We start from the raw sequence: 57671 nt of genomic DNA, 5'->3' as shown, positions 1-57671 counted from the left end.
AGAAAATCTCCACTCCCAGCAGCCCACCCTCTGCCCATCTGAAATGAAGATGATAAGCAATAACAGCAAGCACGGAGATGGCCCTTAGCCCATCCAGACCGGTCATATAACGTTTTATGGGTTGATTCAGGTGCAGATTCCGGTTTCCATTCACTATGGTCCATTCCTTGTCCTTATAGGCTAATAGTCTTGCTTCATTTACTTACTATAGAAAAAAGATGTCGCTAAAGTTTGATCAACATGTAAACAAATTGTCACAACGGTTGCAAAAAGAAAAACCTTATTCCGGCTGAACAACCGAAATAAGGTTTTTGACATATACAAATATGGCGATCCTAATCACTATTTCAATTCAATGATCAATGACTCCTTGCTAGGAGAATCCGTTGGCGCAGTCTGCGAGGAATCCAATTGCTTTTGTCCTTGAAGCAGTACACTTTTATTGTTCGGATTCCAGTACATATGCGTCGGCAAAATTCCGCGATACACCGGTTCGTTGTACAGTATATTTCTTCCTTGTACCTTGCCTACGTAAGTGACATTTTGATCATACACGGTGTATGCGATATTTTTCCTGTCAGGCGAGAATTCAAAATCAAGCACTTTTTCCAGAATGACGGAGAGCTCGCCGTTTCGCTGATCATATTCGTACAATGAACTATCCGTTCCGAGAAACACAAACTGGTCGTTATTCATCCAGGCTACTGAATCTCCACCAAACTGACGCTCGTATTGAAACTCAATATTCTTCCCGGAAACCTTCCCCATGGTTAGCACCTTTTTCTGACCTTGTTTTGCACGAAATAACTGCAGCAGTACGCTGCGACCATCATTTGCAATGTTAACACTCAAAAGCGTGTCTCCCTTTAGGATACCTTTTAACTGATATTTGCTGGAAGTTTGAGCCCCCATATCGTAGATGTACAGGCTATCAGCTCCATTATCAACCGGGTTTTCTACCAGGTAGCCGATATACGAACTGTTGGCAGACCAGGAAACATATTGTACATAAGAATCGTTTCTGGTACTGATCCTGTCTATTTCCTTTTCTTTGCCATCCTGCAAGGAAATAAGCTTTAAGGTTGTCTCCGAGGAAGATCGAGAGAATTCACAAATATATTTACCATCGGGAGAAAGTATAGTATTGGAAGTTACATTGCCGATTCCGGGTATGGCCTTGCTCTGCTCATACGGATAAGTTAAACGTTCCAGCGTGCCTCGCTTCAGTATGGTCATGGCTCCGAACGAAGCGATGACAGCATCTGCAGACGACCAGCCCAGCAGCTGACCCGTATTCACAAAACGATCCGGAAGCCGATATATTCTTTGGACCTGAAACGGCCGAGAGCTTTGATCGGCACTGGAAACTTCATTGCTGTCGGTGATGACGACGGTCTCTGTTTTTGGTTCTGAACCGCATCCTGACAGCAGTAATACCACAAGAGATACGACCAGCAGCATTACAAAATATTTATATTTATTGCCCATTATTTATTCTCCGTTCCCCGCGGTTTCCAGAGCTTTAAATTCCACCGTTACGATTGTTTCATTATGCTCGTTTGTAATCATGATGGAACCTGCAAATTCTTCAACGATGGATTTCACAATACTGAGCCCCAAGCCTACACTGCCTTCTTCCGCGCTGTCGGAATAAGCCGGGTAAAATGGTTGTAACAAGCGTGACAGATGTTCTGCCTCAATCGGATCGCTTGGATTGCTGAAGATCAAGCGGATCTTTTCTTCTGACCGCACCGCTTTTACCGATACTGCCGAAAACGGCAAACTGTATTTTATCGCATTATCTATCAAATTGATGAACAGCTGTCTAATTCTGTCCCCATCGGCCAACATGATCAATTCCTCACTAATCTCATATTCAATGGTCTTTTTATAGCGCTGTGCCCGGATCACCATCGATTCACACACATCCCGTAGGATCAGCCCGATATCCACCCGATCAAGCTCATTGATCATGATATTTTTGCGTGAAACTTCCAGCAGTTTTAGCACCATCGCATGTAGGCGCCTGCTCTCCTCGATAATATGATTCATTCCTTTATCAAAAAAAACACGATCTTTCTCACCGTTCAGCCTGATCAGCTCTGCATATCCTAAAATGGAGGTTAATGGCGTTTTCAGTTCGTGAGTAATATTGTCAAAAAAGCGCTTTTCCTGCTGGTGAAGTTGCTTCAAATGGTCCCGGTCCTTCTCAATAATATGAATCTGTCTACTAATTTGATCAATCATATCATTAAAATTTTCGGCCAATCGGCCAATTTCATCCCTGCGTTTAAAATGAAGGCGGATATCCAGATTCCCGTTTTTCACCTCGGTGGATGCTTGCGTCAGTCTGGTCAGCGGGATGGTAATATGCCTGGAAAGAATATAGGAAAACAGAAAGGCTGCCGCAAAAATCGCCAAGGCAATATAGAGAGTAATCTGCCGAATCTGTCCGGTTTGTTCGTAGAGTGAGCTGAAATCTTTGTAAAAACGCAGTATGCCCACCTTTGAACCGTCTATAACAACCGGATAGGAGAAAAGGACAGTCGTCTTATTACGATTATAAGTAATGCTGTACGCTGTATTGCCATCAATCGCCTGCTGTAGATCGCTTTGCATTTGCTGCTGAAATAAGGAGCTGTCCGGGGCATAAAGCAATTTGCCTTTCACCGTATATACGCCAACACTGCTGTCCGTGGTATGGTTCAGATCAGTTGCTATCTCCCTGGCAATCTCTCCAAAATACAGCTCATTGCTGCTGAAATGGTTAATCAGGAAAGCCTGGCGCACATACACATTGCTATTGTTTTTCAGTCCGACCAATTCGGAGGTAACCAAATTCTGATTGCTTGTCCGGATAAATTCCTTGACTGTCTGATTAAGCACGACAAAAGAAAACGAAAAAATCAGAAAAAAACCGATCAGAAATTTGATGCTGATTTTACGTATCATGCTTATCCACCCATTTTTTTAAATTTGTACCCGATTCCGAAGACGGTAGTAATGTATCCAGTGGCATCCAGCTTTTTGCGGAGTCTTTGGATATGCGTATCAACCGTACGGGTATCTCCGGCAAAATGATAACCCCATACCAGATCAAGCAGTTCGGAACGTGTAAAGTTTCTGCCCGGATGTTTAACCAGCATCATAAGCAGGTCAAATTCCTTGGGGGTCAATTCAACGGGACGGCCCTCTTTTTGGACAAGCCGTTCTTCTTCGATCACTTCAATATTTTCAAACCTAATGACGGCTTTCGCGGCTTCTTCCCTGTCCGGGCTGCTCGCCTGCTCCACTCTGCGCAAAATGGTTCGAATGCGTGCAACAACTTCGCGCAGATCAAAAGGCTTGGTAATATAATCATCGGCACCGAATTCAAGGCCGAGAATCTTATCGGTAATATCCGATTTGGCCGTAATCATGCAAATCGGTATGTTATAGTCCATAGTCACCTTTTTGCAAATATCTAGACCGCTCTGGTCAGGCAGCATCCAATCCAGCAGCAGCAAATCGGGCTGAAACGACTGCAACTCATGCATTCCCGCTGCTCCGCTGGCCGCTGTGCGTGTCTGGAACCCCTCCATAGAAAGCCCGTACGAAAGCAAGTCGGCAATCGGGGCATCATCTTCAATAATAAGAATCTTTGCTTTATTCATAGCAATCCTCATCTCTATTTTTAATACGGCAGGTTTATGACATTGTCCATTATATTAATCATTCAGGGGAAAACAATCAAATGTATATTGTAAATGTTTTTACGTAAAAAACCACGCGCAAATGACTGCGCATGGTTTTGATTACAGCATAGAGAGCTATGAAATATTCGGAAACAAAAGGAGGCTGCTTTAGCGATCCAATAAATTCAAGGAAAATACCATCACATGTTTCCAGCAAGTATGACATCTTACAAACTAGTAATTATTAAACAAACTATTTCTCCCGTTTAGACTCGGTGCATACTACAATTAATCTTAATTATAATTGCAGATAATTTTTATTCAGTAATTCCTCTTCTAATAGTTACTCACATGTGTGGTGTCATAATTAATGATAAAACAACAGCAGAATACATGCATTATTTGAGGATCATTTTCATAATTAATGAGAACTCATTGACTCGAAGTTATTAGATCTGCCCTAATTTTCATATTTCATGAGAATATCCACAACTCTAAAAATGAGTATTTATACAATCAATAATTTGTATAACTTCTTCTTTGTCAATTATGATGATTTTTCTCGTTTAATCTGAAAATTTTTTCATTAAATATGACACCTCTCTTCGGACGATAAAGTTGTGTACTAGCGAGTCAACTAAAATTTGTGCGATAAACAATAAAATTGAGTACCAAAATCCAATATCTTTGATAAGGAATTCTCCATCTTTTTTATATATTTTTATTAATTGGTTCAGAACAAAGGACCTTTGGACCATATTTTCACAAAAAAAACCAAGCTGACGATTATAAGATGGACTTTTTCTTGTATAAAAAAAGAGTCTGCCCTTGGGCAGACCCGATACAAATGAACAGTCTCGTGCAAGTTGTGCTCAGATAGATTGAACCTGCTGGATGGAGGCTGTTTCAATTCGGATTAATGAAAGCGCATGCTCTACCGATGCCGCTGCTTCTTTGGGGGTACTCCCCCCTCCCAAAAAATATCCTATATAGTTTTTGTTGCTAGTCGCCGGGACGAGCTCCGAGTGTTCTCCTACATCTAAACTGATTCGATGGATTCCATCCATATGCTCCGCCTCGTTTACTCCATTGACGCTCATAATGACGACCTTTCCTTCCACTTGTGGCAGCAACAATTTTATGCAGCAGAACGGATATTTCACCTTCTCTTTCACATAAGGAATGTCGAGCAAATGACACACGGTAGCACGCTGCATGTTGACGCCTGTGGTTAGCCGAACCATATCCCAAATTTGATTGCCACCGTATCGTGTGTGAGACTCGATAATGTACGGTATGCCTCGCCGTAGCTTGATTTCTGTATGTGAGGGGCCTTCAAGATGTCCAATGGAAGTGAGTAAACTGCATACCGTTTCTTGAATAGCCTCTCGATCTTCCATTTTCAAAGGTGCGGGTAACAGGTGACCAGCCTCTATGAAATAAGGCATTACCACCTCTTTGGTTGTGATTGCAAGCACTTCGTGCCTTCCATTAGTCGTCAGCACCTCAACGCTGTATTCTTCCCCGTCGTCTATATACTCCTCAATCACCAGCGTACCATCCAATATATATTCATCCTGCTGTGTGCTATGACGCAACGCGTCTTCAATCTGTTCGAAAGAGCGGATAATTGAAATCCCCCCCCTACCTTACTGGGCTATTCAAAAATATCTCTTGATAATCGTATAAGATGGACTTCTTTGTTTTCTTGTTTTCGGCCGATTATTTCGTGATAAAGTCAAAATGATCAGCGTTAAAGTTCAATTCCCTCACCAGCTTCAAGAACTACCCCTACCCCGGTCGGCAGTAACGAAACAAAGAAATGGGGGTCTTGCTTAATGAACGGAAACGTGTCGAAATGGATCGGTACAACCTGTTTGGCCTGAAGCCATTCTGTAGCCACTGCGGCGTCTTCTGGACCCATAGTGTGATTGTCCCCGATGGGTAGAAAAGCCAGGTCAATTGCATTGCGTTCTCCAATCACCTTCATATCGTAAAACAGGCCTGTGTCCCCGGCATGAAACAGCGTTTTGCCTTCGGCGGAAAACAGTATTCCCGTGGGCATCCCCGTATAGATAATTGTTTTTGTTTCTTTGTATACATGACTTGAACTATGAAAAGCTTGTGTCAATTTTACTTTCCCAAAGTCAAATGTATACGCTCCGCCGATGCTCATTGCATGTGTACGTACGCCTTCCCATCCGAGCAGGTCCGCCAGTTCTGCCGAAGCAATAACCAGCGCGTTGTTACGTTTGGCAATCTCTACGGTATCTCCCACATGATCGCCGTGCCCATGGGTTAACAGAATCACATCCGTCTTTACCGTGGATGCATCCAGGTCCGTATTGGCGTTCCCTGTAATAAACGGATCGATCAGAATGATTTTCCCGAGGGTCTCAATTTTTACAACAGAATGTCCATGATAGGTCACCTTCATTATGCTTCCTCCTTGAATTCATTGATTGTTGCCGGGTTTTCTGCGGGTGAAGATCATATAACACGCAACTGCAAACATGTTAGATAACACAATAATTAGGCCCATGGGTATGGCCGATTTACCCCCACCGAGGCCGGTCAAAGGTGCCGCTTGTACATAGTTTTGCATCGCAAGGGAGGAACCGGTTGTGGTTACGATACCGACGCTGGAAACGGTGAAAAATAGAGGTATGCAAACGGCATACAATCCCCCACCACTGATCAGCACAATGAATAAGATTAAACCGCTCACAGCTGCCAGCGTAATTCCGCTTATAAACAGAGTTTGCCCGCTAATGCTCACTGACAGTCGCCCTGTAATCTGACCTGGAATGATTAGTCCCAGTCCGTTCAGGGCAAACAGTATGCTGAATAGCTGCGGAGACGTACCGAACAGATTTTGAATGACAAACGTGAGCCGGAGATGTATGCAAACATGTTTTACGATACATGCTTCATCATTGCTTAGAAGTTTTGCGCTGCTGTACGTGCTTGTCCAATGGCTTCGGCTTTGATCTGAGGCGCACGCTCTCCTGCTGAAGATATACCCTCGATGTATAGATGATCCACGTCAGTAATTCCCACAAAATTCAGTACGGTTTTCAGGTGACGGCTGCCGTTCTCCCGATCAGCGACAGGACCTGCGGAGTACACGCCGCCACTAGCTTGGATGTGGAACGCTTTTTTGTTTTTGAGCAGGCCGACCGGGCCGTTTTCGGTGTATTTGAATGTTTTAGCTCTGACACAGAAGGAATCAATGTATGCTTTCATCACCGGAGGATATGAGAAATTCCACATCGGTGTCACGAACACATATTTGTCTGCGGTCACGAACTCCTCCAGAAGTTCATTTAACTGAGTTACTTTTTGCTGCTGTTCCACTGTCAGTTGATTGAACGTACCGCCCGTTTGCAGCTTGCCCCACGCTTCCAATACGTCAGCATCAATGTACGGAATGTTGCGTCGATACAGATCCACATGAATAACCTCATCCTGTGGGTGGCTTTCGCGATAAGCTTGTACAAATTGTTCGCCGGCAGCAAGGCTGTAGGATGCTTCCGGGTTACCAGGGTGAGCAGTAATATATAATAATGTTGACATGGTTATGACTTCCTTTCTTATATAAACGAAATTTATAATGGGTAATGAGTTAGGCGAGGAATGGACCAAGACCATTGCCATACGACCAGTTTTCTTTCGTAACCTCAATAAGATTGATGAATACATCCTCTTTACGAATACCAATCTTCTGATGCAACTGCTCGGCAAGTGCCGCGTAAAAATCTTTTTTCACTTCATCAGAACGACCGATGTTCAAAGTGATTTGAATGATAAGAAATCCATCACTTCTTTCAATGTCGAGACACGTTGGATCAAAACTCAAATTTTCGCGATCCAGTTCTTCAATAATCAAAAACCGATCGTTTGCAGGTACATGCAGTTTATCCACGACAGTTTGCAAGACAACTTCCCCGATCTGCGTTTTCTCTTTACTCGGACGACCCTTCAGTGTAACAATGCGAGTTAAAGGCATCAGTGTTACCTCCTTGTTTTGTTTATGTTGATATGGATTATTTTATCTGCTACAATCCAGAGCACGAATGTACATAAGTTCGTGTTTGTTCGTGTGTTCAAGTTGCTCAAACTATGAAATTCAGGTGATTGAATGGATGACAGTAAATACGCAAAAGATTGGCCCCATGAATGGATCAAAAAAATTCGTACGAGACCTTCCAGACGAGAGACGTCAAAAAAGATGCGGCAAGTGGATCTGGCGAAGCGGGTTGGTGTTGATCCAAGGACGGTACAGCAATGGGAAAGTGGAGATCGTCTACCCAGCATCGGAAACCTCAAGCAGATTATTCAGGTTTTTTGGGAAGAAGGGTTGTTTCTGAAGGGAGATCCTCGCCAGGAAGCTGAACAGCTTTGGATGGCTGTAAAGCGTTTATCGGAAGCGCGTTCAGCCACGAGACGCGAGTTTGAGGATTTTGATAAGGCCTGGTTTGATACGCTGATGACAACCAAAGCTATACAGCCGGAGACAGGCAAAGAAAAGCGAGGTACCGCGGTCACGGCACCAGCCCGATTACGGAAGATGCCATCCACCTTTGTTGGACGACATCAATCCAGAGATGCCTTGGCGGAGCAGTTAACTCACCACGCGCTAGTTTCCATCATTGGATCTGGTGGAATCGGCAAAACGTCCCTTGCTGTCGAACTGGCTTCGACGCTTACGGAACGTTTTCCGCAAGGCATCTGGATGTTTGAATTTGGTGCAATCAGTGAAGCGCATGACGTGGGTCCGTTTCTTTTATCCACGCTGGGGCTGTCAAACCAAGGGAGCCAGCCCGATGTACAAGTTGTACTGGAAACGGCAATCAACCGTAATATGCTATTTATTTTCGATAATTGTGAGCATCTCATTGATGTCATCGCCACGGTGGCCGAGTCTCTTCTGGCAGAGGCACCAGAGTTATCCATTTTGGCGACCAGTCGAGAGCCACTTAACATTGCAGAAGAGTATGTTTACCGAATCCCTCCGCTTTCTTTTCCCGTGGATGAAGTCACACTGGATGAACTTTCCGAAACGGAATTGATAAACTATGAATCCGTACAACTGTTCCTGGAACGAGCCAGCATTCAGGCTCCCCATTTTGCGGTCTCCCTTCCCCATCTGAAACGGATTGCTTCGATATGCAAGAAAATTGGGGGCATCCCGTTAGCGATTGAGCTTGCTGTGGCACGAATGAATATGCTGACCCTGGAACAGATTGAAGAACGTCTGACGAATCAGCTGACCCTGCTGACCGTAGGCAAACGAACAGCCACGCCCCGGCACCAAACGTTACGTTCAACAATTGACTGGAGCTATAATCTACTTACGGGCAGGGAACGTCTTTTATTAAGACGGCTTAGTGTATTCGAAGGAGGTTTCACACTGGAGGCGGTGGAAGGAATCTGCATCTGTGAACCAGACATACCCGATCGGGAAGACCGCATAACTGTGGTAGACGTGGTTGATCTCTTGTCGAGCCTAGTTAACAAGTCTCTAGTCTCCACACAAATCAGCTCGCACTATGGCTCCATTCGCTATTTTCTGCTGGAGGCCATCAAGGAATATGCGAGTGACAAGTTCCGTGAAGAATCCGATGATCGCAAGCGAGATGCTCTCTATGAGCGTCATGTGAGGTATTACATGAAGTACCTTCTACAGGCTGAATCCCAATTTCGGAGCATTGAACGTGAGTCCTGCATCGAGGCGGTAAGACGGGAATATGCCAATCTGCGTTCTGCACTTCAATGGTCTTATTCAAGTGTTCAGGTCCGTCCTAGTGGTCTTCATATGGCGGCGCATCTGTATTGGTTCTGGCTTCACGAAGGCAGGTTGAAAGATGGGTTGTTTTGGTTGGAGAGATTTCTGTACACGGAAGAAGAAAGCCATGCCTTTCGTACGGATTCAGCCAAAGCGTGGCATGGATTGAGTATTATTCAATTTATACAGGGCCATACAAAAACAGCTATGGAAGCAGCGACACGAAGTGTGGAAATTGCCCGTGAACAACAAGAGATTTCCCTGTTAGCCTCATCCCTGCGTTTGCTCGCTTTTCTCCACATTAAGCAGAATTGTATCGAGGAAGCGGAAACGGTTGTACAGCAGAGTGCAGACTTGGCGAGAAGCGCTCATGACTCATGGAATCTTGCCTCTTCTCTGCATGCATACGGCAAAATACAGCTGGAACAGCACCGATACAATGATGCTTCCGTATTGCTGAGAGAAAGTGTACATCTCTTTGAAACGGTACAGGATCAGTGGGAAGTGTCCGGTCCCTATGAATGTCTTGGGTATACCGCTTTGAAACTCGGGAAGCTGGATCAATCAATCGAATATTTCAAGAAATGCATTGCCGCAAGCCAAATATATCGAGGGTCCTGGGTTCTCTCCCGAGGAATTGAGGGGTTAGGGATTACCTTATGCGCTCAGGGAGCGCTGACCGATGCAGCGATCCTTCTTGGAGCAGCCGAGAAAGGTCGTCAAGCCTATGATGAGGGTAGCATACCCAATTTTCCTGACGAACATCGTAAGAGTGTAAGCGCCATTCAGCAGGGTTTGCAGGAACAGGAATGGTATAGATGGTGGAACAAAGGGAAAGAGATGACCCAAGCTCAAGCGCTTGCCTACGCTTTGGAGATATAGAGGGTTGCCAATCGAATGAATAGATAAACTAGACGAACCATACGCTGTCCCCCTTGAACTACAAAGTGATGAAATTCATTTGCTTGTGGCCAAAGGGATTTTTTGATAACAACAAAAGTCGCCATAACACAACATTAAGCAAAACGAGCATACCTATGTTGTGTTGAAAAAGATTCTGTTTCCGCAAGTCAGGTAACCAGAACTGATCCAGGTCGGAATCACTGAAGGTGCACCCTCGCTAACAGTTTTTTCAGAAGTACAGACGGGTCATTACCTCGCACTAAAATTGTTAATAATCCTGATTCACTGGAAAATAAAGCATTAAAGATATAAACTTCGAATAATCTTTTTTCTTGAGCCCTCTCATATGATGAAAGTAATTCAATTTGCGCCTTGGAAACCACGTTGAACCAGAATAACGAGTGCACAGCAGAACTATGGTTACGATACCAACAAAAACCGGACTTTTCACTGGTTTACTTTACGGGCTGTGACAGCTTCGCTGGTACTACCCCGACCTACAATATACGCCTCCTCAGCCAGAGAGCAAGAAGCAGCTTGTCGCCAAGCTGGAGGAAGCAAGGCGCCACATGCATGAGATTGGGGCGTCGCTGCAGAACATAGACCCAGGGCGGCTGGACGCTCTCTTACAAACTGCAGTGTTATTTGGCTAACGGGACACGATGTTGAATGTTGACCACAACAGCGGCCAGTCTAGGATTTTATTTTCGCTTCCTTATCTGCCGCTGTTGCATTTGTCGGATCAGTCGAAAAACATATTTCTCAAAAGCTGACGACCTTTGAAATGGACAATCGCGTAAAATCAGCAACTCCAGTCTACAACTTTATTTTCTTCGAACATCAATTATGATAATTTTCTCGTTTAATCTAAAAATTTTCTTATTTAATATGACACCACTTTCTTCGAACAATAAAGTTGTGTACTAGCGAGTCAACTACAATTATTTCCCCCTGTGCGGATACAATAAAGTTGTGTGCCCGTCTTTACCTTTTCTAATATTTCTTTACGGGGTAACGTCAGGAAAATGCGGAATTACAACGTTCAGGAAATCCTCATATTAAAAGCCTGATTTTTCAATAAATGCTGGGAAATAAGACTTTTTTCGTTACTCCATTACAGCGCCCGTTTCAAGAAAAACCGTTTATGGTTTAGCTATAGGTATTAAGATTTCAAAATGAGGGTCGCTTGAGTCTGAATCATTTGCCTATTTTTCATGCTTTAAGCTGCTATTATGGAGGAGAAAATGTAACTAAGGCCTCCGGTTGCCTTAACAAATAATTTCCTCTCATGACCAGTCTCTTGTGTGTTTCAATGTAATATCGATAAACTTTGATAGAGCGGGGGAAATCCACTTGTTTTTATGATAAACAACTTGGGCTGAGATCTGTTTAAGATCACCTTTGCAAGGAATAACCTTTAACCTTCCATCCTTGATTTCATTATTTACAGTTATTAATGGTAAACAAGCAATACCCAGCCCACTCATTACGCAACGTTTTATCGCCTCAATACTCCAAAGTTCCATCGTGTTGGAAAGTAAGATTCCTCTTTCTCGAAGATATTCTTCAAACATGGTTCGATAACTGCATTCTTTCTCATTCGTGATCAAACACTCGTTTAACTTTTGGTTTTCATAGCTTTGATCTAAAACATTCAGCGGGTTGTCATGACTTCCAACAAGGACAATAGGCTCGTCCAATAAAGAATGTACGATTAAATCTGAATCCTGAAACGTTGGCATCATAAGAAATGCAATATCTGCACTACCATTAAGTATTGCTCTCTTGTTATCTCCGCAAGTAGCGTTACTTAGAATGATGCTTACATGGGGAAACTTATTTCTATATTCTCTTAATATAGGTTCAAGTCGATAAACCGTTAAAGATTCAGGAGCAGCAATCCTTAACTCGCCTCTTATTTCATCACCATCATTTACAATGCTTTCGATTTTCCCGTAAGTATCCAAAATTTCTTGAGTATAGTGCAATAATTTCTTGCCTATATCAGTCAATCTTACCTTTCGACCCATCCGATCAAATAGAGGTGCACCCAAATGTTCTTCAAGTGCTTGAATATGAGAAGTGACCGTGGATTGAGTGTAACCTAAATGTTCTGCTGCTTGTGTAAAGCTACCAAATTGAATAACTTTTTTAAATGTAATAAAATGACGTATTTCCATCAGTTCACCAACTTTCAATTTAATCTCAATTCTATAGTATCAAAAAAATCAATGGATAACTTCTCGAATTTCAATTTTACTAACAATTAGTTCCGGGTTAATCTTAAGGAAATTTGAAAACAGAAGGATATTATGTGAAAACCATTCTGGACGTACCTTTTAATTAAGGTATTTACAACGCTAAATAGTCAGGGAGGAGAAATGACATTACGAAAGTTAAAATCAAAAAAAATCCCCTAAACTGGGATGTGTTAGTGTCAAAGCGTCAAGGTCTCAGTAGAGATTTACCAGAAGGACAAGATTTGCTGAAGTGGGTGGCAAATACGGTCACGCTTATCTATGGTGAACAAGACGCAGTCCTCATTGATACATTTCTTACTATTAAAGAAAATCAAGCATTGGTAGATTGGGTTGTCAAAAGTGGTAAAAACTTAACCACAATCTATATCACTCATGGTCATGGTGATCATTTCTTTGGTATAAAGATGCTTTTAGATCGTTTCCCTGATGCAAGAGCGATAGCAACTCCAGGTGCTGTCAAAGCCATGCAAGAACAAATATCTCCTGAATCTTTCTGGCATAAACTCTTTCCTGGTGAGATACCTGAGGATCTAGTCGTCGCTCAGGAACTTGAAGGAAGTGAGTTCGAGCTAGAAGGACAAAAACTTATCGTGGTGAATACTGGGTTTACTGATACTGGAGATACAACGTCTCTACACGTCCCATCAATTGATTTAATCGTTTCAGGGGATGCAACTTATAACGACATTCATCTTTACTTGGCTGAAACCACTAACGAAACTCGAATTGAGTGGATAGCTGTGCTCGACAAACTTGAGGTACTAAAACCACGTGCAGTGGTTGCTGGACATAAGAAACCCGAAAATGAAGATAATCCCAAAATTATCGCCGAGACACAAAATTACATCCGAGATTTTAACCGATTGAATGAAATAACGGAAACAGCACAGGAGCTCTACCATAAGATGTTAGAACTCTATCCAAATAGAGCTAATCCAGGTGCACTTTGGGGAGCAGCAAAAGCAGCGAAATCTTAATAAAAGGTATATATAATAGCATTCTTTTAATAAACACGGTTGGAGGAGTTAATAAATGATTACGGTTTACGATGATAGTTATAAAGAAGAAGTCATTAAATTAATATTGCATGTACAGAATGTCGAATATGAAGTGGGTATTAGTCTTAAAGAACAACCGGACATTCTGGACATTCATTCAAATTATATAAATGATGGCGGTAATTTTTGGATAGCGTTAAATGATATCGGAGAGGTCGTAGGTTCAATTGGTTTGCAAAAGAAAAATAAGGAGGTTGCTGTATTAAAGAAATTTTTTGTTTATAAAGACTACCGTGGTAAAGAATTTGGGACAGGAAAAAAGCTTTATGAAGCACTGCTTGATTTTGCTAAGAAACAAGGTTTTTCTAAGATAATTTTAGATACCCCATCTAAAGCCACTAGGTCACACGGTTTCTATAAAAAGGCTGGATTTAAAGAGATTGATAAAGAAGATTTGCCAATTAAATATGATTATCCTGACCGCAATTCAATTATATTTCTATTAGAACTATAACAAAAGGAAAGAAGGTCTTATTTTTATGGAATAGTTAAACGGAGGGTTTGTCTTTGAAGAATAAGATTATATTGTTTTGTTTACTAAGTACTGTATTACTCGGAGTAATGAATAGTTTCTTTTTTAATTTAGCTCTCGTACCAATTGCTAAAGACTTAAATATTTCTATATCTTTTAGCAGTTGGTTTATCTTAGGGTATTCAATTATGGTTACAGTAGGTTCAATAATATACAGTAAGCTTGCTGAAAGCATTCAATTAAAAAAACTATATCTATTTGCTTTAGTTATCTTTGTTCTTTTCTCTATCTTGGGCTTTTTTATGGATCATTTTTATTTACTTGTATTATCTAGAATGGCACAAGGAGTCGGAGGGGCAGCCTTTATTTCACTGACAATGGTTGCAATTATAGATGTACTTGATCGAGCATTATTACCGATAGGTCTTGCTTTTATAAGCTTTGCTATGGCTTTAGGATCAGGTTTAGGACCTTTACTGAGTGGTATTATTCTATCCATAACGGATTGGCACATGTTATTTTTATTTATGAGTTGTGCAATAATTTTTATACCAATTTTATATTTTACTTTTCCAGAAAATAAGGTAGAAAATAAGACTCCATTTGATTGGTTAGGGACGTTTTATTTATTATTATGTATTCTCTTTTTATTATGTGCCTTGAACATTAATTTTCTTTTTATTGTTTTTTGTAGTTTATTTTCCCTAGTATTCATTCGCCATATCAATACCGTTTCTTACCCAATTATTGATAAAAAAATATTTAATAATATAATTTTTGTTAGAATAACTAGTCTTAGTTTTTTGTTATTTTTTTTGCTAGGAGCAAATGTTTTTCTTCTCTCTTATATTTTTTCTTATACTTTTAATCCCATACAGTCTGGAATCCTATTTTTTATAAGTGCTTTAATAGGAGGGTTTGCAAGTATAGGGATTGGGAAGAATATGACTAATAAAAATGTGAAAAAATTCTATAGAATAGGATTATATATTTTTTTCATAGGTTATTTAATTAGTATTTTTAACTCAAAAATAGGCATAGTATACATTTTAACAAGTGTTTGTTGCTTCATTGCCTTTTCTGTTGTACAAGTTGCTTTAAATAATTTATTAGATTTGGAACTGAAAGAATCCAAGAAAATAAGTATTGGTGTTTATAATTTATGCAATTTTATCGGTATGAGTATTGGTGTAGCATTATTTAGTAAATTAGTTATTATATTTAATATAAATATTTGTTTTATTTTTTTATTAGCGACTGTGATTACAAAAGGATTCATGTCAAACAATATTAATACAGCAAAAGGAAACTAGTACTGAGTGAAACTGAAGGGATTTTTCATACAGATCGGTCATTGGCTGGTTAGTTAATCAGCTTTCCAACATACCCATTTATATTATTCCTTTGGATAGTAAAATAATATTTAACAATGGTAAGGAGATAACTGGATATGAAATATATTCGTTCAATACCTGTAGTTAGTTCCTAAGAGGGGTACGGAAACGATTCGGGGATTGAGAGGCCACATATAAAATAATCCCCAGTTATTATACCCCTTTTTCCTCTATTTCCTTTAAAACGCTGCCTGACTAACCCCTGTAATAGTACAAATTTCCTTTACAGTTTTTTCTGTTGTTTTTCGTAATTCAATTGCATGGTTCATTCCTGGGTGTTTATCTGTATTTTTTTTTACCCTTCCTCGATATTTTCCCTTTTGCTTAGCCAATTTTATCCCCGAACGTTGCTTTTCTTTAATCATTTCTCGATCTAGCTCACTGAATACTGCCATAACAGTTAAAAAGAATTTACCAGTAGGTGTTCTTGTATCAATTCCTAAGTTTAAGATAATAAAATGTATGTTTCTTTCACGAAGTTGTTCAACCAGCTGCAACAACTGTCAGTATTTCGATCAAGACCTTCCATTCTAGTCACAACTAAGGTATCATCGGCAGCTATCTTGGAAAGAAGTTCACCCAATTGATGCTTCTGTTTAGAAACACCACTAATTTTCTCCTTTTACAATTTCGTTCACTCCAAATTATTAATCATCACCATTTAAAGTAGAAATGCCTTGATCCATCGGTACTTCTGATGAGTCAAGGCCCCCACTCTGTCCAAAACATATATTAAATAAAATTTCATTTATTAATTACATTTCTCAGCTATAATGGTTACTCACAAAACCACTCTAAGAAGCTAAAAACTAGTCCAATCACTGTTTACTGATGCATAAATATTCATTTCTCACTAATTATGAAAAAAATTCTCATTAATTCTGAAAACATTCTCATTAATTATGACACCACACATCACACATCGACAACAGCTTCTTAAATCTTGTAAGCCTTCATAGCTTTTCTTAACTCTTTGAATGAAGGACGTTTGCCATACATTAAGACGCCCGTACGGTAGATCTTGGCGGCCAGCCAACCAAACAACAAAATGGAGGCGACCAGAATACCAAGGGACAGCCAGATTTCCAGCAGGCTCGCCCGCTCCAGACCAATCCGCAGCAGCATGACGGTTGGCGAGAAAAATGGGATGTACCCGGCCACTTTTACGAAAATCGTATCAGGTGCGGCGATATTGAAGATACCGATATAAAAGGCTGCCAGTGACAGCACGGTAATCGGCATGATCGCCTGTCCCAACTCCTCGGTACGGCTAACGATGGAGCCCACCGCAGCGAACAATACTGCGTACAGAAAGTAGCCGAGGATGTAGAATACCAGACCATAACCCAACACCGCGATATTCAGTTGCGACAGATCCAGCCCGGCTGAGCTAAGAATGACATTATTATGCGGCAGCATAAGGTTGGCACATACAACGGCTGCAAAAACAGCAATTTGCAGCAGGCCGACCAGGAAGATGCCGATAATTTTTCCGAACATCTGGGTCAGCGGTGAAACGCTTGTGATAAGAATCTCCATGATACGTGAGCTTTTTTCCGATGTCACCTCTGCAGCAATCATATTTCCCGTCATCATGGAGGAGGTGAAGAATAAAATCATCAGTACATAGACCAAACCATAGTTAATCATAGAGGTTTCTTTTTCCTCTGTCCCCACAGCTCCTCCTGCCTCAGATGGACTGTCTACTTCCCTGCTATCCACCATTACAGGTGTGCTAATTTCACGAATTTGATCGCTGGTCAATGCATTGCCGCCCATAATGGCTTTGACCTTAGCTTCCTGAAGTCCCGTCTGCAACAAAGTAATTACAGCAGGAGATGGCTCTTTTTCTACAGAGACGTACTCCACTTTAGGAAACGTGTCTCCCTTGGCGTCAGGCTCCGTGAACTGCACGTAACCTTGCAGCTCCCCGTTTTTCAAGGCTTGCTGCATGGCCGGCGTTTGTACGTTGTCATAACGCACCCAGATGGCTGCCGGGTTGGATTGCTTCTTTGTAAATTGCTCCAGCTGATTCGCCACTTCTATCCGGCTCCCAGCAATCAGTCCCAAGCGATGATGCTCGGCTGCCGTTGTGCCCGAACCTCCTGCCCCATCTCCTTTAAACAAAGAAATCATATACGGCAGATTCATACCAATTGTAATGAGCAAGGCCAGTACCAGCGTTGTAATGATAAAAGATTTGGTTCTCGCCTTCTGACGAAACGTAAAGCCGATCACCGTACCCAGTCTATTCATGGGAATCACCCACCTCTCTTATGAAAATCTCGTTCAGCGTAGGTTCCTTGATCTCAAAATGCTCCACATCCGTTTGCTCCAACGCCGTTTGTAAAATCAACTTCGCCGCATCCGGCTGCTCAATATGCAGCATCCAGCCGCGATCCATAGGCTCTGCACGGCGCACGCCGGGCAGCTGCTCCAGTCCGTTCACTTCACCTGTAGTAATGAGACGAACCTTTTCACGTGGGTAACGGCCCTTAATCTCCTGCACACTTCCCTGCACAACTGTATTTGAGCGATGCAAAATCGTAATATGGCGGCATAGTTCCTCCACATGCTCCATGCGGTGGGTCGAGAATAAAATCGCAGCCCCATCATCCCGCAGCTCTTTCACCGTATCCTTAAGCAATTCAACGTTCACCGGATCAAGCCCACTGAAGGCCTCATCCAAAATAAGCAGCGTCGGGCGATGCACTACAGCAGCAATAAAACCCATTTTCTGCTGATTCCCCTTGGATAGCTCCTCAATCCGCTTGTCGTAATATTCCGGCACCCCAAAGCGCTCCAGCCAGTAGCGTAGACTTTTGTCCGCCTCCTTGGCCGACATGCCGCGCAGCCTGCCCAAATAGTTAATTTGCTCGCTCACCTTCACCTTGGGGTACAACCCTCGCTCCTCAGGCAAATAACCCATCGTCCGTTGGAGCTCCTTGCTGTAGGGCTTGCCCTCATATTGAATGTTTCCTCCATCAGGGTAAATCAGGCCGAGCACCATGCGCATCGTTGTCGTTTTGCCTGCTCCATTGCCTCCCAGTAGTCCGTAAATCTCCCCGCCGTTCACATTCAGCGAAATTCCGTTCACCGCCGTGTGGTTCCCATATTGCTTCACGACCTCTTTCAATTGCAGCATGCTCATGATTACTCCGCTCCTTTTTTCTGCGTATATATCTCCACATCTTCTGATAGTTGTCCCGCAGACCAATGTACTAAAATATCATCCAGTTCCAAACGCCGCACACGGATGGGGCGAATGCCCGCTTGTTCCAATATGGCGCTGGTCTCTCCGGCTGCCAACGTTACAATTCGTTGCAATCCGCCTTCGCTCTCCGTCTCTACCACTCCCGGAAGCTCCGATGCCTCCTCTGGCGTGCCTTCAAACCACATTTCCTTGCTATTTTCGAGCAAATGGTCTTTTTCCAGCTTGCCGAGCAGCCTGCCATCATGCATCAGAACAATATAATCCGCCAAACGCTTAATCTCGTCTATAATATGAGTAGCAATAATGACCGTCGTTTTGCCGTTCTCCATACAATCCCGCAGTTCTTCCAGCATGATTTTCCAGGCAAAAGGGTCTAAACCCGACGAAGGCTCATCCAGCAGCAACAAACGGGGGTGAGGCGCCAAGGCTGCAGCCAGCTCAAACTTACGGCGCTCTCCCTTGGACATACGCGATAATTTCGTATGCTGAGGAACCTGAAATCGTTCCATCAGACGCTGAAAACGTGTTTCATCCCAGCCGGGATACCACAAGGCTCGAAAAGCCGCTGCTGCTTCTGCTGTGAGTCGATCTTCCTCACGGGTTGGCTGCTCTGACACATACCCAACCCATTGTCGTGTATCTGCTGGCATGCCGTCTGGATACGCTTGACCGAACCAACGGATTTCACCGGAATCCGGGTGGATAAGCTGAGTCAGCAGGTGAATCAATGTACTTTTGCCCGATCCGTTATGTCCAGCCAAAGCGACTACATATCCCGGTTCAATGGTTAGATTAATCGGTCCAATTTCCCGGTTACCCCGGGTTTTATAGACCTCGCTCATCTCAATAATGGGTGTTTTTATCTGTATCCCCATAGGAACTTCCACATGATGATTTACATCGTTCTTCACGGGCCTCACTCCTTCACTTGGACTTCATACCTTCTCTTCACCATTTCTGCGAAAAGCTCCCACAATTCCTGTTCTGTCATCTGCACAGCGATGCCTGTGTCAATCGCCGTTTCCAACGCCTCAGTCACTGCTTTAAGGCGGTAACCTGAGCGCTTATCGTCCTCGACCATAGCTACGAAGGTGCCCGTCCCCTGCCGGGTACGAAGCAAGCCCTCGTTCTCCAAATCCTGATAGACCCGCCGGACGGTGATGACGCTGCAGCGGAGCGTCCCTGCAAACTCCCGAATGGAGGGAAGCAGCGTTCCCGCTGCAATCTGTCCGGTTACGATGAGTGAACGAAGTTGCTTTTCAATCTGCGCATACAGTGGTTCCGCGCTATTCTCATCAATTTGCACTGGTATATTCACCTGCTTCTCCCCCCTTTTTATCTATCTTTGTACACATACCGCTAAGTTAAGTCCCGTTTCATAAGCCTACGCTGTGTCACCCTATAGGACACGCACATACCCAGAACTCCTGCCAGCAGCGCTCCCCACATTACCGGAGACAACAGCTGCCATTCCTTGCTATAAAATGCCGTTATCGATACCAGATTGGCCCCACATACTCGAACTATAATCGTAACTATCCCACAAATAAGCATGATGACAATGGATATCCAAAAGTAGGATTTTCCTTTTTTAAGAAATTCTAAATGAATATAAATGGCTTGAATCAGCATGCCGTAGCCTATCCAGGTAAGTGCAAACGATACAAAGAAACCTGTACTCGCATATACCCGAAACGTAGCTGACAACGTAAAAAAGAGAGTGAAAAATATTACACTATTCATAACAAACGCCAAAAGCGCCTGTTGAATTCGACTCATAATCACCGCATTCATCGGTATAGGCAAGGTGCGGAAAAAGGCTAGCATATGCGTATAGGAATCTTCCTGAAGATATTTAAATGCACGACGGTTATAAATGAATCCGAGAAACGGAATCAGCACCAGCATGATAAAATCGGCTACTGGACTCAAGTTTCCACGCTCATCCCAATGCACACTTACAGCAAAACTCATGGTAAATCCCAAATACGCAATAAACAGCAATGTCCACAGCATGACATATGGATTGTTGCGAAAATCGTGCCGGGTAATCTTCCATGCCTGCTTGATGATTGTCATTTTCTTATCCTGATCCCTTCTGCACTGCCTGTAATGACGACCTCATTCTCTCTTCATACGAAGTTTTTATTACAGTAACCAGTGTTATTACTGTATATATCCTTATACACAGTATATAAACCATGAATTACAACTGTCAACACCTGAATGTAAATTGTGCGTACAATCACAAAAGCTCGCCAGGACCTATGCTACTCTGTAAATGATAAACGTTCTCAATCAAGGGGATGAACAAATGGATAAGCTACTGCACTGGGATGAGCCGATATTTAACCTTGTTAGCCGTTATCCCGAAGTGAAGGACATTATGGTAGAGCTGGGTTTTCATGATATCGCCAAGCCTGGCATGTTACAAACCGCAGGTCGTTTTATGACACTGTCCAAAGGTATTGCATTAAAAAAAGTAGCTATGGAAACCGTGGAACGCACGTTTTTGCAACATGGTTTTACCATTCAAAAATAAAGGAGCTAACGATCATGAGCGAGCTAATTAACAACCGTGAACATACAGCACAGGAATTAACGGAACGCCAACAAACGCTAAAGGAAATTATAAAAGAATTACATGCCGGGAAAAGCGTGGAGGAAGTCAAAGCGCGTTTCGCAGAGGCTGTTGGCGGAGTAAGCGTAGCCGAAATTTCGGCTATGGAGCATGCATTGATGACTGAGGAAGGAATTCCCGTATCGGAAGTGCAGCGTCTTTGTTCCGTGCATACATCGATATTCAAGGGTTCCATTGAGGATATCCACCGTCCTTCAGGACCAGAGGAACAACCGGGACATCCCGTTCATACCTTCAAGCTGGAAAATCGGGAGATCGAACAATTGGTCAACTTCAAGTTGTCATTGCACGCGGACCAATTTCAAAAGGACGACAGCCCCAAAATCATCTACAAGCTACTGGAAGATTTAAGTCTGCTGCTCGATCTCGACAAGCACTATAGCCGCAAAGAAAATCTGGTCTTTCCTTATCTAGAACGCTATGGAATTTTTGGCCCAACCAAAGTCATGTGGGGTGTGGACGACAGCATTCGTGCTGCGATTAAGGAGGCAAAGAGTCTGCTCACCGAATATAACGGAGATCGTGAACAGATTGGGAAGGCACTTGCCCATATCATGAGCGAAGTGAATGAAATGATATTCAAGGAAGAGAATATTTTGCTGCCGATGGCACTCAGTAAGCTGACAGAGGATGAGTGGCTGAAAATAGCCCGTGAAAGCGAGGAAATCGGGTTCTGCCTGACCGCTCCCGAACGTGAATGGATACCTGAACGGGCAGAGGAACCCGTAGAAGCCCTTGAGCAAACGGAAGGCACATCCGGAACACCGCAAGGCTTCGTGAGATTCGAGACGGGGATTGTATCCGTACAACAATTGGAACTACTGTTGAATCATCTACCCGTTGACCTGACTTTTATCGATGAAAATGATGTTGTTCGCTATTTTTCCCATGGTAAGGAACGAATCTTCGCGCGCACGAAAGCCGTCATTGGTCGTACCGTACAGAATTGCCATCCGCCCCAAAGCGTGCACGTCGTTGAGAAGCTGCTGGAAGATTTTAAAGCAGGCCGCAAGGATGCTGAAGATTTTTGGATTCCAATCAAGGACAAATTTGTCTACATCCGTTATTTTGCCATCCGTGATGCAGAGGGCCGCTATCTGGGAACGTTGGAATTTACGCAAAATATTGCACCGATTCGTGCTTTGGAAGGACAAAAGCGTATTCTATCCGAATAGTATCCAACCGTAAGCCAACATGTTCAGGTTTTTGCCACTCATATTTATAATATGTTGTTCTACTATAAGTTTGGCCCCCAGCCTTTCATAAAAAGTACATGCTGGATTATCTGCTAGCACCCATACGATTACAGAGTGAATATCCATACTATTAAAATGTTGAAGCAGACGTAAAAATAGTCTCTTCCCCAAGCCTAAACTATGGTATTCACTCAAAACGTAAATAGCCGTTATTTCTCCCCCATACGGGGGATATTCACCTGACTTTTCTGGACCCCCACTCACAAATCCGATGATTTCCCCCTTCTCATTTTCAGCAACGTATACCCGATGGCCGTCTTCACTGGATAGATTCGCATTCCACAGTTCTGTTCTTTGCTCATAGGAAAGCTGTTCCAGAACCTGGGCAGGCATTACATCTTTGTACGTCGTCCTCCAGCAATTTACGTGCACCTTGGCGATGCCCTCGGCATCTGATATCGTTGCTTCCCTGATGTTCATGTAAGTTCCACTCCTAGTTTCCAATATTATGCACTCTATTATATCGACGATCCAAATCTTGATCTATAATAGGAATATTCATTGTTTAGTGAAGTTGGATAGGATAACCCGTTCACTACACTACTCGTTTACTGGGGGATTCTACTTGAATAAAATTGTTTCATTTTATGTGCCGCTTGGCATTTCGTCATTAATTGCTGCACTAACGCATGTCATCGTCAATGCCGTGCTTGCTCGTTCGGAACATCCTTCGTTTACATTAAGCAGCTATGCGGTCGCCGTCAGCCTGTGCCTACTGTTGGAAACTCCGTTAACCGCTGTACGGCAAATGACCACGAAATTCGGTTATGATCGCAAGTCCGTTCATTCTATCGGTATTTTATGTACGTTCGTCGCTGTGGCTGTATTGATCATAGGCTGGAGCATCGGGTTGACGCCCGTAGGCAATCTGGTCTTTCAATATGTATTTGGTGTGTCCCCAGTATTGATCGAACCCACCAAGAACGTATTTCAGGTTCTTACTTTACTATACATATTGGTAGCTGTCCGTAACATATATCAGGGACTTATTATTAACAAGCACCGAACGGCATGGATGACATTCAGCTCGTCCATACGTATTATCGTGATGCTAATTGCTTCCTGGTTTTTGATCCGTGCTGGCTGGACGAATGACGGACGAGTCGGTGCCGCCATTTTTATTGCAGGTATTCTCATAGAGCTGGTCGTTACTTTTTTAGAAGGCCGGGTTCTCAAAAGAAAGCTGCCTCCTGACAACGCGGAGCAAACCATCCATCACGCGAAGCATCTCCTACCTTTTTATCTTCCTTTGCTATATTCGGCGCTGGTGCTGGTTATCCTGAATCCTTCCATCCAAGCTGCGCTGAACAATACAACTGATCCACTTTTGGCCGTGGCATCCTTTTCTGTAGCACTGCAAATCCTAAATCTATTGGTCTGGTTTTGCAGCTCTTTGCATCAAATTGTGATTCAATTTTATACGTCCAAGCGCAGGGAAGTGCTGATATTTTTGAGCTTTTTGTCTATCCTGTCGCCGCTGCTACTACTGTTACTCTCCTTCGGATTTGCTGGCGATCCTGTGTTACGGAATGTATTGGGATTGGAAGGAGAATTGTTGCTAGAAACCAGAGGATTGCTTCGCATACTGGCTGTCTATGTCGCATTTTATCCTTGGGTGGAATATTTTATTGGGCGTTCGATATTGATCGGCAATACCAAACCTATCTTTATCGGCAGGCTGTTTTCTGTAAGCTTTGCGATTCTCGCGCTTATTCTGTGTATCTGCTTTTTTTCAGGACTGGACGGCAAAGTGGCGGGAATTGTGATGGCTGTTTCCTCCCCTGTCGAGCTGGGTATTTATCTGTTGCTTTACCGAAAAATCTCTACAACCACGATGAATGTGTCATCCTGAAAAAACTTACCTAGAGAGCCTTATGCAAACGCCCCGCACATTGACTCCCTATGGCACAACTCTCTTTTATGAGGTCAAAATATAAGGGCCGTTCTTTGTAATCGCAATCGTGTGCTCGTATTGAGCCCCCCAACTGCCATCTGCTGTGCTGATGGTCCAGCCATCGTCCCCCCAGAGCACGGCCCCCTCGGTTCCGAGGGTAAATACCGGCTCAATGGTAATCACCATCCCTTCGCGCAGTGGTAATCCCGTTTTGGGACGACCGTAGTGCAGAACCTCTGGCGGCTCATGCATTTGGCGGCCAATGCCATGCCCGATCAGAGGCTTGACGTTGCCGAACCGCCGCCAGCCTGCTGTTTTTTCCACAGCATGCCCGATATCCCCCAACGTCCTCCCCGGGCGGGCAACCTCGATACCCCGTACCAATGCCTTATGGGTCTGCCGCAACAGTCGTGCTACCGGGCGGCTAATGTTACCTACCGCATAAGTCCATCCTCGGTCAGCCAGCCAACCATCTTTGTTAACCACAATGTCGATGGTCACAATATCCCCATCATGAAGCACCCGCTCCGAGGGAAAACCGTGACATACCACCTCGTTGACCGAAGCACAGGTGGCATAAGGGAAACCTTTATAGCCCTTTTGTTCAGGCGTGGCTCCACGCTTGCTTAAAAACTGCTCCACCCAAGCATCGATTTCAAGCGTTGTAATTCCCGGAAGAATACGACTTTCCAGCGCACGATGGCAATCTGCCAAAATACGTCCGGCCTCCCTCATGTAGCCGATTTCCTCCGGTGTTCGTATCGCTATCTCTATTGGAATCCGCCTCCTTTGAGCATACAAATTCACTAAACCTATCCCATTGTATGCACGGCGGACACAAAAAAACCGTCTCCTCTGTGGATAGACGGTTTATAAAAGTCGTATTTCTAGTTTTTCGGGTAATCGAACCCTTTAAGATACTGAAGAATTTATGCGACCGAGTTCGTTTTCCACCACCATGGTCAACTCTTCCTCATACCCTCCTGTAATCCGGTATTTTCGCACATATTCCTTTACAAATTTTTTGGGATCCTTAGGCCGGAAAATTCGAGTCATTTCCCGCAGACTTTCCTTAACTTCATTGTGACCTTTCGTTGCCATGTAACTCCCTCCCAAAACGTTGAAAATAAGTGCTCCGTTGAAGAGAATGCCGAAAAGTATTGATGTCCTTATGCAGTGAAGTAGTATGTCTAATTGCAGCTTAGGTCGGGAACACCTTATACAAGGCATGTACCTGACACTATTATTAACCGATTTTCTTTTGGCTGAATCACTACCCCATTATAACATATTCAGATACAGCTTTCAGCTTTCCAGTAAATTTACATTGATTTTACCTATCTTTTACGCATCATGTCATTTGGGGTACTCAATCAGCTGTTGCACAGGAGGTATACCTTATTTATCGGTTTTTGGAGTGTATGTGTTTGGGGTAAAATAAATAAACATAACAAGGAGGGAAAAGGATGCGCCGCTATGCTCCGCTGTTCACTGCACCTGTTGCCCGTATGTCTGCCCTGAACATAGGAACTTGTGAAGAGGAGGGCATCAATGTCTCCCTACTTGATCAGGCAGACCGTGAAATCCAAGCCAAGTTTCCTAAAATGCACAGCTTCCTGCTGCTGCACCACGGCAAACTGATCTGGGAACGCTATTATAATGGGCATGAAGTAAGCTCTCTGAACGATTTGCGATCCGCAACCAAAAGCTTTACTTCCACGCTCATCGGCATAGCTATGGCTCGCGGTGATATGCCCGGGCCAGAGACGGCTGTGCATAAGCTGTTGTCTGAGTATTTACCTAGGCGGAAGGAAACACTGCTAGAGCAGATTACGATTCGCCATCTGTTGACCATGACATCCGGCTTGTATTGGCAGACGGGCAAAAAGCTCGGAGAAGCTTTTATCCACCGTTTTCATCGCAGCAAAAGCTGGCCGTCCTTTGCCCTACGTTTACCTGTACAGGAGGACCAACTCGGTGTATTCCAATATCGTAGTGTTGATTCGCACCTGTTGTCCGTGCTGCTGACCCAATGCTGTGGAATTGACGCCTATACGTACGCTCTCCAGCATCTGTTCGAACCCTTAGGTTTTGGAAGAAGTGGTTGGGCACAAGATCCAGAGGGCTACACCATGGGACACATCGGGCTATATCTGACATCGCGTGACATGGCTAAATTCGGCGATTGCTGCCTTCATCAAGGCAGCTGGAACGGAAAAGAATTGATTCCGGCTGATTGGCTGCATCAGGCGACACAGCGACAGGTTGAAGGCTATCCAGAATTCGGAGATTACGGATTCCAATGGTGGACAGGACGACTCCACGGCATCAACTACGCGTGTGCGCACGGACATGGAGGACAGCAAATTTATCTTGTGCCAGAAGCGAACGCAGTCGCGGTATTTACAGCAGACAGCAAGGTGAGCCGCTGGAAAAATCCGCGAACACTGCTGGAGCGCTACGTTTTGCCAGCCGTATCCTCCCTCAACTTAGAACGTTCCTGATATGAGCTTCATGTGCTTATTGAATATAGGGGGCTAAACAATCATGGAAGTCTCAGCACCAAAAATTCTAATATTATACGCCAGTTACGGGGAAGGCCATGTGCAGGCCGCTCGGGCAATTATGGACAGTTTACGAAGACTCGGACGCTGCGAGGTACAACTTCTCGACCTGATGGCTGAATCTCATCCCTGGTTGAACGGTCTGACCAAATTTGTATATATGCAAAGCTTCAAAACCATTCCTCAGCTTTACGGCTGGGTCTATAACATCACGCGCGGTATGCAGGCTAAATCTGCCTTCGGCCATGTGTTGCATTCATTCGGAATGCGTCAACTTACGCTCACTCTGAAAAAGGAGTTGCCGGATCTCGTGATACATACGTTCCCGCAGCTCGCGCTCCCGGCGTTACGCCGCAAAATGGGAATGAGTTTGCCTATTGTCAACGTGGTTACAGATTTCGATCTGCATGGGCGCTGGCTGCATCCCGATATTGACCGCTACTATGTAGCCACTGAGGATATCCAGCAGGAAGCCGCCCAGCGGGGAATACCTATTGAACGCATTATCGCTACGGGTATTCCGATTCACGCTTCTTTTTATAACATGTCTGCCGACGAAATTCCTGTTCAGGAACAGGTAATTCCATCACTACAGTCTGAGACTACTACGCTACTCATTATGGCTGGCGCCTATGGTGTGCTATCCGGCATACTGGATATCTGTCGGCAATTAAGCCAGCTTCCTCAGTTGCGGCTACTGATCGTCTGCGGACGTAACCAGCAACTGAAAGCAGAAGTGGATGCGCTGTATGCAGACCACCCAAACATTTACACCTATGGATTCGTGGACTTTGTCCCAGCACTTATGCGTGCGAGCAATCTGGTGATTACGAAGCCCGGCGGCATCACACTCTCGGAAAGCATTGCATCCGGTTTACCTATTCTTGTGTTCAAGCCCGTACCCGGTCAGGAGCTAAATAATGCTCTGTATTTGCAGCAAAAAGGAGCTGCCCGTATTGCTCGCACTACGGAGGAGCTGATTCAGCATTGTCTCGACCTGATTTCCACCCCCTCTCTTGCCGAAGAGATGATGCAGGCGATTGAGCTGCTTCGTAAACCTCATCCCGCAGACCAGATTGCCGAGGATATTTTGCATCAGCTTGTGGATAAAAGACCTTCCGTCCGGACAAATTAACGAAGAATAAAGTCAGACGGAGGGGATACCTATGGAACACAAAGGGAAGGATTTGCTCCCACTAACAGGAGAAAAGGTAGAAGTGGATGGTGTTTATATTGATGAGGATGGACATGAGCAGCATTTGCACAGAGGTCAGCATTTTCCCGCTGATGTTGTTCTGGGTACTTCCGAGTGGAAAATGACCGAATACGCCTTTGATAATCATCATGAAGGACGTACTGATGAACGACTTATCCCCAAAGAGGACGATGAGGATAAAAAGGGTAAAATCACACATCCACGCCGTCGTTTACAACGCGGAGATCGCTAAATAAGACAACTTATCCACGGTTAATACCAATCTGTTGATATTTTGTGGACAATCTGTGTGCAAAATGAGCTTAATCGCTATATTGTCTACAGTTTGTGCACAATTTGTGCATAACCAATGCTTATTTTGTGGACAAGTAGTGGCGTATAGTGGATAAAATGCGTACAACATGTGCAAAACCTGTGTATAACCCTGTGAATGACTGAGCGAATCCTTTTCGTTCAGTCTTTTTCGTGTTTTTATACACATTCCCTGATTGAACTTTTTCTGGCGTTTCGGGCATATCTTTAATTCCTGTCCTCATAGCTTGTATAGTACGGATAACTTATAAAGGGGGATTTGCCTGACATGTCAGTCTATAAGTCTTCCACGGGATTGGATGAAAATATAGCAGCTGTCCTGTGCTATCTGTTCGCATTTATTGGCGCACTGGCCTTTGTCATGCTGGAAAAGAAAAGTCGATTTGTATTATTTCACGCGCTGCAATCCATATTTCTGTTTGTCACCCTCATGATCGGGCATGTGCTTGTTGGATTCATTCCGCTGCTCGGTCCTCTGCTCGCTTCCCTGCTAACGCTGGCAGGCCTTGTATTGTGGGTCATCCTGTTAATTCGCGCGGGACAAGGCAAGTGGCTCAAGCTTCCCTGGGTAGGTGATCTGGCTCTTCATCAAGCCCGGCAGTTGTGAAGACAACAAAAAACCTTGATCCTTAGCAGGATTCAAGGTTTTTGCTGTTTCGATGATTACTTTTTATCGCATGTTCGCTTCTTCTGTCCTATATGAATGTATCCCAACTTATCTGGGTTAACCATTAAATAAAAACTCTGAATATGCTCCCCGTCCGGTGTCAGTCTGAGACATAAGGTTTCTCTCACTTTTCCATCTTCCAGAAATGCCAGCTGGACCTCGCCATTGATGACGGTGTGGAACACATCTCTTTCTCGTAAAACGGTTAATACCCGACGAGAAGTCAACAGGGCAAGAACGCCTTTGCGCACAACCATCGGTCTCATCACCGTATGCACATTACCTCCGCCATCTGACACGAATACAGGTTGTTCAGCCAGTAGTTCCAGCATAGCAGTCACATCGTAGGCAAGAAAGGCGGTTGTAAAACGTTCTAGTAGTTTTATTCGGGATGAGTTATTCATATTACGACTGGACTGAGCCTCAAGAGCAGATTCTCCTGAAGATAGAATACGACGGGAGCGACTGAACAACTGACGACAGTTGCTCTCAGTCTTCCCCAGCAATTCCGCAATATCTTTGTAATCATATTGAAAAGCTTCCCTCAGCACAAAAACAGCCCGCTCTATCGGCTTTAGCTGCTCCAGCAAAACCAGAAAAGCGTAAGATATCATGTCTTTACGCTCTAACCAATCCGCAGGGAGATCTGCGCTTTCACCCAACGGCTCCGGCAGCCACTGTCCTACATATGTCTCTCTTTGCTTGCGCGCAGAGTTCAGCAGATTCAGACACCGGTTCATCGTCATTTTGGCTACATAGGCTTTGGGATTGTGTATATCATCCAAGGGCTTATTCTTCAGCTCGACAAAGCAGTCTTGAACTACATCCTCGGCATCCGTAACCGTTCCAAGCATGCGATAAGCAATGGCAAAAGAATATTTGCGATATCTTTGATACAGCTCCTCCAGATTTAAATCCACCGATTCTTGTTCAATTCTGTGTTCTTTGCCAGACAAAGCATAGCCCCCTGTTCATTAAAGAATGCCCGGATACATTCCCGTTGCAATTGCAATCCGGTTCCAACTGTTAATCACGTTAACCGCGGTTATCAAATCTACGTATTCTTCCTCTGTAAAATGTTCTCTGACCCTATTGTACAAATCCGTAGGTACCCCTTGTTCAGAGATACGGGTGACCGCTTCAGCTAATTCAAGCATAACACGTTCTTTTTCCGTGAACAAAGGAACCTCCCGCCATAAGGCTAGCTGCAAAATGTGGTCAGCATAATCCCCCAGCTTGAGCAAATCCTTCGCATGCATATCCAGACAATAGGAACATCCATTGATTTGGGATACTCTAATTTTCAGTAGTTCGTACAATACTTTGTCTGTAAAACGACCGGAAATATATTTTTCCATCTCCATCATTACCTTGAATGTACTAGGACTCACTGCTCTGTGATTGAATCTCAAACTCACGATACATCGCCTCCATTATTGGTTTACATATAGAAGACAAATGAACATGTGATTTTGTGACAAAGTGCAATACATCAATTGGGAATTGCCCTCCATTGACATAGCATGTATTATAGATAAATGATTTTATGTAAAGAAGGTGAGCACTCATATGAGCGGAAAAGGTATTATAAAAGAGTTTAAAGAATTCGCTGTACGGGGTAACGTGATTGACCTCGCGGTCGGTGTTATCATCGGTGGAGCGTTTGGCAAGATTGTCACTTCTGTGGTAAACGATATTATCATGCCTCCGATTGGTAAACTTCTGGGCGGCATGAATTTTCCAGACTTGTATGTAGCTTTACGAGCTGCCGATCCTTTAAATGCTGACGGTACACGCATGACTTTGGCACAGGCCAAAGAAGCAGGGATTGCAGTCCTCGCCTATGGTCAGTTCATTAACGTCCTGCTGGACTTCCTGATCGTAGCCTTCTGTGTGTTCATGCTGGTCAAAGGGATTAACATGCTGAAACGCAAAGAGGAAGAAAAACCTCCTCAGGAAAAAACGATCAAGGAATGTCCACATTGCCTATCCGAAATTCCTGTAGCCGCTACCCGTTGCGCACATTGCACTTCCAAGCTGGAGGGGTACGTCGAAGCACGCTGACTCAACCCACACCTATATGACTACAACAAACGGCTTAAGACGATGTACCGTCTTAAGCCGTTTTGGTATGGTGTGAGAGATCTGATTAGTTGAAATTGGTGATAATGCCACGGGGTCTGACGGGCAAGCCCTCAGCGTACAGATGGGAAACATCACCGAAGCCGATGCAACGGGGAACTGCCCATTCCTGGGAGCGCTCATCAAACAAGATCGTGGTTACGGAGCTAGGCGGCATCCAAAAGCCGGACCAGACCAAGGCCAATGGCAGCTCCAACAGATGAGCAAGCCAGGTCAGCCCGAAGCCGCCATGACAAAATACGGCCACCTGATCTTCGGTGTGCTTCAGAATCCGGTACCTGCCCTCCACCCGCTCAAAGCCTTGCCGTTTCAGGAATTCATCGGAATGAAGCTTCAGCCGCTCGAAGGTTTCGGGACTCTGCGTTCCCTGATAATAGGAAATCTCCTGCCAAGAGTCATGAGTCGGCAGGGGCATTTCGGAACGGATCACTTCACCTGGCAAATCCCAATGGGAAAGACGGCCGTATGGAGTTTCCTCCAGCTTTAGAGCCAGCTCCTGTGTCCAGTGTTCCACTTCATGAGTCATACCCAGAGAGTCGGCGGTGTAGCGCATTGTATCCAAAGCCCGCCCCAAAGGAGAGGCATAAATTCGATCCAGTCCGTGACTGGAAAGCCGTTTGGCCAGTGCCTGGGCTTCCAAATGCCCCTCCGGCGTGATGGTGTTATTGGGGTAATCGGGGTCTGCGTGTCGGATAATATACAATCTCATTATTGGTTCTCCGTTCCTATGAATGGCGACAGGATCGCTTTATCTCATTCCATCGATTAGTTCTCCTGATCTTTAACGTTTATTCAGCAAATTTTCCAAAATCGCGCGCAAATCCCTGTCTTCCTGGTAGACTTCCTCACCTGTATCCAGTTCAATAACCCGGATATATGTATAATTAGCTCTGACATCGACTGGTTTAAAAATCAATTCCTCCGGATTGTCTGGGCGGACATCATAGCCCATATTTTTGAACATATCCGTGATTTGATCAATCCCCGGCTTGCCTCCGCTTTCCAGCATAATCAACCCGCGCAGTTCCTTGGGTTCCTCCGGATGCATGACTCGAAAATGTACTATACATTCCATGTAAAATCGCTCCTTTCAATCGTAAATCTGTGTGATGTTGCAAATCCTCATGTTCCCAGCATACCCCAAATGCCACTCCACATTCCACACCCGCCTTCATATCGTCAGGACAGAAAACACGTTATACTGTAAAGAAGACCTTTGATTTCTGCTTACTATAGGAGGAACCACGATGACTAGCGAGCTTCTGGATATCTACGATGATGAAGACAACCCTCTTGGCACAGCCTCGCGACAAGACGCACATGCCAAGGGATACTGGCACCATACCTTTCACTGCTGGCTAGCACGAGACACTTCGACAGGCCGTCGCTTGCTGTTCCAACAGCGTCAGGATACGAAGGACACCTTCCCCGGATGCTACGATATTACAGCAGCCGGTCACTTGACGGCAGGCGAAGATATGTCTCAGGCGGCTCGTGAGCTGGAGGAAGAACTGGGCATTCATGTTCCCTTTACCTCATTAACACCGCTGATGACCGTTCGGTATGAAAGCAAAGGTACCGCACAGGGCACCTCTTTTTGGGATCGGGAGGTTAGCTCGGTGTTTGGACTGCTATCGAACCAGCCATTGGAAGCTTATCACCTCCAGCAAGAAGAAGTAGCCGGACTGTACGAAGCAGATCTTGACCAAGCACTGGCCCTTTTTGAAGGCCATATTCCCTTTATCGAAGCCCATGGCATTACGTCGGGGCCAAATCCAGAAAAAAACCGCCGCCTGATTACATCGGATCAATTCGTGCCTCATAAGGCGGGCTATATTACATCTATATGCCGGGCACTGATGGAACTTCCTACCCGGTAATCTTTAGCTATTCTCCAGCTGACATATATTTGCCGATAATGCCTTCATACCGCCAGCCATACCGGGTCGACAGTTCTCTGCCCATATCATGCTCCAGCTCATACAGAATAAGATCCTGAGCAAAATGATTAAGCAGCAGGCCTGTCATTACCGGATGCTCGGTAATAAGCGCCTGTGTCGGGCAATTCTCTCCCCGCATACCCAGCATGCACCAACGCCGATCAATAACAAAAGAAAACTTCCGCCCTGCTGGTTCCTGTCCGTCTGTACCAGACCCAGACGGTAACCACGGTCCCATCATGCTTTCTCCGTTATCGCAGGACCAGAGCAGACGCACACCTCGACCCTCAGCTTTCTCCAACTCTGTCCGCAGCAGCTCAGCTTCCTCGCGCCACAAATCCAACACAATCTCATGCTCTGCCCGTTCCAATTCACGTGTCAGACTTTCCAGCACCTTCCGATCGCCTTCCGCATTATAAAAGGTCGGCTTGGTTGGTTCTGTTCGTGGCATTTCTTTCTCCACTGCGCGTAGGGACTCCTGCATTTGTCCTTCGATCATCCGGGTCAGTTCACCCGGTGGCAGCATGCTGTAACGTACAGGCTCTCCAGCACTGGTTCTGAGGTATCCCTGCCCGGCCAAACGCTGTAAAGCCGCGTACACGTTGGAGCGCGATGCACCCAGACGCTTAGCCACTTCATAGCCGGAAGCCGCATTTTGCCTCGAAAGCTCGACCATAACCTTGGCTTCCATTTCCGTAAAACCCAGATTCCGCAGATGATGCAGCAAACGCTCCATATATTCTGTTCCCCCTATGCTGCCCGGCGTTATGTCTGTGTCCTGCAGCAGCCTGTTCGGCTGCGTCAAATCTGTTCAGCTCCGCAACGCGGGCACCATTTGGACCCTTTGGGTAGTTCTGCAGTACAGATTTGGCATTTTACATTTTCACGTACTTGTGCAGACGGCGTTGCCGGCTTCTCGGCCCCGGAGTTGTTGGCCTTCCAATATCGGATTCGCTCGTCCAGCTCCTCCTGGCGCTCACGCTCGCGTTCCAGTTCTTCAAGACGACGGTGTTCTTTTTCCAGTTCTTCCTGACGACGGCGCTCCCACTCAGCGTCGAATGCCGCTTTTTCTTCCGGTGTAAAATCAGATACTGTGTAATCGCGGTCTAGTCCCGCTGGTTCGTGTGTTTCATACCGCTCATCCTGTTCCTGTTCATGCCGATCGACTACTTCCTGTTCTGCATACTCCGTGTAAGCAGGCGCAGCATCCTTCACTACCTCTGGCTTGCGCAGATCAAAAGAATAGACGTCCGTTGGCACCTCTTCACGCACAGCAGCTACTTGTTTGGAAGCAGCCTGTCCTTCATTGAGCTTGCGTCCGCATTTGGGGCAAAAGTTCGCATCCAGAGGCACAACCGCTCCACAGGTGCATAAATGAGCGTTTTTCAATTCTGCAATTCTACTGCGCAACTCGTCAATTTCATCCTGAAGCTCATCACATGCAGTGGATAGCTGTGTCATCTCGGTTTCTGCCACCGACATGTCGGATGCGCGGTAACCTTCGTAAAAGATCTGACCCATTCGTAAGAAATGAACATCCATTTCCTGCTGAATCGTTGTAATTTGTGAATTGATCTTACTAATCTCGACAGCATGCTGCGCCTTTTCTGTTGCGCGATTAGCGCCTTCCTTTATACGTTGAATCAGCTTCATCGTTATTTCCTCCCCATTATCCAGCCGGATTTCACTATACCGTCCGTATATCCCAAAGTTTTTTTCTGTTGGCAAACCTCGAACTCCTGTATAATGGAATGCGGTCATATTGCCTGTTTGAAGGCTATTGGCATTAGCGTCAACGTATTGACGTTCTGTCGCTCCGGCAAGATCCGCATGAATTTCAGCATTATTTTAGTCCATCGCCTTGTTCTTATCGTCAGCTAAAGCTGACTAGAACTCTATCATACCAAAAACTACCCCCATTTGTGAAAATGGAAGATTTTAAGAACGAAAGGGGTTTCAGGATTATGGACCCAAATCCTTCTTTTTACCCCCGACCCATCGGGGTTCCTTATTCAACGTCGAGCCCTCAGGCACGTCGTGCTTCCATGGATACCAGTATGACGCTGGTGCCCGACACCGACCAAGACTCGGCCTATTTTCGTGCTTTAGAGAACGCCGGCATTCACCTGAATCGCCCGCAGATCCAGGCCGTCCGCCACGGCAAAGGCCCCCTTCTGACCCTTGCAGGGGCTGGCTGCGGCAAAACCACAGTGCTGGCTGCCCGCGCAGGCTACCTGATGGCGATGCGGGATGTCCCTGCATCGTCCATTCTGCTGGTGACCTTCACCAGCAAGGCAGCTGCCGAAATGAAACTGCGCATCGCGGGATTACCCGGTGTGCGCCCTGCCGCTGCACGTGCAGTTCAGGCTCGCACGTTTCACTCATTCGCTTTGGCGATGCTGCGTCATCGCGGCGTGCAAGATGAAGTGTTCGGTGAAACGCAGGCCCAGCATACCGTCATGAAAATGATGCTGCGGCAGCTTGGACTCAGCGAGGCTTTCCAGCCGGAAAGCCTGCTGTCTGCTCTCTCCGCCTGGAAAGCGGAAGGCCGCAGCGCGGACGAGCTACCGGAAACCGTGCGCGAGGAATCGGATGCCAAGCGTGCCATGCTCGCTTATGAAGCGTGGAAACAGGAGCGCAATAAAATGGATTTTGACGATATTCTGCTGCGTGCCTCCGCACTGCTGCGTGACCCGGATGTGCTTCAGCCGCTTCAGCGGCGTTTTTCACATATCATGGTCGATGAATTTCAGGATACGAATGCCCTGCAATATGAGATGGTGCAACGATTGGCTGCCCGACATCGCAATCTGATGGTCGTGGGGGATGATGACCAGACGATCTATACCTTTAATGGGGCACGTCAGGAATCCATTCTGGAGTTTGACAAAGTCTATAAGGATGCAAAGGTCATTACCCTGGATATTAATTATCGCAGCGATGCGCGGATTTTGGGGCTGGGCTCTAACATTGTCGCCAAAAATGTTCATCGACGCTCCAAGCGTCTTTCGGCTGCCGGGCGTGAAGGCTTGCCGCCGCAGTTTGCCACCCCATCCGGACCCGAGGAAGAAGCGGGGCATATTGTTACCCATCTACTAGGACAGGTAGAGGAAGGTCGGCTGCGCTACCGGGATATCGCTATTTTGCACCGGACAGCCAGCGGAAGCCGATCTATTTTTGAGCAATTAATTATGCGGGATGTTCCATTTATTCAGTATGGAGCAGGGGCTGTATTTTATGATCAGTCCCTGATTCGTCCCTTAATGGATCACCTGCGCTTGTCGCTGAATCCCCGGCGTATGGAATCCATTCCGAGCACCCTCGGGCCGCTGTACGTCTCCCGTGAGGCGGGTATGGAATGGATTATGCGCGAGGAGAAACAGCAGGCTAAAAAATACCCGCTGATTCATCTCAGCCGCTGGGATCGACTACGTGATTTTCAGCGTGAGCAGGTAAAAGAACGTATTCGTTTGATTCGCAGTCTCACTACAATGAAGCCTGCCTATGCCATTCAAGAAATGCGGCGCATCTTTTATGACAAATATTTGGAGAGCGGAGATACGGGCGCGTGGACTCATTATAAGGAAACGATGCAAGAAAGTCTGGAGGAGCTCGAAACGGCAGCCAAGCGGTTTGACACCGTGGAGGCGTTCGTCAGCTTTGCGGACGAGCTTTCCGAGCGTCACCGCCAAATGGAATCGCTGCGCAGAGAGGAAGACAGCGATGCTGTTCGGCTCATGACGATCCACCGCGCCAAGGGGCTGGAATTCCCTTGCGTATATTGGATCGGAGCCAGCGAAGGCATTCTGCCGCACAGCTCGGCGCTGCACAGCGAGCTGCCGGAGGATCGGCGGGCAGGCGCCGCCCCGACTACCGCTGTGGATAACGATGCAGCGCTTGAAGAAGAGCGCCGCCTCGCTTATGTGGCCGTCACCCGGGCGAAGGAGTTGCTGTACATCACCTCTCCCGCCTCTAATCATGGCAAGCCTGCCGCCGTGTCACGCTTCCTGTTGGAAGCCTATGGGGTCACCCCTGAGGTTTCCAAGCCAGAAGCACGCCGCAGCAGCTTCGGCCAACCGAAGGGTGCTTCCGGGTATAGCAGCCGTGCTGGCGCTGGATCGCCAGCGTCTGGCACAGCGACCCGCGTGAGCAGCAGGCCGGGACCAAGCAGCGCTACGGCACGGACGACCTCGTCGGTGGCAGGGTCTTCGGCAGAGCCACGTATCAACGTGCCCGTGTGGAAATGCACCGACGGCGCCTGCAAGGCGTGGATGCGGCGCGACACAACAAGCGGACGCCGTACAAGCGCGGCTAGCACAGGCACACCGCCGGCATGCCCGCTCTGCTCCTCCCCGATGACAGAGGGGACACGCAGCATCCCAGCCAGATAGGTATAAGGCGTATAGCTGGTATTGGAGAACTGTGCTTTTACTGGATTGGTGACACTCGTGATTTCCAGCCTAACTGTTGCAGATTTTAATGAATCAAATAAGCTTTAGACAGACCAATAATAGAAAAAGCGGCAGACTAGGACGTGAAAATAAAGTCCTAGTCTGCCGCTATCTATTTCAACTTGCTATTGAAGAATCGTATCCCGTTAGTTCAATGCCTTGCCTGTTGTGAAGTTATATATTTTACGGATTAAACAGCCGATCAATCATCCAATAGGTGTTCCATCAGGTAGTTTGATACCTGGTTTCAATAAAACCACATCCCCCTTTTCGGGAATTCCTCCAAGGACCAATACCTCTGAATTAAAGCCTGCTATCCGTCGAGGTGGAAAGTTGACTACACCTATGATTTGTTCCCCTATAATATCTTCAGCCACATATCTTTTTGTGATTTGTGCACTCGAAGCTTTTATTCCGATATCTTGTCCAAAATCAATTTCAAGTTTAATAGCAGGTACTTTTGCTTCTGCAAAAAACTCAGCTTTAATTATGGTTCCAACTCGAATATCTAGTTTCAAAAAATCATCAATCGTTGCCATCTAAACATTCTCCTCATCGATTGTTTTCTTCAATTTCGCGATAATGAATTTCAAATTTAATATTTTGCAACCGTAGTATACTTTAAAGATTTTGCCCAAAAATACATCCCCATACCGAATAAAGTCATGATTCCACCTATGAATTGAAATGCAGAGATTATTTCTCCCAAGAATAAGTAGGCGAGAATTATGGCAAGAACAGGCTCTCCAATAATACCAACTGAGACCGTAGTTGCACCCATCGATTTCAACAACAAATTAAAAATATATTGTCCAAAAATAGTTGGGATTACTGCAAGTAAAAAGAAATACATCCAATCCGACGAGTCATATTCGATCAAGGAATAATGATTCAACAAATTGTAGACCAGCATGACGCTGCCACCAATAAAAAAAACAATAACACTATATAAATTTGCATTTATTTTGTGGCTTACTTTCTGTCCTGCCAACATATATGCTGAAACCAAGATTGTTCCTACTAAAGATAATCCATCTCCGATTAATGCCTCTCTCGAAATCCCTATGTCTCCCCAAGCTATAACGATTGAACCGACAAGAGCGGCGATCAAACAAAGAATGGTCAATATATTTGCTCGTTCTCTGAACATAAAGTATGAACCCATCATTACAAATAAAGGCTGTAAGGATAAGATGACCATGGAACTCGCAACTGAGGTATATACTAAAGATTCCATCCAGAATAAGAAATATAACCCGAGAAAAAGACCAGCTATGAAAACAGTACTCCAATCTTTTTTGTTCATTTCTAAGGAACGAAACATTTTCCAAGGTACAAAGGGAAGCATTATGAGTACTGACATATACAATCTGTACATCCCAGCCACAGAGGTTGGAGTATCTGAGGATTTTATCATGATAGATGAGATAGAAACAGACAGTATGCTGATTAAAAGCAAAATATACGGATGAAACGGTAACGACGATTGATTTATTTTCACATATACGCCTCCAAGATGTCTTATCCAATCGCCTGTGCACAGGATTGTAATGATAAGCCGAAGATCTGGTATAATAATATCACCACTTTTATTTTATTTGTGTAACTATATCTTTAATTTATATAGAAATATCGTCATCAGAAAGGACCTCGCTAAAATGGAAAAACAATTGCATGAGACCATTCTATATCCCGATGTTTCATTTCCATACATCATGTACACCCATACTATTCATGCAAGTAGTCCTGAGGGTAGAGGATTCAACGATTTACATTGGCATGAGGAACTACAAATCACTTTGGTTACCAAAGGAAAGCTAGTGATACAAGTTAACGGCATTGATCATGAATTAGAAACAGGTCAGGCCATTTTAATTAATAAAGGTGTTCTTCACGTTACTACACACCTTACACATAACGGTCAATATGTCAGTTTTAATTTCCCTGAAAAGCTGCTGGCCTTTTATGCAGATAGTGCGATGGAAAAAAACTATGTACTGCCTTATACAAACTCTCTCTTATTGTCATTAGTAATCAAAGGAGATGCTGAATGGCAAATTCAAATACTGCAAATGCTTTGGGATATGAAACAGAAATTTGATATGAAAAAAAAATGGGGCTGGGAATACGAGGTTTCCATCAAAACGGCACAATTATGGTTAGTCTTAATATCTAATATTTCGCTGTCTTCTGAGGAAGCACCTAAATACATGAAATTGCAACAGGAGCGACTTCAATTGATGCTCAGCTTTATCCATCAAAACTACTCAGACAATATAACATTGCAAGAAATTGCTGCTATAGCACATTTAAGTATTTCGGAATGCACTCGTAGTTTTAAGAGAACCATTCATATGACACCTTACGACTACTTAATTAAGTACCGTATCAAGAAAAGCAGCGAGTTATTAATTTCAACAGATTCTACAATAACTGAAATAGCCCACAGAGTGGGGTTCAATCATGTAAATCACTTCATTCAGTCTTTTAAAAAACATCATAAAAAAACACCTAATGAATTCCGGAAATTTAGAAATGAATTCATTAATTAAGGAATGAAGCAGCTGTCAGCGTAACGACTTACTCTGTTGATGATCCTGTTTTCAATCAACATTCAAATGTAACTCCTACATCTTCCTCAGTTTCATGTCATTCATCATTCGTATAAAAAAATGGCTTCCCCCTCCTCAATCAGTACAGCTGCTGTACGCAAAATGCCCCTTTTCATACAAAAAGGGGCATAACTCAATCGATTGTCTTTTCTCTTTCAGCAGTTGTACTGTTGTACTGTCCTTTAAGCCTTACCGGACCTTATTGCCCGGAGCCTGAACCATCCACTTTCATAGTCTTTCTGTCTGTAGAGAAGAGGGAGGCCCAACTTCATAAGCCGATCCCCCCCATGGATAGACTTTTGCCCGCTATTTCCTGACTGAACTTCATATTCGAGCTCTGGATTTAGTCCGTCAAGGCGCAGGGCTCGCCAAGGCGCGTTCGGGACAGCCATCACTTGGAAATAGTAGACGATGGCATCCTCTTGGTCTTCAGAAACAAACATCCAAGCCGATTCGTTATCTTCAAACGGGTTCTTTAAGCGATACAAGTCACCTTTCTGTACTAAGCCACGTATCTGCTTGTATACTGCGATTTGGCGTTTGACCGTCTCTTTTTCCTCATCGGTGAATTTCGTGAGATCAAGCTCATATCCAAAATTTCCGGACATGGCGACATCACCTCGAAAATCAAGGGGCGTTATGCGTCCAACTTGATGGTTCGGAACTGCCGAAACATGCGCTCCGATTGCGCTTACAGGATAGACAAGGCTAGTTCCATATTGAATCTTCAGGCGTTCCACCGCATCGGTATTATCACTAGTCCAGACTTGAGGCATGTAGTAAAGCATGCCTGGATCAAAGCGTCCTCCGCCACTTGAACAGCTCTCGAAAAGAATATGTGGAAATTCGGTGGTGATGCGCTCCAACAGCTCATACAATCCAAGAACATAGCGATGGGCAGTCTCGGATTGGCGTTCCGGCGGCAGAGCAGCAGAACCGATTTCCGTCAGACAGCGGTTCATATCCCATTTCACATAAGAGACTGGCACGCTGGAGAAAATGGCAGCAAGTGAATCGTAGATGAAATCGCGCACTTCCTTGCGAGTATAGTCCAGCACTAGCTGCCATCTGGCTTCGCTGCGCCTGCGTCCCGGAACGTGGAGGCACCAGTCCGGATGCTCCCGGTACAACTCACTGTCCGGAGAGATCATCTCTGGCTCAAACCAGAGCCCGAATTTAAGACCCAGCCGATTGATACGGTTCGCGACATCCGCGAGTCCGTCTGGCAGCTTCCGACGATCCTCGTACCAATCGCCGAGAGACGAATTGTCAGAATCCCGTTTTCCGAACCAACCGTCATCTAAGACAAATAGTTCGATGCCTAGCTCAGCCCCCTCTTTCGCTATCGATACCAGCTTATCTGCATTGAAGTCAAAATAGGTAGCTTCCCAGTTATTGACCAGAATAGGGCGTTCTTCGTCCCGATATTTCCCTCGGCAAAGTCGAGTCCGATACAAGCGATGATACGTCCGCGACATATCTCCCAGTCCTTGACCGGAGTAAACCATAATTGCTTCTGGCGTTTGGAAGCTCTCCCCTGGGCTCAGTAACCACGAAAAGTCAAAGGAGTTCACGCCGATGTTAAACCGTGTTGAGCCAAATGAATCCATTTCCGCTCCCGCCTCAAAGCCCCCGCTGTACACGAGGCTAAAGCCGAATGCCTCGCCATAGCATTCCGTTGTCCCCCGAGTGACCAATGCAGTAAAAGGGTTGAGTTGATGGCTGCTCATGCCCCTTTTACTATCAATTCGGGTTTCACCTTGAAGAATCGGTTTGCGGGTAATATTCCCCTCCCGAGCCCATGCTCCCGAAAGATACATGAACTCTAAATCGCTTTTACCCGAAAAATCGACACAAGCACTTAGAGCACGGAGAAGTCGAAGATTCTTGGCTCCCGTATTACTCAAACGAGCCGAACGAGCGATTACGTTTCGATCCGCGAAGACGGTGTAAAGAAGAACAACTTTAAGACCTGAAAAGTCATCTTTTAACTCCAGTTCCAACGTATCCGCTTCGTCTTCATTCTCGGTATATACGGCCGGAAGCCCGGTTAATGATGGCTTTCCCTTGATGATCCGGTAACCGTCGTACTTTAACTCCGTGATACGAGTTCCATCTTCAAGTTCTACTTGATACGCAGGGTTACGGAAGTCCCCACTCCCATACTGCGGGTACTCTTGCGGTAGCCGATCCAATCCAGCCGTCGCAGAAGTGTGAAGCAATAGATCGGTCATTGATTCGCGGTGCTTCAGTCTATCTCCCCAATATACATGCACAGGAAATCCATCCACAATCTGAATAATATAACTCATGCCCGACGACTGTAGATGAAACAGCCCCGTTTGCTCTTGAACAATGATACCCATTGGAAAAACAACCCCTCCCTCTAGATCATACCCCTCGGAAATCCGCACCTAAAAAAGGACATAGAAGAACCTTTTTGTAACACCACCAACTAAGTCCACATGGTGTAAAGCTTGATAAGCTCCTCATTAGTCGCAATAGGTTCTACAGAAATGATATATTAATTTTAGATATGAAGTACATGGCATGGTACTCACTATTTATGTTATAATGCTTGATAATTTACATAAGGAGATTTAGCGTGATAGAATATTTGCCACGTAGTAAACAGCACTCTGAATTGTATCTAACTCAGTTTGGCATGGAGGAATGCATACCGGGGCACTTTTTTGGACCTGCGATAAGAGATCACTATCTGCTCCATTATATTTTGGACGGAGAAGGTACCTTCGAGGTCGGTGGATTCAGTTATCGCTTGCGGAAAGGTCAGTGGTTTCTAATCTGCCCCCAGGTCATCACTTTTTATCAAGCCGATGCAGTGAATCCTTGGTCTTATTGCTGGTTTGGTTTTAACGGAGCACTGGCAGAAACGCTCCTCAAGCAATCAGGCCTAACGATGACGCATCCAATCCTCTACTTTGAAGGAGACCATTTGATTTATCAATATTTGCAGCTAATGAATGAATCAAGTGGATGCCATAAAGCTCGGGAAACCAGACTAACCGGTCTGCTATGCTTAATGTTATCGGAGCTTATAGAGTTCGGCCCGGTAACGCCCCCCGAACAAAAGGAAAGCCGGGCGGAAATTTACGTGGAAAAAGTGAAGGATTTTATTGAAATGAATTATGCTCAGAAAATTACCATTGAGCACATTGCAAATTTTATCGGACTCAATCGAAGCTATTTATGTTCGTTATTCAAACAACAAGTAAACACAAGCATTCAGGATTATTTGGTTCGCTATAGGATCAACAAAGCATGTGAAATGATGGGAAACGCTGAACTTTCGATAGGTGATATTTCCCGTTCAGTCGGCTATAACGACCCTTTACTCTTCTCGAAAATTTTTAAAAAGGTAAAGGGATTCTCCCCCAAACATTATCGAACTGAAACCCATGCTCAAAGTCAAGCCGACTACTAAAAATACAATCGCTGACTCATTTGGAGGATGGACGACATCAACTCAATGTTTGTCACCTATTCGGCATGGACTCCAAGAGCAGAGATGACGTTCTACCCGACTACTGGTAAGAGGCCTCTTACGAACAAAAAAGATCAGCCAGAAAAACTGGCTGATCTCATAAGTTTATTTTGTTGTAGTTTGTCCTTCCAAATAAGAAACCGGCTCTTTAACCTCTACTTTGGTACCGCCAAATTCATCTTTAATGTATTTTTGAGTATCCTCGTTATGATAGAGATCCGCTAACTTTTGCAGCCCTTTGTCATTCGCCTTATCAGATGAAGTAACCAGGACGTTAATATTATTTTTGGTTGCCTGACTGATTTCCTCATGGAACAAGGAATCTTTCAGTACATTCAGACCCCCTTCTAAAGCAATTGTATTCCCAATCAGCACCAAGCCTACATCTTGAATCACTCGTGGTCCTGTTTTGTCATCAATTAGTTCAAATTTCAGGTTTTTAGGATTGCTAGTAATATCATTGACAGTACCCAAGGCATCATTAAAGTCAGCCTTAAGCTTAATCAAACCGGAGGCTTCCAATAACTTTAAACCTCTTGCTGTATTGGCCGGGTTATCTGCCAAAGCTACCAGAGCCCCGTCGGTCACTTCATCGATGCTTTTGAATTTTTGCGAATAAATCCCCATAGGCTCCAGGTAGGTTGTGGCTATAGCCTTCAAATCGGCTTTGCTCTCTTTGTTATAGCTAACCAGGTACGCCCACGATTGGAATGCATTCACATCTACTTCGCCTTCTTTGGTCGCATTGTTCGTTTCGATTCCGCCGTTAATTTCTTTCACTTCAATGTCCAGCTTGGCATCCTTGGCGGCCTGGGACTGGGCAATATGCTTCCATATCTGGGCGTCAGAGCCCATGGAGCCGATGACTACTTTTTGCGTTTCCGAACCGGAAGCGGCGCTGGAGCCATTGCTGTCTGAACTTTTATTACCGCATCCTGCAGCAACTAATAATAAACTAATCCCTAATAGTAAAACGAACGATTTCTTCATGTTGTTTTCCCCCAGATCATGTATGCTAGTGCATCGTCATTCCACCTGTAACATTAATCGCTTGTCCTGTCATATATGCAGAGAGCGGACTGGCCAGAAACAGCACCACATTGGCGACATCCTCCACCTCGGCCGTTCTCCCCAAAGGTACCTGTGAACAATCTTCTTCGTATATTTCTTGAGCGGTCATTCCGCGAATGACGCCCCCTTCAATCCGTTCACGATGCTTCATCGGCGTTTCTACGATACCTGGACAAACCGCATTCACCAAAATTTGATGCGGAGCAAGCTCAATGGCCATCACCTTGGTCAAGCCGAGAACCGCATGTTTGGAAGCACAATATCCGCCCATGGCCCGATATCCATTTTTTCCAGCCTGCGAAGCAATTTGGATAATTCGTCCTGGTTTGCGCGCATCCACCATTTCCTTGGCAAACCGTTTGGACGCTACATACAGCCCAGTTGAATTGATCGAAAATACTTTCTCCCAATCAGCCAACTCACTATCAATGACATAATCCATCGTAGAAGTACCAGCGCAGTTCACCAATATATCAGGCACTCCCGCTTCGCTGATTAGTAGATCGCACCATCTTTCGATATCATCCGGTTTGGATATGTCCAATTGCGTTTCAACCAACTGTGGATTGACCACTCTATACGGCTCTTCATAAGAAATATCAGCAGAAATCACTTTAGCTCCGCTTTTAATGAAAAGCTCTACAATTCCCTTGCCTATGCCTGACTTGCCGCCTGTCACTACCGCTGTCTGATGAGATAGGTCAATCGAAATCATAAATTTTAAAATACTCTTTCGAAAGGATCGCGGCTAATACCCGCCTCTAATACAATCTTCACATATTCCTGCGCTGAAAAAAGAGAGTGGTCCTTGTAGTTCCCGCATTCCAAAGCAGTAACAGCCGGAACCTCTGTCGTCTCCAGAATTCTTTTCAAGGTTTTTTCCAAAGCGAGTGCAATTTCCTCAGGCTCATGTTCATTCCACAAAATCAAGTAGAACCCCGTTCTGCATCCCATAGGAGAGATATCAATAATTCCTTTGATTTCATCTCTCAGGTACGTCGCTAATAAGTGCTCCAGCGTATGTACAGCTGCTGTCGGAAGTGCGTCTTCATTAGGTTGTAAAAATCTCAAGTCATACTTTTGTACTGTGCTTCCTTTTTCGTCATGCTCTACTCCCGCTGCTCTTACATAAGGAGCCTTTACAATCGTGTGATCTAATTGAAAACTTTCTACTTTTGCCATTGTTCTTTTCCTCTTTTCTGTAATTTATATTTTTAATCTAATGATGGATACTCTACATTTGTGATTTTTTTAAAAGAATTAAATGCTCCAATTCAGCATTTTTGTAATTATACATCGGATTACTCGGTTTTACCACCATAATTCTTGTCGTATTTCTTTTTTCTTTGACCGTCTCTCCTTTGCCTGTAGGTTTTGACATAGTGTACAATGTATACGATAATGCATTTTTACGAAAAAGATCGAGGACATCATAAGCCTCATTTAGGAGAATGCTCTGTGAATGAACCGGATTGGAAGCACCTGAATGCTGTCCCATTACCCTTGCAGGAATTTCAGCTACAGCTGGATCAAAACAGTGTTAACGCCAAGCAACTAGAGGAGTGGAGAAAGATTCCCGTCCTTTATCAGCTGGCTCTGGAGGAATTAAAGAATAAAATTAAGCTAATCCAGACGGAATGGAAGCTGTTAGACGGTTTTAGCCCGATTGAGCATATTAAAACCCGGATCAAAGAGCCCCACAGCATCGTGGAAAAGGTTCGGCGCAAAGGGCATGAAGTCACCTTGGACAATATATTGCGTGAAATTCATGATATCGCGGGAATGCGCGTGGTATGCGCTTTTGTGAAAGATATTTATCGTCTGATGGATCATCTTCACACACGGGAAGATATTCGTATTCTGGAGGTCAAGGACTATATAGCCCATCCTAAGCCCAACGGCTATCAGAGCCTGCATGTCATTGTGGAAATTCCGCTGATCCTGTTTGAGGGCACACGCTGGATCAAGGTTGAAATTCAATTGCGCACATTGGCTATGGATTTCTGGGCCAGTATGGAGCATATTTTGTACTATAAGTTCGATAAGAAAGTGCCTGAACATGTCGTTAATGGATTGACCGAAGCCGCACGTGCAACCTACGAGCTGGATCAGAAAATGCTGAAGTTGCGCGGCGAAATTTTATCGCTTAGCAAGGAACAGGATGCGGAAGAATCCCCGGCGAAACAATCCGAAGAGTCGTCCTTGAAGACACTCTCCCTCCCTGCAGATCACGCCACTTCACGGCCACAAACCTGCTAAGTTTTTGTGCACAAGATAACTTAAGAATTCAGTCGAGGCTGCAACAACTATGGTTCATTCTTACGCTGGATTCTTATGTATTGGGTATAAATAAAGAGCCATCAAAACCACGTTCATCATGGTTTTGATGGCTCTTTCACACATTTTTTCGATCAAATATTACTGCTTCTCGCGAATCTCTGTGCTGATTTTCTCTACGATGTCCGCAATGCTGAGTGATCCCAGATCGCCTTCGCCGCGTTTACGAACCGCTACAGTACCGGTTGTTTTTTCATTTTCCCCGATAACGAACATATATGGAACCTTCTCCAATTGCGCCTCGCGGATTTTATAACCAAGCTTCTCATTGCGAGTATCCACTTCGACGCGCAGACCTGCTTTCAGCAACGCATCCTGTATCTCATTGGCAGTCTCGATATAGTTCTCGGATACTGGCAACAGCTTCGCATGAACAGGAGCCAACCACAATGGGAATGCACCTGTAAAATGCTCAGTCAGGATGCCCATGAAGCGGTCAATCGAACCGTAGATGGCACGGTGAATAACGACTGGACGGTGCTTCTGGTTGTCCTCGCCCACATAAGTGAGGTCGAATTTTTCAGGCATTTGGAAGTCCAATTGGATCGTTCCGCACTGCCAGCTGCGTTTGAGCGCATCGAGAATGTGGAAGTCAATTTTTGGACCGTAAAATGCTCCATCTCCCGCATTAATACGGTAGTTGATGCCCAGGTGATCCAGCACGTTTTGCAGAGCTTGTTCCGCTTGATCCCACAGCACTGGCTCGCCCATAAAGTCATCTGGACGTGTGGACAATTCCACTGTGAAGTCAAAGCCAAACACACTATACATTTCGTTAATCAGCTTAATCACGTCTGTAATTTCTTGTTCAATCTGACCTGGTGTGACGAAAATATGCGCATCATCCTGGCAGAATGTACGAACACGCATCATACCGTTCAACGCGCCGGACAGCTCATGGCGATGCACTTGTCCAAATTCGGCTATACGAATTGGCAGATCGCGGTAGGAGTGAAGCTCATTTTTAAACACAAGCATATGCCCTGGACAGTTCATCGGTTTCAGAGCAAATGTAGTTTCATCCACTTCGGAGAAGTACATGTTTTCCTTGTAATGCTCATAGTGTCCCGATTGTTCCCACAGACGATTGTTCATCATCAGCGGTGTACGTACTTCCTCATAGCCATGCAGACGTTGAATGTCACGGGAGTAATCTTCCAATGCAGTGCGGACAACCATACCTTTAGGCAGGTAGAACGGCATGCCCGGTGCTTCTTCGGAGAACATGAACAGTTCCAGCTCTTTACCCAGCTTGCGATGGTCGCGTTTTTTCGCTTCTTCCAGCAAATGCAGGTGCTCATCCAGTTGTGCTTTTTTCGGGAATGCTGTTCCGTAGATACGTTGCAGCATCTTGTTGTTGGAATCGCCTCTCCAGTATGCGCCCGCTACACTCAACAGTTTAAAAGCTTTGATGCGGCCAGTAGATGGCAAATGCGGGCCACGACACAGGTCAAAAAATTCGCCTTGATCATAGATTGTAATTTCCGCTTCTTCCGGCAAATCACGAATCAGTTCCAGCTTCAGTGGATCTTCCAACTCTCCAAAAATACGAGTGGCTTCCTCACGGCTAACCACACGACGTGTAATCGGCAGATTTTCCTGTGCGATCTTCGTCATTTCCTTCTCGATCTTGGCCAAGTCGTCAACGGACAATGGGTTTTCGATATCAATGTCATAGTAGAAGCCGCTGTCGATGACCGGACCGATACCCAGCTTCACGTTTTTCTCACCGTAAATGCGTTTGAGCGCCTGAGCGAGCAAATGCGCTGTACTGTGGCGGTAAATTTCCAGACCGTCTGCACCGTCCAGCGTAATAATTTCAAGGTCAACGTTCTGATCCAAAACGGTGTTCAGATCTACAGCCTTCCCGTTCACTTTACCTGCTACTGCGTTCTTTTTCAGCCCGGAGCTGATCGAACCCGCCACGTCGGCGATCGTTACGCCCTGCTCGTACTCGCGTACGGCTCCATCCGGCAATTTCACTTGAATACTCACGATTAAAGCCTCCATTTCAAATTGTGTGCTATATCAAAATTGAACGCAAAAAAACGCCTCTCTCCCTCAAGGGACGAGTGCGTTCAGCTCGTGGTTCCACCCTAGTTCGGCCCGCTCCTGTGCGTACATTTATGTTCATCGGAACATACTCATGCACGACATGCGTGACCCTCCATTGGTATCCGTTAACGGGGATAAAGCGGTAGGCGCTTACTGATGTTACTGCCAGATTGCACAGCTACATGTTCAACGTCACGGCTACAAAGGGGTAACTTCACATGCGGTTGCCGGAAAAGCTCTCAGCCTCGTCTTTTCTCTCTGAACGGCCCTTCAAGGAAATCATGTCTTTGGTCAATGCCTTGAATATCACTATATGCTACAGCATTATAGATCAAATTCGCAGGTATTTCAAGTGGGCGTTTATGTAAGTTCATGCCTCCTATGCATCAGCTAGCTAAGGGAGCTCATGTGCCCATATTTACACAGCTCTAAAAACACTATAATATATACTTATCTAGACGATACCGTACAGAAAGGGAGAAGGAGAGATGCCTAAAATTATTGTCACAGAAGAACAATGGATTCAGAAAGGAATCGAACGTTTTGAACAGGGTGGAATAGATCAACTTGTTGTTGAGAAAATGGCCGTTGCATTAGGGTGCAGTAAGAGCAGTTTTTATTGGTATTTTAACAATCGCAGCAGCTACATTAGACAGATTGTGGAGACATGGAAGGAACAGACGACACAACAGGTTATTGCAGCGTCCATCATCCATGCTGCCGCAGATGAGCGGATCAGAGAGTTGTTAACCCAGATGTTCGGGAAGACGAAACGAGGAGATTTTCTGTTTTATCTGCGAAAACTGTCATTGAAGGATGATAGTTACCATTCCCTACTCAATGAAGTCGAACAGATGAGAATGGAGTTTATGAAGCAGCTTTTAATACAGAAGGGAATGCAACCAGAGAAAGCCGTTCAGAAATCATGGATGTTGTACCATTACTACTTAGGTTGGTATGAGCGTCACAAGCAAGAGACGTTAAGTGACGAAGCCATTCAACAGCATATTCACATGATTTGGACAGAGTGGATTTCGAATTAATTCAATTAAGGAGGATGCCACATGTTGGAGTTACTTACATGGGCAGTTGGCGGAATTCTATGGGTACTGAGCGGCATGCATCTATATTGGGTATTCGGCGGACAAAAAGGTGCAAAGGCAGCGATCCCAAGCACAGGAACGGCTTTGCTCTTTGAGCCCTCCAAGATAGGGACATCAATTGTAGCTATTCTACTAGCTTTAGCCGCTTGGTTCGTACTAGAACTAGGTGGAGTTACACAATTCCTGTTTTTCAGTACCTTTCATTCCTACGGTGCAGGCTTGTTGTCGTGCGTATTTATTTTACGTTCTATAGGAGATTTCAAATGGGTAGGGCTTTTCAAGAGAAAAAAAGGAACTGTTTTTGCAAAGTGGGACACTGTGCTCTACTCGCCCCTTTGTTTTCTCTTGGGAACAGCCATTTTAATCATTATGTTTTTGCGTACGGCATAGCTTAAAGCTGACCTCTATCAGGTGGTTTGTCTCTTTCGCACGTCTCCACTCGTTTCTTTCTCAGTGAAAAAGTACAGCAAAGCCAGTACAGGCAGGACGACTCCAATCAGAGAACTGAAATTCCAACCTCCTAACGCATACGACCAACCCCCTAATGATGATCCAATCGCTCCGCCTATGAAAAAAATAGACATGAATAATCCGTTCAAACGCCCTCTCGCTTCACTTCCCAAGGAGTAAATCACACGTTGTCCAAGTACAAGGTTTCCCGATACAGCCATATCCAGTGTAATCGCTGAAATAAAGAGAAGTACGAGCGCAACGGTCGAATGACTTTGAAAAAGATAGATGAGCAAAAAAGACAAGGCTGCAATGATCATAGCTAACCCGGTTAAACCTTTGCTCCAGCCTTTATCAGCCAATCTCCCGGCAATCGGAGCAGCTACTGCACCGCCTACGCCTACCAAAGCAAACAATGCAATCCCTTGTTGAGACATTCCGAAATCATCCGCCAATCGTAAAGGAACAACAGTCCAAAATAGGCTGAAGGCCCCAAATAGGCAGGCTTGATAGAGGGCACGGCGACGCAATGCAGGCGTTTGTTTTAAAAGAGTGCCTAACGAGAAAATCAATTTACTGTAAGATACCGTAGGCACAGGCTTGCGCTCTGGAAGAGCTCGCGAGAGCAGAATCGTCAACAGCGTCAAGACAATGGCTGACAAAATAAATACGGCTTGCCATCCCCAGATGCTGGTGATAAAGCTTGCTACTGGCCGTGCGAACATAATGCCTAGCAAGAGTCCGCTCATGACATTCCCAACAACGCGGCCGCGCTGCTCTTCGGATGCTAAATAGGTGGCGTACGGCACCAGTATTTGGGCTACCACAGATCCAATTCCAATGAATAAGGATGCGGTCAGGAACAACGGGGCATTGGTGGCAAAAGCGGCAACAACCAATGCACAGACTGTGATGATTAGCGATATGACCATGAGCCGTCGATTTTCAATAATGTCGCTGAGCGGTACGATAAATAGCAATCCCACCACATAACCGATTTGAGTCAAGGTGACAATGAAGCCCGCTGCTGTAGAAGAAAGACCCATAGCAATGTGAATAGGTCTTACAAGGGTTTGAGCATAGTACAGGTTGGCAACAATAAGGCCGCATGCGGCTGCCAACAAAAACATCATCCAATTTGAGATACGGTTACTTTCTAAGGCTTGTTGTTCTCTTTGCATGATAATCCTCCTCATTAATTTAAATACTAAACGTATAGTTCATTAATTCGATAATCAAATAATATACTGAACGTTTCGTTTTGTAAATAGGCGAAATCAACTTTTTTATTTCACATAATATTTGATATACTGAACGTATAGTTTATTTTTCGCGTTTACTTATATCCGTTAAGAAGGTGAGCATTCCAGTGCAGAGCAAAAGAGGACGTCCACGTAATGTCGAGACGCAAAAATCTATCCTTAACGCTTCCTATGATCTACTGTTGGAGCAAGGCTTTGGGGCGGTGACGGTAGAAAAAATTGCTGAGCGAGCGAAAGTTAGCAAAGCCACCATTTATAAATGGTGGCCTAACAAAGCTGCAGTAGTAATGGATGGTTTCCTGTCAGCCACCATAGCAAGATTGCCCGTGCCCGACACGGGTTGTGTATTAGATGACATTCTCATTCATGCCACGAATTTAGTGCGGTTCTTAATAAGCCGAGAGGGTAAAATCATTACAGAGTTAATAGGCGAAGGGCAACTTGATTCAGGATTGTCAGAGGCATACCGGACCCGATATTTCCACCCTCGGCGACTTGAGGCTAGGCTTCTTATTGAGCGCGGAATAGAGCGCGGAGAATTGAAGGAAAATCTCGATATTGAATTATGTATCGATCTCATTTACGGGCCGGTTTTTTATCGATTGTTGGTAACCGGTTATCCATTAGACGATTCCTATGTGCGACAATTAGTCATACATGCGTTCAAAGGAATTGGCTTGGACTGAATGACGTGGCATTAAGCAGTTCTCACAGAGTATCCTCTGTGAGGGCTGCTTTTTCTTTTACCTGCCACGATCCTCTGGCTAACTCCTGATTTGTTTATTCGTCAGGGTCTATACTAATTTTTTGCAGTAAATCGATAAGAAGCTCCTCTTCCTCTTCGGATAGATTGTAGACAAGGCTGACATTGGACTCGTCCAATATTCCTTGTAGGACAGGGGAAAATTCTAGCGCCTTGGCCGTAGGAGACAAAAGATGGGAACGGCGGTCATTTGGGTCTGTTTTCCGTTCAATGTAGCCTGATTCCTCCAATTGTTTCACAGAGCGTGCCGTGGTTGCCTTGTCAAATTTAAGTTCATTCGTCAACTGCTCTTGTGTAATGCCCGGCCGCTGCAAAATGAGCTTTAAAAAGCTGTGTTGTCCTCCACTGCCGATTCCGTAAGGAGTCAGTTTTTTGGACAATATTTTTTGATTACGACGGTACAGGTGGGAAATTAGCTTTCCAATCGGTTGTTTTTTTCTCATCAAATACACCTCATTGGCTTAAAAATGACACATCCCCAGTTGGGACCAAAGCAAAGTTTACAATAACATTGTTGCACACGCAACTAATTTGCTGTACACTAGAACCGTTCATTTAGTTGCGCGTGCAACTAAATAGAAATTGTTAACGATAACGAGGTGTAATGATGAGTTCAACTGCTATAACGGCTACAACCTATCAAGAGAATATCGACGTCCAGAAGAAACGTTGGCTGATTTTAATTGTTTTGAATCTGTTTACATTTATGTCCACATTGGATGGAAGCATCGTCAATATCGCTCTTCCTGTGTTGTCTCGCACGTTACATTTACCCGTGGCACAGATTGAATGGGTGACAACCGCCTATTTAATGGCGATATGTACCGCTATCTTATTTTTTGGCAAGCTTGGAGATATCGTTGGTAAAATCAAAATATTCAAAATCGGCACAATCGTATTCATTCTTGGCTCCCTATTGTGCGGTCTTAGCTCTTCGCTCTCTATGCTGCTGATTTCCCGTATTATTCAGGCGTTTGGAGCGTCCATGACCATGGCGAACAGCCAGGGGATCGTGACAGATATCTTCCCGTCCAATGAACGGGGCAAAGCGCTTGGCCTCATTGGAACCTTCGTTTCTCTGGGTAGTATCGCCGGGCCAAGCTTGGGCGGTATTATTGTCTCGTCGCTGGGCTGGCAGTATATTTTCTGGGTCAATGTACCGGTAGGGCTGGTCGCTGTCTTTCTTGGCTGGAAGCTTTTGCCGAAGGATCTGATCAAGGTGAAAGATAAAATTGACGTTCCCGGTAGCTTGGTGTTTGCTATTTTTATTCTCACTTTGTTCGTCGGATTGTTGCTGGGACAGCAGGTCGGGTATGGAGACAAACGTATCGTTGCTTCGCTGGTGGTGGCTGTAATTGCTTTTGCCATGTTCATTAGGTTGGAACTTCGTCGTTCTGGGCCGCTGTTACAGCTCGCGCTATTCAAAAATCCGTTATTTTCGCTCAGTATTTTGTGTGCTTTTCTGGTGTTCGTCGCTAACTTTTGCTTTAACATCATTTCGCCTTTCTATGCGCAGAATATGCTGAACTTGTCGCCTTTTCATGCCGGCTTCCTGCTGATGCTACTCCCCATCTCGATGGTTATTGTGGCCCCTCTCAGCGGTGCGCTTTCCGATAAAATCGGATCTGAACTGCTTACATTCGCCGGGCTGGTCGTTATGGTCATTGCCCAGATTGGATTGGCCCAACTGCATGCAGGCAGCTCCATCCCGCTCGTGGGTCTGTGGATTGCCATGCTGGGCATTGGCAGTGGTTTATTCCAATCGCCGAACAACTCGCTGATTATGTCCACGGTACCCCGCACACAGCTCGGCTCAGCCGGGAGTGTCAATTCGCTGGTTCGCAACGTCGGTATGGTTGTGGGGATCACTTTGGCTACTTCCATCCTCTTTTATATTATGAGTAAAGAGGCTGGTTATCGGGTCACCGGCTTGGTCCCGGGTCATCCAGAAATTTTTCTGGCAGGCATGCATGTAGTCTTTATGACGTCCGCGTCCATCTGTCTTGTGGCGGCATTGTTAACAGGCTGGCGGCTGATTGGGGCTAGACGGGCAAAAACGCAGCAAGAAAAGGGATAAAGACCAAGAGAAGAAATAAAGCGTCCGTAGACAGAACAGTGATCGTAGAATTAAGATGATGAGTATTGCAGTACAAACACGGCATTAAAAGCAACATTTACAATTTTAAAAATGTGATACAAGGGTGGCGCTTACATGAAATATTGCTATGAATGCGGAACAAAATTGATAGTGAAGGAGTGTGAAGGCGAGGGCCCTATCCCCTTTTGTCATACATGTCAGGTCTTTCGTTTCCCGATATTCAGCACTGCGATCAGTACCGCTGTATTGAATAGTCAAAGAGATAAGGTGCTGCTCATACAGCAGTACAATATTCAGGGCTTCATTTTATTGGCAGGTTATGTGAGCAAGGGTGAATCCGCAGAGCAGACATTGGTGCGTGAAGTTAAGGAAGAAGTAGGATTACAAGTCGATGAGTATCAATATATGCGCAGTGAGTATTTTGAACGAAGCAATACACTGATGCTGAATTTTGTATCCATTGTGAATGACGATCAGTTGGATGTTCTTAGTACGGAGGTAGATCAAGCACGTTGGTTTACACTGGAGGAAGCCAAGCAAGCTATTTTGAAAAACAGCTTAGCTGAATCCTTCTTGCTGACCATTATTGAAAAGATTGAGGCAGGCTTATTTTGAAGTGATATAAGCGTGGCGATGCCAAAATGATGAATTTACAGAATATATTGAATTGCTAAACCGCAAGATGGCTGCTCTTCAAAGGAACCCTCTTGCGGGTCACAGCATGTTTATACTCTTTGTCATTGCTGGAATTTCAGCGACTCCCCTCACATCCCCTACATTTCTACTAAACGTCCATTCTCTTTCCATGATTGCAGTATTTTCTCAAGTACCCACTGATTTTTGTAGCCGTCCTCGAATAAGGGAGCACGATCCACAGACTTTCCCCTTGCCAGCTCAACAAAATCTTCATAAGCCGTATGATTATAGATTACAGGGACAGCCCAAGTCTCGTATTCGGCACCCGGGTGTTCCAGGTCACGCAGCACGATGCGGATACTTTCCGGGTTATTGAGGCTGGCGTGCAGTGTGCCAAGTTCTCCATAGATATCGACTTCGATATCGTGCCGTATGCCGATGGCATTTTTATGAGTGATAAAGGTTCCCACGGTATTGTCGCCTACGATGCCATGAAAGGCAGCAAGATCTTCCACATTTACTTTTACAGGCAGACCCGTGATCGGATCGAACCGCTCAGGTGTAATGGTATGTAACAGCGCTGCGACACTTTTAAATTCACCCACCAAAAAACGGGCCAGATCAATGATATGTGAGGCTGTATCCCCCACTACTCCAGAACCAGCCTTGGCTAAATTGTGACGCCATGTATATGGATGCTGACGATACGGCGCAAATGCATCCATTAGATAACGAAATTGAATGTTATAGATTTTACCCAGCTTTTGCTCATCCAGCAGTTGCTTGGTATATTGGAAGGCCGCCCCGTAGCGATGCTTATAGTGAACCAGCAAAGGCACCGGATTCGCTGTATATAGCTTTTTCAACTGATCCGCTTCTTCCCATGTGAGAGTCAATGGTTTTTCTGCCAGTACAGCTTTGTGTTCTTCCAGCGCAATACGAATAATGTCAAAATGCACATCATTGGGTGTCAGCGACAGAATCGCATCTACCTCTGGGTCACGGATTAATGCTTCATAATGGGCGTACCGCTTGGAAGCAGGTAGTTGCAATTGTTCTCCGATGGCTTGAAGGCGATTGGGATTCACATCACTAACGGCCACAATAGATACCCCCGAGATGGTGTGCAGTGATCTCATGTGATATTCAGCGATCAGACCCAGGCCAATGATACCCATCCGAACTTGTTTGGTTGGGGAGGTGGAGGTACTCATATGTTCAGAATTCCCTTCTCTTCAATTTGATTTGAACTCTGTAGCAAATTCCTTTTTGCTATGCAGTATCACCCGTTGCTTTGTAGAATAGTCACCACAGGAAGTGATCGTCACAACCTTCAATTCAACAGTCTGATGCCGGGCAGTGAATACAATGTTCCATAAAAAAGGATCTGCAGCTCCGTTGTCCGGTGTTGCAGATCCTTGGTATTCCTTCTCTATATCGACTACATCAAAAATGTACCTACCACAAAAGACACCCCGACGATGACCGAGCGCAGCAGCTGTGCCAGAGCCACATTGCCGTTGGCAATTTCCTCGCACACTTTGGTACGCGGCGTCACCAGATCAAAAATCACATAGACCAGACACAGCACTACAATGCCCACAGCCGACCAGGTCAGCATATCTAGCCATGAATGACTGCTGTACGACACCATTCCCACGATGATACACAGACCTAGCAGCTTTGCACCCATATAGATGCCTGCCGCCTCATTGCCGCGTGCGATTTCTTGATTATCGTTATAACGTGTCAGCAAGCTGAACACAAAATAACCTACGATTAAGATGGCAAACAGGATAAGCAGGCCGATACCTACATTGCCCAATGCGTTGCCCAAACTGATATGAGAGTCCAATTTTCTTCCTCCTTATGATACCTCAGGATTTTGCAAAATCCTCACTTGTGAAAATAACAGATATGTTCGAATATTGT

58 protein-coding genes and 1 pseudogene (1 of these 59 cut by a window edge) are annotated in these 57671 nt (G+C 45.0%); 22 read left to right on the top strand and 37 right to left on the bottom strand.

Annotated elements, in window-relative coordinates:
• The 9 genes from NSS66_RS17165 to NSS66_RS17125 all read right to left on the bottom strand — a co-directional run.
• Positions 1 to 154: the beginning of an acyltransferase family protein gene (locus NSS66_RS17165; protein WP_340959433.1), read on the bottom strand. Its footprint begins 1649 nt before the window's first position; only the first 154 of its 1803 coding nucleotides appear in the window; its start codon is at positions 152 to 154; its stop codon lies beyond the left edge, outside the window.
• A gap of 188 nt (positions 155 to 342) precedes the next feature.
• Positions 343 to 1488 (bottom strand): hypothetical protein, encoded by a 1146-nt coding sequence (locus tag NSS66_RS17160; protein WP_340959432.1) that lies wholly within the window; start codon positions 1486 to 1488, stop codon positions 343 to 345.
• Between the two features lie 3 nt (positions 1489 to 1491).
• The gene (locus tag NSS66_RS17155) at positions 1492 to 2952 is read right to left on the bottom strand and encodes a sensor histidine kinase (protein ID WP_279835041.1); all 1461 of its coding nucleotides are present in this window, start codon (positions 2950 to 2952) and stop codon (positions 1492 to 1494) included.
• 2 nt (positions 2953 to 2954) lie between these two features.
• Entirely contained in the window at positions 2955 to 3653 is a 699-nt protein-coding gene (locus NSS66_RS17150) for a response regulator transcription factor (protein ID WP_023986855.1), read from the bottom strand.
• A gap of 893 nt (positions 3654 to 4546) precedes the next feature.
• Positions 4547 to 5284: an ATP-grasp domain-containing protein gene (locus tag NSS66_RS17145; RefSeq protein WP_279835093.1), complete on the bottom strand. Its 738-nt coding sequence runs from the start codon at positions 5282 to 5284 to the stop codon at positions 4547 to 4549.
• Positions 5285 to 5427: 143 nt separating this feature from the next.
• Complete coding sequence (locus tag NSS66_RS17140) at positions 5428 to 6111, bottom strand: metal-dependent hydrolase (RefSeq protein ID WP_053324557.1); 684 nt, start codon at positions 6109 to 6111, stop codon at positions 5428 to 5430.
• 18 nt (positions 6112 to 6129) lie between these two features.
• Positions 6130 to 6453: a hypothetical protein gene (locus NSS66_RS17135; protein ID WP_340959431.1), complete on the bottom strand. Its 324-nt coding sequence runs from the start codon at positions 6451 to 6453 to the stop codon at positions 6130 to 6132.
• Between the two features lie 161 nt (positions 6454 to 6614).
• Positions 6615 to 7250 (bottom strand): FMN-dependent NADH-azoreductase, encoded by a 636-nt coding sequence (locus NSS66_RS17130; protein ID WP_023986849.1) that lies wholly within the window; start codon positions 7248 to 7250, stop codon positions 6615 to 6617.
• Between the two features lie 49 nt (positions 7251 to 7299).
• Positions 7300 to 7683, bottom strand: a complete 384-nt coding sequence (locus tag NSS66_RS17125; RefSeq protein ID WP_023986848.1) for a tautomerase family protein — start codon at positions 7681 to 7683, stop codon at positions 7300 to 7302.
• A gap of 132 nt (positions 7684 to 7815) precedes the next feature.
• On the opposite strand from NSS66_RS17125, the gene NSS66_RS17120 reads away from it, so the two are divergent.
• Positions 7816 to 10344 (top strand): helix-turn-helix domain-containing protein, encoded by a 2529-nt coding sequence (locus NSS66_RS17120; protein WP_340959430.1) that lies wholly within the window; start codon positions 7816 to 7818, stop codon positions 10342 to 10344.
• A 1307-nt stretch (positions 10345 to 11651) separates the two neighbouring features.
• Here NSS66_RS17120 and NSS66_RS17115 read toward each other — a convergent pair.
• The gene (locus NSS66_RS17115; protein ID WP_023986846.1) at positions 11652 to 12545 is read right to left on the bottom strand and encodes a LysR family transcriptional regulator; all 894 of its coding nucleotides are present in this window, start codon (positions 12543 to 12545) and stop codon (positions 11652 to 11654) included.
• Between the two features lie 254 nt (positions 12546 to 12799).
• Between NSS66_RS17115 and NSS66_RS17110 the strand changes: the two genes are divergently transcribed.
• The 3 genes from NSS66_RS17110 to NSS66_RS17100 are packed head-to-tail and all read left to right on the top strand — an operon-like array spanning position 12800 to position 15469.
• Positions 12800 to 13603, top strand: a complete 804-nt coding sequence (locus NSS66_RS17110; protein WP_209940909.1) for an MBL fold metallo-hydrolase — start codon at positions 12800 to 12802, stop codon at positions 13601 to 13603.
• Positions 13604 to 13658: 55 nt separating this feature from the next.
• Positions 13659 to 14138, top strand: coding sequence for a GNAT family N-acetyltransferase (locus NSS66_RS17105; RefSeq protein WP_023986844.1), 480 nt, complete (start codon positions 13659 to 13661; stop codon positions 14136 to 14138).
• A 53-nt stretch (positions 14139 to 14191) separates the two neighbouring features.
• Complete coding sequence (locus tag NSS66_RS17100) at positions 14192 to 15469, top strand: MFS transporter (protein ID WP_071559365.1); 1278 nt, start codon at positions 14192 to 14194, stop codon at positions 15467 to 15469.
• Positions 15470 to 15729: 260 nt separating this feature from the next.
• Here NSS66_RS17100 and NSS66_RS17095 read toward each other — a convergent pair.
• From NSS66_RS17095 to NSS66_RS17070, 6 genes and pseudogenes are all read right to left on the bottom strand, one after another.
• Positions 15730 to 16194: pseudogene (locus tag NSS66_RS17095) on the bottom strand (recombinase family protein); the annotation flags it as partial.
• Between the two features lie 292 nt (positions 16195 to 16486).
• Positions 16487 to 17806: an ABC transporter permease gene (locus NSS66_RS17090; RefSeq protein WP_071559366.1), complete on the bottom strand. Its 1320-nt coding sequence runs from the start codon at positions 17804 to 17806 to the stop codon at positions 16487 to 16489.
• Positions 17799 to 18701, bottom strand: a complete 903-nt coding sequence (locus tag NSS66_RS17085) for an ABC transporter ATP-binding protein (protein WP_023986841.1) — start codon at positions 18699 to 18701, stop codon at positions 17799 to 17801. The genes NSS66_RS17090 and NSS66_RS17085 overlap by 8 nt, the downstream gene beginning before the upstream one ends.
• Positions 18702 to 18703: 2 nt before the next feature.
• Entirely contained in the window at positions 18704 to 19639 is a 936-nt protein-coding gene (locus tag NSS66_RS17080; protein ID WP_081376928.1) for an ATP-binding cassette domain-containing protein, read from the bottom strand.
• Positions 19640 to 19680: 41 nt separating this feature from the next.
• A complete protein-coding gene (locus tag NSS66_RS17075; protein ID WP_068941270.1) occupies positions 19681 to 20082 on the bottom strand; it encodes a GntR family transcriptional regulator in 402 nt (133 codons plus the stop codon).
• Positions 20083 to 20123: 41 nt separating this feature from the next.
• Positions 20124 to 20843 carry a hypothetical protein gene (locus NSS66_RS17070; RefSeq protein ID WP_053324551.1) on the bottom strand — a complete coding sequence of 240 codons (720 nt, stop codon included), beginning with the start codon at positions 20841 to 20843 and terminating at the stop codon, positions 20124 to 20126.
• A gap of 235 nt (positions 20844 to 21078) precedes the next feature.
• Here NSS66_RS17070 and NSS66_RS17065 point away from each other — a divergent pair, with 235 nt between their 5' ends.
• A complete protein-coding gene (locus NSS66_RS17065) occupies positions 21079 to 21306 on the top strand; it encodes a DUF1858 domain-containing protein (RefSeq protein WP_160788823.1) in 228 nt (75 codons plus the stop codon).
• Between the two features lie 14 nt (positions 21307 to 21320).
• Positions 21321 to 22580, top strand: coding sequence for a DUF438 domain-containing protein (locus NSS66_RS17060; RefSeq protein ID WP_279835047.1), 1260 nt, complete (start codon positions 21321 to 21323; stop codon positions 22578 to 22580).
• Here the strand turns inward: NSS66_RS17060 and NSS66_RS17055 are convergent.
• Positions 22569 to 23081, bottom strand: coding sequence for a GNAT family N-acetyltransferase (locus tag NSS66_RS17055; RefSeq protein WP_279835048.1), 513 nt, complete (start codon positions 23079 to 23081; stop codon positions 22569 to 22571). The genes NSS66_RS17060 and NSS66_RS17055 overlap by 12 nt on opposite strands.
• Before the next feature lie 145 nt (positions 23082 to 23226).
• Here NSS66_RS17055 and NSS66_RS17050 point away from each other — a divergent pair, with 145 nt between their 5' ends.
• The gene (locus NSS66_RS17050) at positions 23227 to 24513 is read left to right on the top strand and encodes a hypothetical protein (protein WP_028541121.1); all 1287 of its coding nucleotides are present in this window, start codon (positions 23227 to 23229) and stop codon (positions 24511 to 24513) included.
• 66 nt (positions 24514 to 24579) lie between these two features.
• Here the strand turns inward: NSS66_RS17050 and map are convergent, their stop codons facing one another.
• Together map and NSS66_RS17040 are read right to left on the bottom strand one after the other, a co-directional pair.
• On the bottom strand, positions 24580 to 25362 hold the full coding sequence (gene map / locus NSS66_RS17045; RefSeq protein ID WP_080751590.1) for a type I methionyl aminopeptidase: 783 nt from the start codon (positions 25360 to 25362) through the stop codon (positions 24580 to 24582).
• Between the two features lie 105 nt (positions 25363 to 25467).
• A complete protein-coding gene (locus NSS66_RS17040; protein ID WP_007428354.1) occupies positions 25468 to 25656 on the bottom strand; it encodes a hypothetical protein in 189 nt (62 codons plus the stop codon).
• A 365-nt stretch (positions 25657 to 26021) separates the two neighbouring features.
• On the opposite strand from NSS66_RS17040, the gene NSS66_RS17035 reads away from it, so the two are divergent.
• The 4 genes from NSS66_RS17035 to NSS66_RS17020 all read left to right on the top strand — a co-directional run bounded on the left by NSS66_RS17035 (position 26022) and on the right by NSS66_RS17020 (position 29254).
• Complete coding sequence (locus NSS66_RS17035; protein ID WP_340959428.1) at positions 26022 to 27059, top strand: serine hydrolase domain-containing protein; 1038 nt, start codon at positions 26022 to 26024, stop codon at positions 27057 to 27059.
• 43 nt (positions 27060 to 27102) lie between these two features.
• Positions 27103 to 28254 carry an MGDG synthase family glycosyltransferase gene (locus NSS66_RS17030; RefSeq protein WP_028541123.1) on the top strand — a complete coding sequence of 384 codons (1152 nt, stop codon included), beginning with the start codon at positions 27103 to 27105 and terminating at the stop codon, positions 28252 to 28254.
• Positions 28255 to 28285: 31 nt separating this feature from the next.
• Positions 28286 to 28567: a hypothetical protein gene (locus tag NSS66_RS17025; protein ID WP_023986830.1), complete on the top strand. Its 282-nt coding sequence runs from the start codon at positions 28286 to 28288 to the stop codon at positions 28565 to 28567.
• Positions 28568 to 28915: 348 nt separating this feature from the next.
• Positions 28916 to 29254, top strand: coding sequence for a DUF4870 domain-containing protein (locus NSS66_RS17020; protein WP_023986829.1), 339 nt, complete (start codon positions 28916 to 28918; stop codon positions 29252 to 29254).
• A gap of 56 nt (positions 29255 to 29310) precedes the next feature.
• Here the strand turns inward: NSS66_RS17020 and NSS66_RS17015 are convergent, their stop codons facing one another.
• A complete protein-coding gene (locus NSS66_RS17015) occupies positions 29311 to 30270 on the bottom strand; it encodes a sigma-70 family RNA polymerase sigma factor (protein WP_028541124.1) in 960 nt (319 codons plus the stop codon).
• 18 nt (positions 30271 to 30288) lie between these two features.
• Positions 30289 to 30732, bottom strand: a complete 444-nt coding sequence (locus tag NSS66_RS17010) for a carboxymuconolactone decarboxylase family protein (RefSeq protein WP_023986827.1) — start codon at positions 30730 to 30732, stop codon at positions 30289 to 30291.
• A 151-nt stretch (positions 30733 to 30883) separates the two neighbouring features.
• Between NSS66_RS17010 and mscL the strand changes: the two genes are divergently transcribed.
• Entirely contained in the window at positions 30884 to 31378 is a 495-nt protein-coding gene (mscL, locus tag NSS66_RS17005) for a large conductance mechanosensitive channel protein MscL (protein WP_023986826.1), read from the top strand.
• 85 nt (positions 31379 to 31463) lie between these two features.
• On the opposite strand, the gene NSS66_RS17000 is transcribed toward mscL, so the two are convergent.
• On the bottom strand, positions 31464 to 32165 hold the full coding sequence (locus NSS66_RS17000) for a histidine phosphatase family protein (RefSeq protein ID WP_023986825.1): 702 nt from the start codon (positions 32163 to 32165) through the stop codon (positions 31464 to 31466).
• A gap of 72 nt (positions 32166 to 32237) precedes the next feature.
• Positions 32238 to 32531: a hypothetical protein gene (locus NSS66_RS16995; RefSeq protein WP_023986824.1), complete on the bottom strand. Its 294-nt coding sequence runs from the start codon at positions 32529 to 32531 to the stop codon at positions 32238 to 32240.
• A 172-nt stretch (positions 32532 to 32703) separates the two neighbouring features.
• On the opposite strand from NSS66_RS16995, the gene NSS66_RS16990 reads away from it, so the two are divergent.
• Positions 32704 to 33336, top strand: coding sequence for an NUDIX hydrolase (locus tag NSS66_RS16990; RefSeq protein ID WP_053324547.1), 633 nt, complete (start codon positions 32704 to 32706; stop codon positions 33334 to 33336).
• Between the two features lie 7 nt (positions 33337 to 33343).
• Here NSS66_RS16990 and NSS66_RS16985 read toward each other — a convergent pair whose 3' ends face one another.
• Both NSS66_RS16985 and NSS66_RS16980 read right to left on the bottom strand, forming a co-directional pair.
• Positions 33344 to 34132, bottom strand: a complete 789-nt coding sequence (locus tag NSS66_RS16985) for a TrmB family transcriptional regulator (protein WP_028541127.1) — start codon at positions 34130 to 34132, stop codon at positions 33344 to 33346.
• Positions 34133 to 34197: 65 nt separating this feature from the next.
• A complete protein-coding gene (locus NSS66_RS16980) occupies positions 34198 to 35049 on the bottom strand; it encodes a zinc ribbon domain-containing protein (protein WP_028541128.1) in 852 nt (283 codons plus the stop codon).
• A gap of 311 nt (positions 35050 to 35360) precedes the next feature.
• Here NSS66_RS16980 and NSS66_RS16975 point away from each other — a divergent pair, with 311 nt between their 5' ends.
• A complete protein-coding gene (locus NSS66_RS16975; RefSeq protein WP_340959426.1) occupies positions 35361 to 37787 on the top strand; it encodes a UvrD-helicase domain-containing protein in 2427 nt (808 codons plus the stop codon).
• A gap of 266 nt (positions 37788 to 38053) precedes the next feature.
• Here NSS66_RS16975 and csaA read toward each other — a convergent pair whose 3' ends face one another.
• Positions 38054 to 38386, bottom strand: coding sequence for a chaperone CsaA (csaA, locus tag NSS66_RS16970; RefSeq protein ID WP_069010830.1), 333 nt, complete (start codon positions 38384 to 38386; stop codon positions 38054 to 38056).
• Between the two features lie 56 nt (positions 38387 to 38442).
• Complete coding sequence (locus NSS66_RS16965; RefSeq protein WP_068941256.1) at positions 38443 to 39348, bottom strand: DMT family transporter; 906 nt, start codon at positions 39346 to 39348, stop codon at positions 38443 to 38445.
• 157 nt (positions 39349 to 39505) lie between these two features.
• Here NSS66_RS16965 and NSS66_RS16960 point away from each other — a divergent pair, with 157 nt between their 5' ends.
• Positions 39506 to 40399, top strand: coding sequence for an AraC family transcriptional regulator (locus NSS66_RS16960; protein ID WP_068941254.1), 894 nt, complete (start codon positions 39506 to 39508; stop codon positions 40397 to 40399).
• Between the two features lie 242 nt (positions 40400 to 40641).
• Here the strand turns inward: NSS66_RS16960 and NSS66_RS16955 are convergent, their stop codons facing one another.
• Complete coding sequence (locus tag NSS66_RS16955; protein WP_340959425.1) at positions 40642 to 42825, bottom strand: alpha-galactosidase; 2184 nt, start codon at positions 42823 to 42825, stop codon at positions 40642 to 40644.
• Between the two features lie 239 nt (positions 42826 to 43064).
• On the opposite strand from NSS66_RS16955, the gene NSS66_RS16950 reads away from it, so the two are divergent.
• On the top strand, positions 43065 to 43904 hold the full coding sequence (locus NSS66_RS16950) for an AraC family transcriptional regulator (protein WP_264454234.1): 840 nt from the start codon (positions 43065 to 43067) through the stop codon (positions 43902 to 43904).
• A 165-nt stretch (positions 43905 to 44069) separates the two neighbouring features.
• On the opposite strand, the gene NSS66_RS16945 is transcribed toward NSS66_RS16950, so the two are convergent.
• The 3 genes from NSS66_RS16945 to NSS66_RS16935 are packed head-to-tail and all read right to left on the bottom strand — an operon-like array spanning position 44070 to position 46217.
• Positions 44070 to 44954 (bottom strand): MetQ/NlpA family ABC transporter substrate-binding protein, encoded by an 885-nt coding sequence (locus NSS66_RS16945; protein ID WP_023986814.1) that lies wholly within the window; start codon positions 44952 to 44954, stop codon positions 44070 to 44072.
• A 25-nt stretch (positions 44955 to 44979) separates the two neighbouring features.
• Positions 44980 to 45750 carry an SDR family NAD(P)-dependent oxidoreductase gene (locus NSS66_RS16940; RefSeq protein ID WP_068941250.1) on the bottom strand — a complete coding sequence of 257 codons (771 nt, stop codon included), beginning with the start codon at positions 45748 to 45750 and terminating at the stop codon, positions 44980 to 44982.
• A 5-nt stretch (positions 45751 to 45755) separates the two neighbouring features.
• Positions 45756 to 46217, bottom strand: coding sequence for an S-ribosylhomocysteine lyase (locus NSS66_RS16935; RefSeq protein ID WP_007428584.1), 462 nt, complete (start codon positions 46215 to 46217; stop codon positions 45756 to 45758).
• Between the two features lie 276 nt (positions 46218 to 46493).
• Between NSS66_RS16935 and NSS66_RS16930 the strand changes: the two genes are divergently transcribed.
• Entirely contained in the window at positions 46494 to 47294 is an 801-nt protein-coding gene (locus tag NSS66_RS16930) for a GTP pyrophosphokinase (protein WP_076158742.1), read from the top strand.
• Positions 47295 to 47453: 159 nt separating this feature from the next.
• Here NSS66_RS16930 and thrS read toward each other — a convergent pair whose 3' ends face one another.
• Positions 47454 to 49367, bottom strand: a complete 1914-nt coding sequence (thrS, locus tag NSS66_RS16925) for a threonine--tRNA ligase (protein WP_053324540.1) — start codon at positions 49365 to 49367, stop codon at positions 47454 to 47456.
• A 299-nt stretch (positions 49368 to 49666) separates the two neighbouring features.
• Entirely contained in the window at positions 49667 to 49801 is a 135-nt protein-coding gene (locus NSS66_RS16920; protein WP_256715626.1) for a hypothetical protein, read from the bottom strand.
• Between the two features lie 114 nt (positions 49802 to 49915).
• Here NSS66_RS16920 and NSS66_RS16915 point away from each other — a divergent pair, with 114 nt between their 5' ends.
• Both NSS66_RS16915 and NSS66_RS16910 read left to right on the top strand, forming a co-directional pair.
• Entirely contained in the window at positions 49916 to 50470 is a 555-nt protein-coding gene (locus NSS66_RS16915) for a TetR/AcrR family transcriptional regulator (RefSeq protein ID WP_076158745.1), read from the top strand.
• A gap of 21 nt (positions 50471 to 50491) precedes the next feature.
• Complete coding sequence (locus NSS66_RS16910; RefSeq protein ID WP_071559378.1) at positions 50492 to 50920, top strand: DUF3995 domain-containing protein; 429 nt, start codon at positions 50492 to 50494, stop codon at positions 50918 to 50920.
• A gap of 17 nt (positions 50921 to 50937) precedes the next feature.
• Here NSS66_RS16910 and NSS66_RS16905 read toward each other — a convergent pair whose 3' ends face one another.
• The gene (locus tag NSS66_RS16905) at positions 50938 to 52161 is read right to left on the bottom strand and encodes an MFS transporter (protein ID WP_340959424.1); all 1224 of its coding nucleotides are present in this window, start codon (positions 52159 to 52161) and stop codon (positions 50938 to 50940) included.
• A gap of 188 nt (positions 52162 to 52349) precedes the next feature.
• Here NSS66_RS16905 and NSS66_RS16900 point away from each other — a divergent pair, with 188 nt between their 5' ends.
• Complete coding sequence (locus NSS66_RS16900; protein ID WP_023986806.1) at positions 52350 to 52928, top strand: TetR/AcrR family transcriptional regulator; 579 nt, start codon at positions 52350 to 52352, stop codon at positions 52926 to 52928.
• A gap of 94 nt (positions 52929 to 53022) precedes the next feature.
• On the opposite strand, the gene NSS66_RS16895 is transcribed toward NSS66_RS16900, so the two are convergent.
• Positions 53023 to 53448, bottom strand: coding sequence for a MarR family winged helix-turn-helix transcriptional regulator (locus tag NSS66_RS16895; protein ID WP_023986805.1), 426 nt, complete (start codon positions 53446 to 53448; stop codon positions 53023 to 53025).
• Positions 53449 to 53612: 164 nt separating this feature from the next.
• Between NSS66_RS16895 and NSS66_RS16890 the strand changes: the two genes are divergently transcribed.
• Entirely contained in the window at positions 53613 to 55082 is a 1470-nt protein-coding gene (locus NSS66_RS16890; protein WP_023986804.1) for an MFS transporter, read from the top strand.
• Between the two features lie 135 nt (positions 55083 to 55217).
• Entirely contained in the window at positions 55218 to 55718 is a 501-nt protein-coding gene (locus NSS66_RS16885; protein ID WP_076158748.1) for an NAD(+) diphosphatase, read from the top strand.
• A 158-nt stretch (positions 55719 to 55876) separates the two neighbouring features.
• Here the strand turns inward: NSS66_RS16885 and NSS66_RS16880 are convergent, their stop codons facing one another.
• Complete coding sequence (locus NSS66_RS16880) at positions 55877 to 56953, bottom strand: Gfo/Idh/MocA family protein (RefSeq protein WP_076158751.1); 1077 nt, start codon at positions 56951 to 56953, stop codon at positions 55877 to 55879.
• 227 nt (positions 56954 to 57180) lie between these two features.
• Positions 57181 to 57594 carry a DUF350 domain-containing protein gene (locus NSS66_RS16875; RefSeq protein WP_023986801.1) on the bottom strand — a complete coding sequence of 138 codons (414 nt, stop codon included), beginning with the start codon at positions 57592 to 57594 and terminating at the stop codon, positions 57181 to 57183.
• Positions 57595 to 57671 lie beyond the last annotated feature (77 nt).

The organism is Paenibacillus sp. FSL R10-2748, assembly GCF_038005565.1.
GTDB lineage: Bacteria > Bacillota > Bacilli > Paenibacillales > Paenibacillaceae > Paenibacillus > Paenibacillus polymyxa_B.
This window is presented reverse-complemented; position numbering and strand designations above follow the sequence as displayed.

Coding starts and splice junctions, on each gene's coding strand:
- NSS66_RS17160 (WP_340959432.1), bottom strand. CDS start 1,488: ATGGGCAATAAATATAAATATTTTGTAATGCTGCTGGTCGTATCTCTT.
- NSS66_RS17155 (WP_279835041.1), bottom strand. CDS start 2,952: ATGATACGTAAAATCAGCATCAAATTTCTGATCGGTTTTTTTCTGATT.
- NSS66_RS17150 (WP_023986855.1), bottom strand. CDS start 3,653: ATGAATAAAGCAAAGATTCTTATTATTGAAGATGATGCCCCGATTGCC.
- NSS66_RS17140 (WP_053324557.1), bottom strand. CDS start 6,111: ATGAAGGTGACCTATCATGGACATTCTGTTGTAAAAATTGAGACCCTC.
- NSS66_RS17130 (WP_023986849.1), bottom strand. CDS start 7,250: ATGTCAACATTATTATATATTACTGCTCACCCTGGTAACCCGGAAGCA.
- NSS66_RS17125 (WP_023986848.1), bottom strand. CDS start 7,683: ATGCCTTTAACTCGCATTGTTACACTGAAGGGTCGTCCGAGTAAAGAG.
- NSS66_RS17120 (WP_340959430.1), top strand. CDS start 7,816: ATGGATGACAGTAAATACGCAAAAGATTGGCCCCATGAATGGATCAAA.
- NSS66_RS17115 (WP_023986846.1), bottom strand. CDS start 12,545: ATGGAAATACGTCATTTTATTACATTTAAAAAAGTTATTCAATTTGGT.
- NSS66_RS17105 (WP_023986844.1), top strand. CDS start 13,659: ATGATTACGGTTTACGATGATAGTTATAAAGAAGAAGTCATTAAATTA.
- NSS66_RS17090 (WP_071559366.1), bottom strand. CDS start 17,806: ATGAATAGACTGGGTACGGTGATCGGCTTTACGTTTCGTCAGAAGGCG.
- NSS66_RS17085 (WP_023986841.1), bottom strand. CDS start 18,701: ATGAGCATGCTGCAATTGAAAGAGGTCGTGAAGCAATATGGGAACCAC.
- NSS66_RS17080 (WP_081376928.1), bottom strand. CDS start 19,639: ATGGGGATACAGATAAAAACACCCATTATTGAGATGAGCGAGGTCTAT.
- NSS66_RS17070 (WP_053324551.1), bottom strand. CDS start 20,843: ATGACAATCATCAAGCAGGCATGGAAGATTACCCGGCACGATTTTCGC.
- NSS66_RS17065 (WP_160788823.1), top strand. CDS start 21,079: ATGGATAAGCTACTGCACTGGGATGAGCCGATATTTAACCTTGTTAGC.
- NSS66_RS17060 (WP_279835047.1), top strand. CDS start 21,321: ATGAGCGAGCTAATTAACAACCGTGAACATACAGCACAGGAATTAACG.
- NSS66_RS17055 (WP_279835048.1), bottom strand. CDS start 23,081: ATGAACATCAGGGAAGCAACGATATCAGATGCCGAGGGCATCGCCAAG.
- NSS66_RS17040 (WP_007428354.1), bottom strand. CDS start 25,656: ATGGCAACGAAAGGTCACAATGAAGTTAAGGAAAGTCTGCGGGAAATG.
- NSS66_RS17035 (WP_340959428.1), top strand. CDS start 26,022: ATGCGCCGCTATGCTCCGCTGTTCACTGCACCTGTTGCCCGTATGTCT.
- NSS66_RS17030 (WP_028541123.1), top strand. CDS start 27,103: ATGGAAGTCTCAGCACCAAAAATTCTAATATTATACGCCAGTTACGGG.
- NSS66_RS17025 (WP_023986830.1), top strand. CDS start 28,286: ATGGAACACAAAGGGAAGGATTTGCTCCCACTAACAGGAGAAAAGGTA.
- NSS66_RS17020 (WP_023986829.1), top strand. CDS start 28,916: ATGTCAGTCTATAAGTCTTCCACGGGATTGGATGAAAATATAGCAGCT.
- mscL (WP_023986826.1), top strand. CDS start 30,884: ATGAGCGGAAAAGGTATTATAAAAGAGTTTAAAGAATTCGCTGTACGG.
- NSS66_RS17000 (WP_023986825.1), bottom strand. CDS start 32,165: ATGAGATTGTATATTATCCGACACGCAGACCCCGATTACCCCAATAAC.
- NSS66_RS16995 (WP_023986824.1), bottom strand. CDS start 32,531: ATGGAATGTATAGTACATTTTCGAGTCATGCATCCGGAGGAACCCAAG.
- NSS66_RS16990 (WP_053324547.1), top strand. CDS start 32,704: ATGACTAGCGAGCTTCTGGATATCTACGATGATGAAGACAACCCTCTT.
- NSS66_RS16985 (WP_028541127.1), bottom strand. CDS start 34,132: ATGGAGCGTTTGCTGCATCATCTGCGGAATCTGGGTTTTACGGAAATG.
- NSS66_RS16980 (WP_028541128.1), bottom strand. CDS start 35,049: ATGAAGCTGATTCAACGTATAAAGGAAGGCGCTAATCGCGCAACAGAA.
- NSS66_RS16975 (WP_340959426.1), top strand. CDS start 35,361: ATGGACCCAAATCCTTCTTTTTACCCCCGACCCATCGGGGTTCCTTAT.
- csaA (WP_069010830.1), bottom strand. CDS start 38,386: ATGGCAACGATTGATGATTTTTTGAAACTAGATATTCGAGTTGGAACC.
- NSS66_RS16960 (WP_068941254.1), top strand. CDS start 39,506: ATGGAAAAACAATTGCATGAGACCATTCTATATCCCGATGTTTCATTT.
- NSS66_RS16955 (WP_340959425.1), bottom strand. CDS start 42,825: ATGGGTATCATTGTTCAAGAGCAAACGGGGCTGTTTCATCTACAGTCG.
- NSS66_RS16945 (WP_023986814.1), bottom strand. CDS start 44,954: ATGAAGAAATCGTTCGTTTTACTATTAGGGATTAGTTTATTATTAGTT.
- NSS66_RS16940 (WP_068941250.1), bottom strand. CDS start 45,750: ATGATTTCGATTGACCTATCTCATCAGACAGCGGTAGTGACAGGCGGC.
- NSS66_RS16935 (WP_007428584.1), bottom strand. CDS start 46,217: ATGGCAAAAGTAGAAAGTTTTCAATTAGATCACACGATTGTAAAGGCT.
- NSS66_RS16920 (WP_256715626.1), bottom strand. CDS start 49,801: ATGAACTTACATAAACGCCCACTTGAAATACCTGCGAATTTGATCTAT.
- NSS66_RS16915 (WP_076158745.1), top strand. CDS start 49,916: ATGCCTAAAATTATTGTCACAGAAGAACAATGGATTCAGAAAGGAATC.
- NSS66_RS16910 (WP_071559378.1), top strand. CDS start 50,492: ATGTTGGAGTTACTTACATGGGCAGTTGGCGGAATTCTATGGGTACTG.
- NSS66_RS16905 (WP_340959424.1), bottom strand. CDS start 52,161: ATGCAAAGAGAACAACAAGCCTTAGAAAGTAACCGTATCTCAAATTGG.
- NSS66_RS16895 (WP_023986805.1), bottom strand. CDS start 53,448: ATGAGAAAAAAACAACCGATTGGAAAGCTAATTTCCCACCTGTACCGT.
- NSS66_RS16890 (WP_023986804.1), top strand. CDS start 53,613: ATGAGTTCAACTGCTATAACGGCTACAACCTATCAAGAGAATATCGAC.
- NSS66_RS16885 (WP_076158748.1), top strand. CDS start 55,218: ATGAAATATTGCTATGAATGCGGAACAAAATTGATAGTGAAGGAGTGT.
- NSS66_RS16880 (WP_076158751.1), bottom strand. CDS start 56,953: ATGAGTACCTCCACCTCCCCAACCAAACAAGTTCGGATGGGTATCATT.